This is a genomic window from Streptomyces naganishii JCM 4654 (assembly GCF_014650575.1).
Lineage (GTDB): Bacteria > Actinomycetota > Actinomycetes > Streptomycetales > Streptomycetaceae > Streptomyces > Streptomyces naganishii.
Genome location: NZ_BMVF01000029.1, coordinates 1 through 54,038, shown reverse-complemented (window position 1 = coordinate 54,038; position 54,038 = coordinate 1). Strand labels below are relative to the sequence as shown.

At 72.6% G+C, this 54,038-nt stretch carries 61 protein-coding genes; 34 read left to right on the top strand and 27 right to left on the bottom strand.

The features are described 5' to 3' along the window. Positions 1 to 252: 252 nt before the first annotated feature. Complete coding sequence (locus tag IE217_RS32825; protein WP_190181594.1) at positions 253 to 960, top strand: phosphatase PAP2 family protein; 708 nt, start codon at positions 253 to 255, stop codon at positions 958 to 960. Positions 961 to 987: 27 nt separating this feature from the next. On the opposite strand, the gene IE217_RS32820 is transcribed toward IE217_RS32825, so the two are convergent. Continuing rightward, on the bottom strand, positions 988 to 2,568 hold the full coding sequence (locus IE217_RS32820) for an FAD-binding oxidoreductase (RefSeq protein WP_190181593.1): 1,581 nt from the start codon (positions 2,566 to 2,568) through the stop codon (positions 988 to 990). 322 nt (positions 2,569 to 2,890) lie between these two features. Between IE217_RS32820 and pstS the strand changes: the two genes are divergently transcribed. The 4 genes from pstS to pstB all read left to right on the top strand — a co-directional run bounded on the left by pstS (position 2,891) and on the right by pstB (position 7,024). Next, entirely contained in the window at positions 2,891 to 4,024 is a 1,134-nt protein-coding gene (gene pstS, locus IE217_RS32815; RefSeq protein WP_190181592.1) for a phosphate ABC transporter substrate-binding protein PstS, read from the top strand. Positions 4,025 to 4,133: 109 nt separating this feature from the next. After that, positions 4,134 to 5,141 (top strand): phosphate ABC transporter permease subunit PstC, encoded by a 1,008-nt coding sequence (pstC, locus tag IE217_RS32810; protein WP_190181591.1) that lies wholly within the window; start codon positions 4,134 to 4,136, stop codon positions 5,139 to 5,141. Then, positions 5,138 to 6,202, top strand: a complete 1,065-nt coding sequence (gene pstA / locus IE217_RS32805; RefSeq protein ID WP_190181590.1) for a phosphate ABC transporter permease PstA — start codon at positions 5,138 to 5,140, stop codon at positions 6,200 to 6,202. The genes pstC and pstA overlap by 4 nt, the downstream gene beginning before the upstream one ends. Positions 6,203 to 6,247: 45 nt before the next feature. Continuing rightward, positions 6,248 to 7,024, top strand: coding sequence for a phosphate ABC transporter ATP-binding protein PstB (pstB, locus tag IE217_RS32800; RefSeq protein WP_190181589.1), 777 nt, complete (start codon positions 6,248 to 6,250; stop codon positions 7,022 to 7,024). Positions 7,025 to 7,158: 134 nt separating this feature from the next. Here the strand turns inward: pstB and IE217_RS32795 are convergent, their stop codons facing one another. From IE217_RS32795 to IE217_RS32785, 3 genes are read right to left on the bottom strand one after another with little or no spacing between them, the layout of a single operon-like run. After that, on the bottom strand, positions 7,159 to 7,359 hold the full coding sequence (locus IE217_RS32795; RefSeq protein WP_190181588.1) for a DUF5988 family protein: 201 nt from the start codon (positions 7,357 to 7,359) through the stop codon (positions 7,159 to 7,161). Between the two features lie 31 nt (positions 7,360 to 7,390). After that, positions 7,391 to 8,389 (bottom strand): inorganic phosphate transporter, encoded by a 999-nt coding sequence (locus IE217_RS32790; RefSeq protein WP_190181587.1) that lies wholly within the window; start codon positions 8,387 to 8,389, stop codon positions 7,391 to 7,393. 7 nt (positions 8,390 to 8,396) lie between these two features. Next, positions 8,397 to 9,017 (bottom strand): DUF47 domain-containing protein, encoded by a 621-nt coding sequence (locus IE217_RS32785; RefSeq protein WP_026252685.1) that lies wholly within the window; start codon positions 9,015 to 9,017, stop codon positions 8,397 to 8,399. A gap of 218 nt (positions 9,018 to 9,235) precedes the next feature. Between IE217_RS32785 and IE217_RS32780 the strand changes: the two genes are divergently transcribed. Further along, entirely contained in the window at positions 9,236 to 9,607 is a 372-nt protein-coding gene (locus tag IE217_RS32780; RefSeq protein ID WP_190181586.1) for a metal-sensitive transcriptional regulator, read from the top strand. Between the two features lie 50 nt (positions 9,608 to 9,657). On the opposite strand, the gene IE217_RS32775 is transcribed toward IE217_RS32780, so the two are convergent. Both IE217_RS32775 and IE217_RS32770 read right to left on the bottom strand, forming a co-directional pair. Continuing rightward, on the bottom strand, positions 9,658 to 9,828 hold the full coding sequence (locus IE217_RS32775; protein ID WP_190181585.1) for a hypothetical protein: 171 nt from the start codon (positions 9,826 to 9,828) through the stop codon (positions 9,658 to 9,660). Between the two features lie 119 nt (positions 9,829 to 9,947). Further along, positions 9,948 to 10,823: an SCO4651 family lipoprotein gene (locus IE217_RS32770; protein ID WP_373298186.1), complete on the bottom strand. Its 876-nt coding sequence runs from the start codon at positions 10,821 to 10,823 to the stop codon at positions 9,948 to 9,950. Positions 10,824 to 10,969: 146 nt separating this feature from the next. Between IE217_RS32770 and IE217_RS32765 the strand changes: the two genes are divergently transcribed. Next, the gene (locus tag IE217_RS32765) at positions 10,970 to 11,131 is read left to right on the top strand and encodes a hypothetical protein (RefSeq protein ID WP_373298185.1); all 162 of its coding nucleotides are present in this window, start codon (positions 10,970 to 10,972) and stop codon (positions 11,129 to 11,131) included. 3 nt (positions 11,132 to 11,134) lie between these two features. On the opposite strand, the gene IE217_RS32760 is transcribed toward IE217_RS32765, so the two are convergent. The 6 genes from IE217_RS32760 to IE217_RS32735 form a co-directional block, all read right to left on the bottom strand. Next, the gene (locus IE217_RS32760) at positions 11,135 to 11,557 is read right to left on the bottom strand and encodes an NUDIX hydrolase (protein WP_190181582.1); all 423 of its coding nucleotides are present in this window, start codon (positions 11,555 to 11,557) and stop codon (positions 11,135 to 11,137) included. A 17-nt stretch (positions 11,558 to 11,574) separates the two neighbouring features. Beyond that, positions 11,575 to 12,999 carry a CHAD domain-containing protein gene (locus IE217_RS32755; protein WP_190181581.1) on the bottom strand — a complete coding sequence of 475 codons (1,425 nt, stop codon included), beginning with the start codon at positions 12,997 to 12,999 and terminating at the stop codon, positions 11,575 to 11,577. Continuing rightward, the gene (locus IE217_RS32750; protein WP_229865813.1) at positions 12,980 to 15,265 is read right to left on the bottom strand and encodes an RNA degradosome polyphosphate kinase; all 2,286 of its coding nucleotides are present in this window, start codon (positions 15,263 to 15,265) and stop codon (positions 12,980 to 12,982) included. Before IE217_RS32750 ends, IE217_RS32755 begins: the two co-directional genes overlap by 20 nt. A gap of 207 nt (positions 15,266 to 15,472) precedes the next feature. Then, positions 15,473 to 16,546 carry an ABC-2 membrane transporter-related protein gene (locus IE217_RS32745; protein ID WP_190181580.1) on the bottom strand — a complete coding sequence of 358 codons (1,074 nt, stop codon included), beginning with the start codon at positions 16,544 to 16,546 and terminating at the stop codon, positions 15,473 to 15,475. Then, positions 16,543 to 17,448 (bottom strand): ABC transporter ATP-binding protein, encoded by a 906-nt coding sequence (locus IE217_RS32740; RefSeq protein WP_190181579.1) that lies wholly within the window; start codon positions 17,446 to 17,448, stop codon positions 16,543 to 16,545. Before IE217_RS32740 ends, IE217_RS32745 begins: the two co-directional genes overlap by 4 nt. Further along, positions 17,445 to 17,855: a GntR family transcriptional regulator gene (locus IE217_RS32735; protein ID WP_190181607.1), complete on the bottom strand. Its 411-nt coding sequence runs from the start codon at positions 17,853 to 17,855 to the stop codon at positions 17,445 to 17,447. Before IE217_RS32735 ends, IE217_RS32740 begins: the two co-directional genes overlap by 4 nt. 111 nt (positions 17,856 to 17,966) lie before the next feature. On the opposite strand from IE217_RS32735, the gene IE217_RS32730 reads away from it, so the two are divergent. The 5 genes from IE217_RS32730 to IE217_RS32710 are packed head-to-tail and all read left to right on the top strand — an operon-like array spanning position 17,967 to position 22,636. Further along, the gene (locus IE217_RS32730) at positions 17,967 to 18,506 is read left to right on the top strand and encodes an RNA polymerase sigma factor (RefSeq protein ID WP_190181578.1); all 540 of its coding nucleotides are present in this window, start codon (positions 17,967 to 17,969) and stop codon (positions 18,504 to 18,506) included. Then, positions 18,503 to 19,456 carry an anti-sigma factor gene (locus IE217_RS32725; protein WP_229865811.1) on the top strand — a complete coding sequence of 318 codons (954 nt, stop codon included), beginning with the start codon at positions 18,503 to 18,505 and terminating at the stop codon, positions 19,454 to 19,456. The genes IE217_RS32730 and IE217_RS32725 overlap by 4 nt, the downstream gene beginning before the upstream one ends. Next, on the top strand, positions 19,453 to 20,331 hold the full coding sequence (locus IE217_RS32720) for an ABC transporter ATP-binding protein (RefSeq protein WP_190181577.1): 879 nt from the start codon (positions 19,453 to 19,455) through the stop codon (positions 20,329 to 20,331). The genes IE217_RS32725 and IE217_RS32720 overlap by 4 nt, the downstream gene beginning before the upstream one ends. Then, positions 20,328 to 21,941, top strand: coding sequence for an ABC transporter permease (locus IE217_RS32715; RefSeq protein ID WP_190181576.1), 1,614 nt, complete (start codon positions 20,328 to 20,330; stop codon positions 21,939 to 21,941). The genes IE217_RS32720 and IE217_RS32715 overlap by 4 nt, the downstream gene beginning before the upstream one ends. Then, positions 21,938 to 22,636 carry an ABC transporter gene (locus IE217_RS32710; protein WP_229865808.1) on the top strand — a complete coding sequence of 233 codons (699 nt, stop codon included), beginning with the start codon at positions 21,938 to 21,940 and terminating at the stop codon, positions 22,634 to 22,636. The genes IE217_RS32715 and IE217_RS32710 overlap by 4 nt, the downstream gene beginning before the upstream one ends. Here IE217_RS32710 and mshD read toward each other — a convergent pair. From mshD to IE217_RS32675, 7 genes are all read right to left on the bottom strand, one after another. After that, complete coding sequence (gene mshD / locus IE217_RS32705; protein WP_190181575.1) at positions 22,593 to 23,513, bottom strand: mycothiol synthase; 921 nt, start codon at positions 23,511 to 23,513, stop codon at positions 22,593 to 22,595. The genes IE217_RS32710 and mshD overlap by 44 nt on opposite strands. Positions 23,514 to 23,616: 103 nt before the next feature. Continuing rightward, positions 23,617 to 25,083: a HAMP domain-containing sensor histidine kinase gene (locus IE217_RS32700; RefSeq protein WP_190181574.1), complete on the bottom strand. Its 1,467-nt coding sequence runs from the start codon at positions 25,081 to 25,083 to the stop codon at positions 23,617 to 23,619. Beyond that, on the bottom strand, positions 25,080 to 25,820 hold the full coding sequence (locus IE217_RS32695; RefSeq protein WP_190181573.1) for a response regulator transcription factor: 741 nt from the start codon (positions 25,818 to 25,820) through the stop codon (positions 25,080 to 25,082). The genes IE217_RS32700 and IE217_RS32695 overlap by 4 nt, the downstream gene beginning before the upstream one ends. Before the next feature lie 144 nt (positions 25,821 to 25,964). Then, on the bottom strand, positions 25,965 to 26,204 hold the full coding sequence (locus IE217_RS32690) for a hypothetical protein (protein WP_190181572.1): 240 nt from the start codon (positions 26,202 to 26,204) through the stop codon (positions 25,965 to 25,967). Positions 26,205 to 26,266: 62 nt separating this feature from the next. Continuing rightward, positions 26,267 to 27,325 carry a S1C family serine protease gene (locus IE217_RS32685; protein ID WP_190181571.1) on the bottom strand — a complete coding sequence of 353 codons (1,059 nt, stop codon included), beginning with the start codon at positions 27,323 to 27,325 and terminating at the stop codon, positions 26,267 to 26,269. Between the two features lie 147 nt (positions 27,326 to 27,472). Continuing rightward, positions 27,473 to 28,495 (bottom strand): LacI family DNA-binding transcriptional regulator, encoded by a 1,023-nt coding sequence (locus IE217_RS32680; RefSeq protein ID WP_190181570.1) that lies wholly within the window; start codon positions 28,493 to 28,495, stop codon positions 27,473 to 27,475. A 160-nt stretch (positions 28,496 to 28,655) separates the two neighbouring features. Next, entirely contained in the window at positions 28,656 to 29,486 is an 831-nt protein-coding gene (locus tag IE217_RS32675) for a response regulator transcription factor (protein WP_190181569.1), read from the bottom strand. Positions 29,487 to 29,706: 220 nt separating this feature from the next. Between IE217_RS32675 and IE217_RS32670 the strand changes: the two genes are divergently transcribed. From IE217_RS32670 to IE217_RS32640, 8 genes are all read left to right on the top strand, one after another. Beyond that, positions 29,707 to 30,576 carry an alpha/beta hydrolase gene (locus IE217_RS32670; protein ID WP_190181568.1) on the top strand — a complete coding sequence of 290 codons (870 nt, stop codon included), beginning with the start codon at positions 29,707 to 29,709 and terminating at the stop codon, positions 30,574 to 30,576. A 49-nt stretch (positions 30,577 to 30,625) separates the two neighbouring features. Next, on the top strand, positions 30,626 to 30,880 hold the full coding sequence (locus tag IE217_RS32665) for a MoaD/ThiS family protein (protein ID WP_190181567.1): 255 nt from the start codon (positions 30,626 to 30,628) through the stop codon (positions 30,878 to 30,880). Positions 30,881 to 30,883: 3 nt separating this feature from the next. After that, entirely contained in the window at positions 30,884 to 32,140 is a 1,257-nt protein-coding gene (locus IE217_RS32660) for a hypothetical protein (protein ID WP_190181566.1), read from the top strand. 153 nt (positions 32,141 to 32,293) lie between these two features. After that, the gene (locus IE217_RS32655) at positions 32,294 to 33,013 is read left to right on the top strand and encodes an LmeA family phospholipid-binding protein (protein ID WP_190181565.1); all 720 of its coding nucleotides are present in this window, start codon (positions 32,294 to 32,296) and stop codon (positions 33,011 to 33,013) included. A gap of 202 nt (positions 33,014 to 33,215) precedes the next feature. Continuing rightward, positions 33,216 to 33,296: an Ms5788A family Cys-rich leader peptide gene (locus IE217_RS35495; RefSeq protein WP_350751515.1), complete on the top strand. Its 81-nt coding sequence runs from the start codon at positions 33,216 to 33,218 to the stop codon at positions 33,294 to 33,296. A 143-nt stretch (positions 33,297 to 33,439) separates the two neighbouring features. Next, positions 33,440 to 34,285, top strand: coding sequence for a sulfurtransferase (locus tag IE217_RS32650; protein WP_190181564.1), 846 nt, complete (start codon positions 33,440 to 33,442; stop codon positions 34,283 to 34,285). 37 nt (positions 34,286 to 34,322) lie between these two features. After that, positions 34,323 to 34,610, top strand: a complete 288-nt coding sequence (locus tag IE217_RS32645; protein ID WP_006139129.1) for a DUF1416 domain-containing protein — start codon at positions 34,323 to 34,325, stop codon at positions 34,608 to 34,610. 99 nt (positions 34,611 to 34,709) lie between these two features. Further along, positions 34,710 to 34,967 (top strand): DUF3099 domain-containing protein, encoded by a 258-nt coding sequence (locus IE217_RS32640; RefSeq protein WP_190181563.1) that lies wholly within the window; start codon positions 34,710 to 34,712, stop codon positions 34,965 to 34,967. A gap of 57 nt (positions 34,968 to 35,024) precedes the next feature. Here the strand turns inward: IE217_RS32640 and IE217_RS32635 are convergent, their stop codons facing one another. Continuing rightward, positions 35,025 to 35,387, bottom strand: a complete 363-nt coding sequence (locus IE217_RS32635) for a DsrE family protein (RefSeq protein ID WP_190181562.1) — start codon at positions 35,385 to 35,387, stop codon at positions 35,025 to 35,027. A gap of 177 nt (positions 35,388 to 35,564) precedes the next feature. On the opposite strand from IE217_RS32635, the gene IE217_RS32630 reads away from it, so the two are divergent. From IE217_RS32630 to ygfZ, 6 genes are all read left to right on the top strand, one after another. Then, positions 35,565 to 36,278 (top strand): hypothetical protein, encoded by a 714-nt coding sequence (locus tag IE217_RS32630; protein ID WP_308432797.1) that lies wholly within the window; start codon positions 35,565 to 35,567, stop codon positions 36,276 to 36,278. Beyond that, positions 36,275 to 37,117, top strand: a complete 843-nt coding sequence (locus IE217_RS32625) for a hypothetical protein (protein ID WP_229865806.1) — start codon at positions 36,275 to 36,277, stop codon at positions 37,115 to 37,117. Before IE217_RS32630 ends, IE217_RS32625 begins: the two co-directional genes overlap by 4 nt. Next, entirely contained in the window at positions 37,114 to 37,965 is an 852-nt protein-coding gene (locus tag IE217_RS32620) for a hypothetical protein (RefSeq protein WP_190181560.1), read from the top strand. The genes IE217_RS32625 and IE217_RS32620 overlap by 4 nt, the downstream gene beginning before the upstream one ends. 239 nt (positions 37,966 to 38,204) lie before the next feature. After that, complete coding sequence (locus IE217_RS32615) at positions 38,205 to 38,780, top strand: heme-binding beta-barrel domain-containing protein (RefSeq protein ID WP_190181559.1); 576 nt, start codon at positions 38,205 to 38,207, stop codon at positions 38,778 to 38,780. A 28-nt stretch (positions 38,781 to 38,808) separates the two neighbouring features. Continuing rightward, positions 38,809 to 39,246: a Fur family transcriptional regulator gene (locus IE217_RS32610; protein ID WP_190181558.1), complete on the top strand. Its 438-nt coding sequence runs from the start codon at positions 38,809 to 38,811 to the stop codon at positions 39,244 to 39,246. A gap of 10 nt (positions 39,247 to 39,256) precedes the next feature. Then, positions 39,257 to 40,222 carry a CAF17-like 4Fe-4S cluster assembly/insertion protein YgfZ gene (ygfZ, locus tag IE217_RS32605; RefSeq protein WP_190181557.1) on the top strand — a complete coding sequence of 322 codons (966 nt, stop codon included), beginning with the start codon at positions 39,257 to 39,259 and terminating at the stop codon, positions 40,220 to 40,222. A 60-nt stretch (positions 40,223 to 40,282) separates the two neighbouring features. On the opposite strand, the gene dtd is transcribed toward ygfZ, so the two are convergent. Next, positions 40,283 to 40,708, bottom strand: coding sequence for a D-aminoacyl-tRNA deacylase (gene dtd / locus IE217_RS32600; RefSeq protein ID WP_190181556.1), 426 nt, complete (start codon positions 40,706 to 40,708; stop codon positions 40,283 to 40,285). 191 nt (positions 40,709 to 40,899) lie between these two features. Between dtd and IE217_RS32595 the strand changes: the two genes are divergently transcribed. The 4 genes from IE217_RS32595 (at position 40,900) to IE217_RS32580 (ending at position 46,070) form a co-directional block, all read left to right on the top strand. Then, a complete protein-coding gene (locus IE217_RS32595; protein WP_190181555.1) occupies positions 40,900 to 41,517 on the top strand; it encodes an RsiG family protein in 618 nt (205 codons plus the stop codon). An 89-nt stretch (positions 41,518 to 41,606) separates the two neighbouring features. Next, positions 41,607 to 42,587 carry an asparaginase gene (locus IE217_RS32590; protein WP_190181554.1) on the top strand — a complete coding sequence of 327 codons (981 nt, stop codon included), beginning with the start codon at positions 41,607 to 41,609 and terminating at the stop codon, positions 42,585 to 42,587. A gap of 929 nt (positions 42,588 to 43,516) precedes the next feature. Further along, a complete protein-coding gene (locus IE217_RS32585) occupies positions 43,517 to 44,785 on the top strand; it encodes a GNAT family N-acetyltransferase (protein WP_190181553.1) in 1,269 nt (422 codons plus the stop codon). 391 nt (positions 44,786 to 45,176) lie between these two features. After that, positions 45,177 to 46,070, top strand: a complete 894-nt coding sequence (locus IE217_RS32580) for a winged helix-turn-helix domain-containing protein (protein WP_373298183.1) — start codon at positions 45,177 to 45,179, stop codon at positions 46,068 to 46,070. 58 nt (positions 46,071 to 46,128) lie between these two features. On the opposite strand, the gene IE217_RS32575 is transcribed toward IE217_RS32580, so the two are convergent. After that, on the bottom strand, positions 46,129 to 46,317 hold the full coding sequence (locus IE217_RS32575; RefSeq protein WP_190181551.1) for a hypothetical protein: 189 nt from the start codon (positions 46,315 to 46,317) through the stop codon (positions 46,129 to 46,131). A gap of 178 nt (positions 46,318 to 46,495) precedes the next feature. On the opposite strand from IE217_RS32575, the gene IE217_RS32570 reads away from it, so the two are divergent. Further along, a complete protein-coding gene (locus tag IE217_RS32570; protein ID WP_190181550.1) occupies positions 46,496 to 47,374 on the top strand; it encodes a GntR family transcriptional regulator in 879 nt (292 codons plus the stop codon). A 29-nt stretch (positions 47,375 to 47,403) separates the two neighbouring features. Beyond that, entirely contained in the window at positions 47,404 to 48,123 is a 720-nt protein-coding gene (locus IE217_RS32565) for an HAD family hydrolase (protein ID WP_229865803.1), read from the top strand. Here IE217_RS32565 and IE217_RS32560 read toward each other — a convergent pair. Beyond that, positions 48,114 to 48,296: a hypothetical protein gene (locus tag IE217_RS32560; protein ID WP_190181548.1), complete on the bottom strand. Its 183-nt coding sequence runs from the start codon at positions 48,294 to 48,296 to the stop codon at positions 48,114 to 48,116. The genes IE217_RS32565 and IE217_RS32560 overlap by 10 nt on opposite strands. Positions 48,297 to 48,472: 176 nt before the next feature. On the opposite strand from IE217_RS32560, the gene IE217_RS32555 reads away from it, so the two are divergent. Then, positions 48,473 to 49,345, top strand: coding sequence for a winged helix-turn-helix domain-containing protein (locus IE217_RS32555; RefSeq protein WP_190181547.1), 873 nt, complete (start codon positions 48,473 to 48,475; stop codon positions 49,343 to 49,345). Here the strand turns inward: IE217_RS32555 and IE217_RS32550 are convergent. Further along, positions 49,316 to 50,140: an HAD family hydrolase gene (locus tag IE217_RS32550; RefSeq protein ID WP_190181546.1), complete on the bottom strand. Its 825-nt coding sequence runs from the start codon at positions 50,138 to 50,140 to the stop codon at positions 49,316 to 49,318. The two genes, IE217_RS32555 and IE217_RS32550, sit on opposite strands and share 30 nt — an antisense overlap. A 282-nt stretch (positions 50,141 to 50,422) precedes the next feature. On the opposite strand from IE217_RS32550, the gene IE217_RS32545 reads away from it, so the two are divergent. Next, positions 50,423 to 51,442: an aminoglycoside phosphotransferase family protein gene (locus tag IE217_RS32545; RefSeq protein WP_229865802.1), complete on the top strand. Its 1,020-nt coding sequence runs from the start codon at positions 50,423 to 50,425 to the stop codon at positions 51,440 to 51,442. A 12-nt stretch (positions 51,443 to 51,454) separates the two neighbouring features. On the opposite strand, the gene IE217_RS32540 is transcribed toward IE217_RS32545, so the two are convergent. From IE217_RS32540 to IE217_RS32530, 3 genes are all read right to left on the bottom strand, one after another. Then, positions 51,455 to 52,555, bottom strand: coding sequence for a MerR family transcriptional regulator (locus IE217_RS32540; RefSeq protein WP_190181544.1), 1,101 nt, complete (start codon positions 52,553 to 52,555; stop codon positions 51,455 to 51,457). A 183-nt stretch (positions 52,556 to 52,738) separates the two neighbouring features. Then, entirely contained in the window at positions 52,739 to 53,335 is a 597-nt protein-coding gene (locus IE217_RS32535) for a nucleotidyltransferase family protein (RefSeq protein WP_190181543.1), read from the bottom strand. 80 nt (positions 53,336 to 53,415) lie between these two features. Next, a complete protein-coding gene (locus tag IE217_RS32530; RefSeq protein ID WP_190181542.1) occupies positions 53,416 to 53,928 on the bottom strand; it encodes an NUDIX domain-containing protein in 513 nt (170 codons plus the stop codon). Positions 53,929 to 54,038: the final 110 nt, after the last annotated feature.

Below are 54,038 nucleotides of genomic sequence, written 5' to 3'. Positions count from 1 at the left end.
CCTGAGCTGCGGCGATGAGTCTCTCTTCGATAACGTCTGCGTGATCATTCGGTGGAGTGTGGAACGTATGCATCAAGGCCGTGCGTTCCTGTTGACGTAGCCAAGCGGACGCAGGCGGACGGACCTCGTACGGGTGGGCGCGGCGTGTGACGCACACGCGTCGCGGCGGAAGCGGATCTACGACCACGGGGGTGGCAGGAGCGGCGCACGCAGGGTGCGCCCGGCGCGACACGACGAAGGGGCCGCAGCACGATGGCTGGACTCGCCGAATCCGGTTCGAACCCCGACGTCGACCTGCTCTACGACATCAACGGCCTGGCCAAGGACGCGCCGCACTGGTTCGACCGGGCCATGGAGTACGTCGGTGAGTACGGGCTGCTGCTCGCCATGGTGCTGCTGGTGGTGTGGTGCTGGTGGTCGGTGCGCCGGCGGGGCGGGGAGCACGCCGCGTCCTCGGTGGCCGCGCTGGTGTGGGCGCCGCTCGCGGCCGGGCTCGCGGTGCTCGTCAACGTGCCGATACGGGGCTTCGTGCGGCGGCCGCGGCCCTTCCTGGACCATCAGGGGCTCGACGTCCTGGTCTCCGGCAAGACCGACTTCTCCTTCGTCAGCGACCACGCCACGATCACCATGGCGATGGGCGTGGCGCTGTTCGTCGCCAACCGGCGGTTCGGGCTGGTGGGTATCGGCCTGGCGCTGCTCGAGGGCTTCTGCCGGGTCTACATGGGCGTGCACTACCCGACGGACGTGGTCGGCGGATTCGCCCTGGGCACGGCGGTGGCCCTCCTGCTGTCCCCGCTCGCCATGCTGCTGCTGACCCCGCTGCTGCGGGCCGTCGACGGCACCGCGTGGGGCAGCCGGCTGATCCGGGCCCGGCGCGCTCCCGGACGTGAGGAGACGGTGGTCTCCGGTGCCCGGACGGGCGGGCGGGCACGGTCCGAGGAGCGCGATCTGGCCGCCTGAGCCGCCCCCGGCCGTCGCCGGACGGGCCTACAGCCCCTGCGGGTACGTGAAGAAGCCCTGCGGGTCGTACTGGCGCTTGAGGCCGGCCAGGCGTGGGGCCGCGGCGCCGTAGTAGGCCGTGCGCCAGTTCTTCAGGGTGGGGTCGGTGTAGTTCTGGTAGGCCGCGCCGGAGGCGTGCGGGCGCATGGCGGTGTGCGCGGCGGTCAGCCAGGACTGGGCGGCCGAGCCGGTGGTGCCCGGTGACCAGGACGCTATGTACTGGGCGAGCATCCGCGAGCGGCGGTGCACGAACGCCGTCGCCGTGGGCGCGACCCGGTTGACCGCCCCGCCGAGCGCGGTGAACGCGACGCTGCCCGCGCCCCCGCGCACCGCCCGCATCTGGTTCAGCAGGGTCTGGATCCCGGCCGCGGAGACCGAGCGGTCGAAGAAGTCGGAGCGGGCCGCGTAGGTCTCGCGGCCGAGCCGGCCCTGCGGGGAGCGGCCGGGGGTGGAGCCCGGCAGGTGGCACTGGGCGTCCGTGGGGAAGGACGAGCAGCCCGCGTAGGCCTCCATGGCCTGTTCGTAGGTGTGGCGCCTGAGGGAGACGCCGGACGCGCGCGCGCCGGCCCTGGCGGCCAGACGGTCCACCGCGTTCTGGAGTTCGCCGTAGGTGCCGAGGGAGAAGGCGGCCACGGACACCGTGGGGGTGCCGCCGGGCGTGGCGGCCAGGTGCAGGGATGACCAGATCTCGTCCGGCTGGTCCGGCCCCCACTCCTGCCAGGCCGCCATCACCGCCGCCGCCCTCGCCCACGGCCAGGTCAGGTACGCCGACACGGCCTGCGGGGCGGGGTGGGTGCGGAAGCGCAGCTCGGTCACCACGCCGAAGTTGCCGTTGCCGGCGCCGCGCAGCGCCCAGAACAGGTCCTTGTTCTCGGTGGCGTCGGCGACGACCTGCTTGCCTTCGGCGGTGATGAGGGTGGCCTGGGTCAGGCTGTCGCAGGTCAGGCCGTAGGCGCGGGAGACGACCCCGTGGCCGCCGCCGAGCACCAGCCCCGAGACGCCCACGGTCGGGCAGGAGCCGGCGGGTATGGTCACGCCCTTGGCGGCGAGCGCGCGGTAGACGTCGATGAGCTTGGCGCCGGCGCCGACCACGGCCGTGCCGCCGCTCGCGCGGACCTGGCTGAGCCGGGAGACGTCGACGATCAGGCGGCCGTCGCCGGAGGACCAGCCGGCGTAGGAGTGGCCGCCGTTGCGGATGGCGACGCGCAGGCGGTGGGCGCGGGCGTAGGCGAGGGTGGTGCGGATGTCGCCGGCGTGCGCCACGTAGGCGACGGCCGCGGGCCTGAGGGAGTCGAAGCGGGTGTTGTAGAGCTGGTGCGCGGGCGTCCAGGAGGCGTCCCCGGGGCGGAGCAGGGCGCCGTCCAGTTCGCGGGCGAGCGCGGTCCAGTCGGCCGCGGCCGCCGCTCCCGTGGTGCGCATCGCCGGGGTCGCCCGCGCCGTACCCGGGGACGCCGGGGCGCCGGAGGCGGTCGTACGGCCCGCCGCCTTGTCCTTGCCGCCGCCGCACCCGGCGGTGACGACCGCCGCGGCCACGGCCGCGCCGCCCCCCATGAACGCCCGACGTTCCATCTGTGCGCCCTCCCTGTCGGCTCCCGAGGATCGAGACGACCGCCAGGCGCGGCGGGTTCCCGGCGGCGGAAGTATGTCAGAGAGTCGAAGATGTGTTCGGTTCTGCCGGGACCTCCACGTGCTCTCCCCGTGAGCATTCCGTGACCTCACCGCACCGACGGCAGGGGTTCACCCCTCGTTCACTTCCGGCCATCGGCGGCTTCACCTGTTCTGCCTAATTTCGGCCTTACCCGGTGCTGATGCGCATCTCGGCGCATCGGTGCCGCCCACACTTCGCACGCCGCCGAATCAGGACGGCGGCTCCTGGAAGGAACTCCCTCAAGTGAAGCTTCAGCGCAAGAACCGGCGGGCTCTCGCTCTCGGCGTCCTCGCCGTCTCCGGCGCCCTGGCCCTCACGGCGTGCGGCTCCGACAACAACAGCGGCGGCGGCGCCAAGAGCAGCGGCACCTCGGCCGCCGCGGCGCCGGGCAGCATCAAGTGCGGTGACGCCAAGGGCCAGTTGCAGGCCTCCGGTTCCTCCGCGCAGAAGAACGCCATCGACGCGTGGACCACGGCCTTCGGCGGCGCGTGCAAGGGCGTGCAGATCAACTACAACCCGACCGGTTCCGGCGCCGGCATCACCGCCTTCCTCCAGGGCCAGACGGCGTTCGCCGGCTCGGACTCCCCGCTGAAGCCGGAGGAGATCACCCAGTCCAGCAAGGTCTGCTCCGGCGGCCAGGCCATCGACCTGCCCATGGTCGGCGGCCCGATCGCGGTCGGCTTCAACGTGCCGGGCGTGGACAGCCTGGTCCTGGACCCGTCGACCCTCGCCAAGATCTTCGACGGCAAGATCACCAACTGGAACGACCAGGCGATCAAGAAGCTCAACCCGAGCGCCAAGCTGCCCGACCTCAAGATCCAGGCGTTCCACCGCTCCGACGAGTCCGGCACCACGGACAACTTCACCAAGTACCTGATCGCCACCGCCAAGAGCGACTGGCCCTACTCCGGCGGCAAGGCCTGGCAGGCCAAGGGCGGCCAGTCCGCGCAGGGCTCCTCCGGCCTGGCCCAGCAGGTCAAGCAGACCTCCGGCGCGATCTCGTACTTCGAGCTCTCCTACGCCGCCGACGGCATCAAGACCGTCGACCTGAAGACCGGCGCCTCCACCCCCGCCAAGGCCACCGTGGAGAACGCCACCAAGGCGATCGCCAGCGCCAAGGTCACCGGCACCGGCAAGGACCTCTCGCTCAAGCTGAACTACCAGCCCACCGAGGCCGGCGCCTACCCGCTGACCCTGGTCACCTACGAGATCGCCTGCGACAAGGGCAACAAGGCCGCCACCCTGCCGGCCGTGAAGGCCTTCCTCTCCTACATCGCGTCCGAGGACGGTCAGAAGCAGCTGACCGGCGCCTCCTACGCCCCGATCCCCGACGAGATCATCTCCAAGGTCCGTACCACCATCGAGGGCCTGAGCTGACCTGAGCGTGCGGCCCGGTCCCGCCCGACGGGGACCGGGCCGCACCGTCCGGTGCACCGCCGCCAGGGGTTCCGCACGACGCGCGGAACTCCGCAGACCGGAGAACCCGATGGACATATCCACACAGCACAAAGACGCTCCCGATCCCCTCACCCGGCCGGCCCCGGCCGAGCCGAAGCGCGCCGTGCGGGGTGCGACCCGCCCCGGTGACCGCGTCTTCCTCGGGCTGTCCCGGGGATCGGGCATCCTGCTGCTGGTGATCATGGCCGCGATCGCGGTCTTCCTCACCTACCGCGCCGCCCTCGCCATCAGCAAGGACGACGGCAACTTCCTGACCACCTTCGAGTGGAACACCAACATCCTTCCGCCCCAGTTCGGCATCGCCGTGCTGGCCTTCGGCACGGTCGTCTCCTCGATCATCGCCATGGCCCTCGCGGTCCCGGTGGCGGTCGGCATCGCGCTGTTCCTCACCCACTACGCCCCGCGCCGGCTCAGCGGCCCGATCGCCTACGTGATCGACCTGCTGGCCGCCGTGCCGTCCATCGTCTACGGCCTGTGGGGCGCCCTGGTCCTCGTACCGAACCTGAACGGCCTGTACGGCTGGCTGGACCAGTACTTCGGCTGGACGGGGATCCTCTCCTGGCAGGGCGGCGCCCCGCGCTCGCTGCTCACCGTGGGCATCCTGCTGGCGATCATGATCCTGCCGATCATCACCAACGTCAGCCGCGAGGTCTTCCGCCAGGTCCCGCGCATGCACGAGGAGGCCGCGCTGGCCCTCGGCGCCACGCGCTGGGAGGTCATCCGCATGTCGGTGCTGCCCTTCGGGCGCTCCGGCGTGATCTCCGCCTCGATGCTCGGCCTCGGCCGCGCGCTGGGCGAGACGATGGCCGTGGCCACCGTGCTCTCCCCGACCTTCGACATCAAGGCGAGCCTGCTCGACCCGGGCGGCGGCACCTTCGCGCAGAACATCGCGAGCAAGTTCAACGAGGCCACCGAGTTCGGCCAGGACGCGCTGATCGCCTCCGGTCTCGTCCTGTTCGTGATCACGCTGGTCGTCAACGGCGCGGCACGGATGATCATCAACCGCCGCAAGGAGTACTCGGGGGCCAACGCATGACCACGCCAGCCGCAACCCACCGGCGCCGCAGCTCGCTGCGCGGCGCGAGCCTGCCGAAGTGGTTCCCGCTCGCCGTAGTCGCCGGCTCCGTCCTGCTCGCCGTGGTCATCGGGCTCGCCGCCGGGCTGCACAGCAAGGTGCAGTGGGGTGTGATCGCCGCGCTGCTCGCCGTGGCGGGCACCTACGTCATCGCGGCCCGCGTCGAGGGCCGCAGGCAGGCGCGCGACCGCATCGCCACCAGCCTGATCTGGGTCTGCTTCCTCCTCGCCGTCGTCCCGCTGGCCTCGCTGATCTGGGCCACCGTCAAGCGCGGCGCGAAGGTGCTGGACGGCTACTTCCTGAGCCACTCCATGGCCGGCGTCGCCGACACCCAGCCCGGCGGCGGCATCTACCACGCCCTGCTCGGCACCCTGGAGCAGGTCGGCCTGGCCACCCTGATCGCCGTGCCGATCGGTGTGCTCACCGCGATCTACCTCGTCGAGTACGGCCGCGGCCGGCTTGCCAAGGCGGTCACCTTCTTCGTCGACGTCATGACCGGCATCCCGTCGATCGTGGCCGGCCTGTTCGTCCTCAGCTTCTGGATCCTCATCCTCAAGATGGGCTACTCCGGCTTCGCCGGTTCGCTGTCCCTGGCGATCCTGATGATGCCCGTGGTGGTGCGCTCCACCGAGGAGATGCTCAAGCTCGTACCGAACGAGCTGCGCGAGGCCTCCCTCGCGCTCGGCGTCCCCAAGTGGCGCACCATCCTCAAGGTGGTCCTGCCGACCTCCGTCGGCGGCATCGCCACCGGCGTGATGCTGGCCGTCGCGCGCATCACCGGTGAGACCGCTCCCGTGCTGCTGCTGGTCTGGGGTACCAACTTCATCAACACCAACCCCTTCAAGGACCCGCAGGCGTCGCTGCCGCTCTACATCTACCAGCAGTACGCGAACAGCTCGGGCTACGGCGCCGCCTACGACCGCGCCTGGGCGGCGGCCCTCACCCTGATCGCCTTCGTGATGATCCTCAACCTGGTGGCCCGCGGCATCGCCCGCTGGAAGGCCCCCAAGACCGGTCGCTGACGCGGCCATCGGCGACCGAGACGAACTGGAAGTGAAGTAGCAGACATGGCCAAGCGAATCGATGTGAGCGGGCTCACCGCCTACTACGGCTCCCACAAGGCGATCGAGGACATCTCGATGACGGTCGAGCCGCGCTCGGTGACGGCCTTCATCGGCCCCTCCGGCTGCGGCAAGTCGACGTTCCTGCGCACCCTGAACCGCATGCACGAGGTCACCCCCGGCGGCCGGGTCGAGGGCAAGGTCCTGCTCGACGACGAGGACCTCTACGGCAACGGGATCGACCCGGTCTCCGTGCGCCGCGAGGTGGGCATGGTCTTCCAGCGCCCCAACCCCTTCCCCACCATGTCGATCTTCGACAACGTGGCGGCGGGCCTGAGGCTCAACGGCAACTACAAGAAGAGCGAGCTCGGCGACGTCGTCGAGAAGTCCCTCAAGGGCGCCAACCTCTGGAACGAGGTCAAGGACCGCCTGAACAAGCCCGGCTCGGGACTGTCCGGCGGCCAGCAGCAGCGGCTGTGCATCGCCCGCGCCATCGCGGTCGAGCCGAAGGTGCTGCTGATGGACGAGCCCTGCTCGGCCCTCGACCCGATCTCCACCCTCGCCATCGAGGACCTGATCGGCGAGCTGAAGGAGCGCTTCACGATCGTCATCGTGACGCACAACATGCAGCAGGCGGCGCGCGTGTCGGACCGTACGGCGTTCTTCAACCTGGCGGCGGTGGGCCAGCCGGGCCGGCTGATAGAGATCGACGACACCGAGCGGATCTTCTCCAACCCCTCGGTGCAGGCCACGGAGGACTACATCTCCGGCCGCTTCGGCTGAGCCGGCGGTCACTCCCCCGAGAACCCCTCGCGGTGCTGCATGGCGGTGCCACCGCGAGGACGCAGAAGGGCCCGCCCCCGGTTGACGGGGGCGGGCCCCTGCTGTCGGGCCGGCCGGGGCGGCGCCCCGGCGGTTCACTCGGCGACTTCGGTGCGTTCCCACCACTTGTAGACGGTGACCGCGCCCTCCTTGCTGTCCTGGTGCCGCGTGGTGACCTTGTAGTGCTCGTATCCCCCGAGGTGCGGGATCTTCAGTTCCTGTCCCGGAGGGACCACGGGCACCACGGTGCCCGCGAGGTCCTCCGGCCCGCCTTCGAGGAGTGCCTTGTCAGTCATGCTTCCAGTGTCGCCACCCGGGGGCGGGCGGCTACAAGAACAGCAGGTTGATCAGCCAGAAGGCGCAGGCCGCGACGATGGCGGCGGCCGGCATGGTGATGAACCAGCCGAGCACGATGTTCTTGGCCACGCCCCAGCGCACCGCGTTCACGCGCTTGGTCGCGCCCACGCCCATGATCGCCGAGGTGATCACGTGGGTGGTGGAGATCGGCGCCTTGAAGAGGAACGCGGTGGCGAACATGATCGACGCGCCGGTCGTCTCGGCGGCGAAGCCCTGCGGCGGGTCCAGCTCGATGATCTTGCGGCCCAGGGTGCGCATGATGCGCCAGCCGCCCGCGTAGGTGCCTAGCGACAGCATGAGCGCGGAGACCAGCTTCACCCACACCGGGATCGGGTCGCCGTACTTCTCGACGTCGGCGATGACCAGGGCCATCACCACGACACCCATGGTCTTCTGGGCGTCCTGGAGGCCGTGCCCGAGCGCCATGCCGGCCGCCGAGACGGTCTGCGCTATGCGGAAGCCCCGCTTGGCCTTGTGCGGGTTGGTCCGGCGGAACATCCACATGATCGCCGTCATGACCAGGTAGCCGACGATGATGCCGACCACCGGGGACAGGAACATCGGGGTGACGACCTTGTCCAGCACCCCGGACCAGTACACGGTGATGCCGCCCGCGAGGGCCGCGCCCACCATGCCGCCGAACAGCGCGTGCGAGGAGGACGAGGGCAGGCCGAAGTACCAGGTGATCAGGTTCCAGACGATGGCCCCGAGCAGCGCGGCGAACAGGATGCCCATGCCCTTGCCGCCGGTGGGGGTCTGGATCAGGCCCTCGCTGACGGTCTTGGCGACGCCGCTGCCGAGGAAGGCGCCGGCGAGGTTCATGACCGCCGCCATGGCGAGCGCGGCGCGCGGGGTGAGCGCGCGGGTCGACACCGAGGTGGCGATGGCGTTGGCCGAGTCGTGGAAACCGTTGGTGTAGGCGAAGCCGAGGGCGACCAGGATGGTCAGGATCAGAGCGAAGGTGTCCATGGACGCCTCAGGACTCCTTGACCGCGATGGTCTCCACCGTGTTCGCCACGTGCTCGAAGGCGTCCGCCGCCTCTTCCAGTACGTCCACGATCTGCTTCAGCTTCAGCACCTCGATCGCGTCGTACTTGCCGTTGAACAGGTGGGCGAGGAGCTTGCGGTGGATCTGGTCCGCCTGGTTCTCCAGGCGGTTCACCTCGATCCAGTACTCGGTGAGGTTGTCCATGGTCCGCAGGTGCGGCATGGCCTCCGCGGTGAGTTCCGCGGCCCGGGCCAGCACCTCGATCTGCTGCTCGACGCCCTTGGGCAGTTCCTCGACGTTGTAGAGGACGACCAGGTCGACGGCCTCCTCCATGAAGTCCATGATGTCGTCGAGGGACGACGCGAGGGAGTAGATGTCCTCGCGGTCGAAGGGCGTGATGAACGAGGAGTTCAGCTGGTGGAAGATCGCGTGCGTGGCGTCGTCGCCTGCGTGTTCCGCGGCCCGCATACGCTCTGCGATCTCGGCCCGGGCGGATGCGTCCGCCCCGAGCAGTTCCATCAGGAGTTTCGAGCCCGTGACGATGTTGTCCGCGGACGCGGCGAACATGTCGTAGAAGCTCGTCTCCCTGGGGGTCAGACGAAAGCGCACGTGGGGTCCTCGGGGTGCTTCGGTTTCGGTCAGGCTGATGCTAAGGGCATCATCCGGCCACGGCTAAGGGGCCGTCCCCCAGTGTCGCCCATCAGGCACAGTGCTCAGCACGGGGGCACGGCCAAGGGACCCCCTACCCCGCGAAGTCCGTTATCATATACCCGCCAGGGGTATGTCTTGAGCTCGTCCCGAGCTCCACGACGCACAGGGAGGCCGCGATGACGACCACCGAGGCCGGCGCGGTGGCGCCCTCCGGCACCACCGGCCGGGACGAGCCCGCGCCCGAGCCCGCGGCGCACGAGCACGTCACGCACGGTTACCACAAGCAGAAGGCGGAGCACGTCAAGCGGCTGCGGCGGATCGAGGGCCAGATCCGCGGGCTCCAGCGGATGGTCGACGAGGACGTCTACTGCATCGACATACTCACCCAGGTGTCCGCGTCCACCAAGGCCCTCCAGTCCTTCGCCCTCCAGCTCCTGGAGGAGCACCTCGCCCACTGCGTGGCCGACGCGGCCCTCAAGGGCGGCGACGAGATCGACGCGAAGGTCGAGGAGGCCACGAAGGCGATCGCCCGCCTCCTGCGCACCTGAGCCGCGCCGGGCGGCACACCCACCGTGTGGCCGGATGCGGTGGGTGGTGGTCAACGGGCGGATTCCCGGTCGCGTTCCTCGGACACGCGCAGGACCTCGTCGATGCTTTCCAGACTGAGGCGTTCGCGGGCCGCCGAGGCCGCGATGATCAGCTCCCCGCACAGCTCGATCTCGGCGAGGGCCACGTGGTCCTGCACTGCCGTACCGCCGACCGCAGCCACGCGCGTCACCTCGTTCCTGCCGTCACCGGCTCAGCCCGCCGTCCCGGCTTCCTAGGGTAGGGAGCGGCGTACGCCCCGCGCATGGCACGGAAGGGCTAGTCCGCCGGTCATTTCGGCTCTCATTCCTCGGCGACCCGGCCCGCGTAGATGTCTTTCGGGTGTGGCAGGGCCACGGTGACGGGCGTGCCGAAGGCGTACAGCAGCGTGGTGGAGAACACCGCCACCGTGCCCTTGTGCTGCCCGCCCACGAAGCTGAACCGCTGCCTGAGCTTGCGGATACGGCCCTGGTCGTCGAGGTAGACGTCGAACGGGACCTCGGCCGTGGCGAACCCTTTCGCCGCCGCCGCGAGCGCCGCCGCCCCCGCCGGCGAGGCGCCGCGCGCCGCCAGCGCGAGGTCGGCGGTGCCCCGGTAGTGCCGTACCGCCGCCCCGGCCACCTCGGTGCGGCCCACGTACGTCGCCGTGCGCGTCCCGCGCAGCACCTCGGCGGCGGCGAACGGGTCGGTGGCGCCGCCGGTGACGAGATTGCCGTCCGACAGCGTGGCCGTGTCCACCCGCACCCACTTGTCGGCCGGGACGCCCGCGCCCCGGTTCTTCATGTAGAGCGCGCCGGGCGCGAGGAGCTCGGTGATCGGCCGGTGCTCGGGCGCCCCGGCCGGATCCTGCGGCAGCACCACCGTGAGCCGCCCGAGCTGCCCGCGGAAGTCGTACGCGCCCTCGCCGCGGATGGTCACGCGGGTGCCGCCGGCGGCCATCTCCATCGACGTACGCGCCTGGGAACTGCCCGCCTCCAGCAGCGCGCCGGGCGCCTCGCGGACCGTGCGCACCGGGTCGGCGGCGGCACGCGCGTCCTGCGCGGCCACGCCGTCGCCCCCGCATCCGGTGGCGCACACGCACAGCACCAGCCCCACCACGAGCGCCGGCCCGCGTCCGGTGCCCGGGGCCCTCGACCTCACCCGGGCAGAAAGGGCCCCGGTCCGCCGCCGCTCAGCCATCGTTCGCCTACCCCCAGTCGGTCCGCGTCCGTCACGGGCCCCCTGTCGTTCCGGTCAACGAGGAGTGGGGGGCTTCGTCACGCGCCGGGGGCGGTCCGGGGCAAGCCGCAACCTTCCGTTCACCCGGCGTGGGTAGCGTCGTGACCGTGGCGCAGCAGCAGGAACACCGCACCGCGACTGTCGAACAGGGCCGCTTCTGCCTGGCCCGCTGCACCTGCGGCTGGCGCGGTCCCGCGCGCCGGGCCCGCAGCCTGGCCCGTACCGACGCGGACGGGCACGCCCGCGAGCACGAGGCGGCGGGCCGGTGACCCTCAGGCGAGGCGCAGGGCGGCCAGCAGCTCGTCGACGAGTTCGCGGTCGCGGAACTGCGTCAGCCGGTCGCGGGCGGCGGCCGGTGAGAGCCAGCGCAGCCGGTCCACCTCCTTGTTGGGCGTGAAGTGGCCCGAGGCCGCCTCGGCGGCCCAGTACCGCACCAGCTTGGGGCGGCCGCGCGCCACATACGTCACCCGGCTCAGCTCCGGGCCGGGCACGGCGGTGTACCCGGTCTCCTCGGCCACCTCGCGCAGCGCGCCCGTGAGCGCGTCCTCGCCGCGCTTGAGCTTGCCCTTGGGCCAGGACCAGTCGTCGTAGCGGGGCCGGTGGATCACGCAGAGTTCGAGCGCGCCGTCCGCCGCCGAACGGCGCCACAGGACGCAGCCGGCCGCGCGCACGGGCCTCTTGACGGGCTGGGTCACCGGTCGTCCACCGCCTCTCAGTTGGCGCCGACCGCCTGCGTCTGCCACGACCGCTGGAAGGCGTACCGGGCGGCCTCCACCTCGTGCCGCTGGTCGGCGTGGAGCACGCCCAGCGCGTACGCCGTCGCCGGGGCGATCCGCGGGGTGCGGGCCGCCGACGCGGCGGCCGCGGCGGCCTCGGCGGCGTCGCGGTGCCGGTTGAGCGCCCGCCCGGCCGCCAGCAGCCGTACGTCCACGGCGGCGGGCCCGCCGTGCAGGACCTCGCGGGCGTAGCGGTGCAGGCGCAGCAGCAGGCGCACCTGGTGCCAGGGGGCGTCCTGCGGGTGCGGGGCGGGGTCCGGGGACAGGCCGTGGACCAGGGCCGCGGCGTTGTACGGGCTGCCCGCGGTGACCAGCGGCAGCGCGGCCACCGCGTCGGTCAGGCGCTCCTCGGCCGCGGCGGCCAGGGCGCGCAGGTCGGCGCCGGCGGCGGCCGGGGCGAGGGGCACGTCGCTGGCGAGTACGGCGACCTTGTCGGCCACGGCGTGGAAACGGCTGGAGCCGAGCGCCTGGAGCGCGGTGGAGTGCGCCCGGGTACGGGCGAGCGTGAGCTGCCGGTCGAGCAGCGCGCCCGCCTTGACCGCGCCGGCGGCGAGACTGCCCCGGGCGGGGGCGGCGGCGGGGGCGCCCCGGTCGGCTGTGGGACCGGCGCGGTCGGGGCCCGGTCCGCCCTGGCCGCGGGCGGAGTTGCCGTAGTCGAGGACGTAGTCGTCGCGGCCCAGGCCGAGGCCGCCCCGGCCGGGAGCGGAGCCGGCGCTGCCGCGGTCGCCGCCGGAGCCGCCGCGCGCGGGGCCCGCGTTGCCGGGCTCGGGGCCCGGATTCGCCTGTCCGCGACCGGAGTTGCCGTGGTCGGCGCCCGAGCCGCCCTGCCCGGTGCCCGGGTTGGCGCGCCCGGAGCCCGCGCCCGCACGGCCGGCACCGGGGTCGCCCCACCCCGGACCCGGGTTGCCGCGCTCGGCGCCCGGGCTGCCCGCGCCACCGCGCCCGTTGGCGCCCCAGTGCCCCGGCGCCTGGGCCGGGAGGCCGGGCGGGGCCGGGGTGCCCGACAGCCGGTGCAGGGCCAGGAGCAGGCGGTCCAGGCGGGCCTGGCAGGCGTGTTCGCGGGCCAGCGTGCCCGAGAGCCAGGCCAGTTCGGGGCGCAGGTCCTCCGACCAGCTCTCGTCCAGCAGGGGGCGGAAGGTGTGCAGGCTGCCGCTGATGCGGCGGGCCGAGTGGCGCAGGGCGCGCGCCGCGTCGGCGGACTCCACGGTGCCGTTGCCGTGGCCGTTCCCGCCGCCGCTCTCGCGGTGCAGACGCAGCGCGCGCAGGAACTCGGTCGCCTGCGCCCGCAGATAGCCGGCGAGGGCGTCGGCGGGCACGGGGCCGGCCGTGGTGTCCGTCGGGTCAGGGTGTCGCTGTGCCACGCCGGCGCCTCCGGGCGTCTATGAGCATCTCCTGGATGTTGCGCAGGGGCTGGCCGTCCGTATCGGTGGCGTGCCGGGTCCATTCGCCGTCCGGGCCGAGGTGCCAGGAGGCCGTGCCGTCGGACATGCCGGTCTCCAGCAGCCTGTTGAGCGCGGCCCGGTGGGCGGGGTCGGTGACCCGGACCAGGGCCTCGATACGGCGGTCGAGGTTGCGGTGCATCATGTCGGCGCTGCCGATCCACACCTCGGGCTCGCCGCCGTTGCCGAAGGCGAACACGCGGGAGTGCTCGAGGAAGCGGCCGAGGATCGAGCGGACCCGGATGTTCTCCGACAGCCCGGCCACGCCCGGCCGCAGCGCGCAGATCCCGCGCACCCACACGTCCACGGGCACGCCGGCCTGGGAGGCGCGGTAGAGGGCGTCGACTATCGCCTCGTCGACCATCGAGTTGACCTTGATGCGGATGAACGCGGGCCGCCCGGAGCGGTGGTGCTGGGCCTCCTTGTTGATCCGCGCGACCAGCCCGTCGCGCAGGGACTTGGGGGCGACCAGGAGACGGCGGTAGGTCTCGCGGCGGGAGTAGCCGGAGAGCCGGTTGAACAGGTCGGACAGGTCGGCGCCGACCTGCGGGTCCGCCGTCAGCAGGCCCAGGTCCTCGTAGAGGCGGGCGGTCTTGGGGTGGTAGTTGCCGGTGCCGACGTGGCTGTAGCGCCGCAGCGTGTCGCCCTCCTGACGGACCACCAGCGACAGCTTGCAGTGGGTCTTCAGACCGACCAGGCCGTACACGACGTGGCAGCCGGCCTCCTCCAGCTTGCGCGCCCACTTGATGTTGGCGTGCTCGTCGAAGCGGGCCTTGATCTCCACCAGGACGAGGACCTGCTTGCCGGACTCGGCCGCGTCGATGAGCGCGTCGACTATGGGGGAGTCGCCCGAGGTCCGGTACAGGGTCTGCTTGATGGCGAGCACGTCCGGGTCGCCGGCCGCCTGCTCCAGGAAGGCCTGCACGGAGGTGGAGAAGGAGTCGTAGGGGTGGTGCAGGAGCACGTCCCGGCTGCGCAGCGCGGCGAAGATGTCGGGCGCCGAGGCGGACTCCACCTCCGCGAGGTCCCGGTGGGTGCCGGCGACGAACTTGGCGTACTTCAGCTCGGGCCGGTCCAGGCTGTGGATGCGGAAGAGGCCGGTGAGGTCCAGCGGGCCGGGCAGCGGGTAGACCTCGGCCTCGCTGATCTTCAGCTCCCGTACCAGCAGGTCGAGCACCTCGCGGTCGATGGACTCCTCGACCTCCAGGCGCACCGGCGGCCCGAAGCGGCGCCGCATGAGCTCCTTCTCCAGGGCCTGGAGGAGGTTCTCGGCGTCGTCCTCCTCGACCTCCAGGTCCTCGTTGCGGGTGAGCCGGAAGGTGTGGTGCTCCAGCACCTCCATGCCCGGGAAGAGCTCCTCCAGGTGGGCCGCGATGACGTCCTCGATGGGCACGTAGCGGCCGGGGGAGCTCTCCAGGAAGCGGGAGAGCAGCGGCGGCACCTTGACCCGGGCGAAGTGCTTGTGGCCGGTGACGGGGTTGCGTACGACGACGGCCAGGTTCAGCGACAGGCCGGAGATGTACGGGAAGGGGTGCGCGGGGTCGACCGCCAGCGGGGTCAGCACGGGGAAGATCTGGTGCCGGAACAGCGTGAAGAGCCGGGCCTGTTCCTTCTCGGCGAGCTCCCCCCAGCGGACCAGGTGGATGCCCTCCTCGGCGAGGGCCGGGGCGACGTCCTCGTGGTAGCAGGCGGCGTGCCGGGCCATGAGCTCGCGCGAGCGGGCCCAGATCATCTCCAGCACCTCGCGCGGCTGGAGCCCGGAGGCGGACCGGGTGGCGACGCCGGTGGCGATGCGGCGCTTGAGGCCGGCGACCCGGACCATGAAGAACTCGTCCAGGTTGCTGGCGAAGATCGCGAGGAAGTTGGCCCGCTCCAGCAGGGGCGTGTTCGGGTCCTCGGCGAGTTCCAGGACGCGCTCGTTGAAGGCGAGCCAGCTGCGCTCCCGGTCGAGGAAGCGGCCCTGCGGCAGCTGGGCCCCGTCCGCCTGCGACTCGTCGTAGCCGTCGAGGTCGGCGTCGATGTCCGGTTCCAGGTCGGAGACCGTGGCCGCCACGGTGTGCGGGCGGTGCGCGGCGATGGAGCCCACGGAGGGCTGGGGGTTCTGAATGTTCGCGTGGCCCGCAGGGCCTCCGCCAAGGGCGGTGGCGGGTGACGGGTGGGCCTGCGCCTGGGTGTCTGGCTGGCTCATGGACCCATTCTTCCGCGTCAGCAGCCGGATGGGCGCGTCGGAGAGCGCGGGCGGGAGCACGTCGGCGACTGCCTCGGGAGGCGGCACGGGCTCGGGCGCGGCGGGCTTCATTGGTGGAGCGTCGCAAGCCCGTCTGAACCGGCGGTTACGGCGACATGACGTGCGGGACAGCGGGGGACGGCCCGCAGGGAGGCGTCCCCCGCCGTGTCAGGCTCTTCCGGCGCGGGCCGGGGTGCCCTTGGCGGCCTCGGCCCGGGTGTCCCCGGCGGCCGGGGCCGCCGGACCCGTGGTGCGGCGCAGGACGCGGAAGGCGGCCAGTACGAACAGGCCGGTGAGGGCCAGGACCAGGGCGGTGGTGGTGAGCTGGAGCGGCCAGTAGTGGGAGTAGGGGTGCGTCCTGGTGTAGAAGGCGGTGGCGTGCAGATCGGCGTAGAGCCGCCGGCACTCCTCGATGGTCGTCGGGCCGCAGCCGGGGTCGGCGATGTGCGCGCCGCCGGTGGTGATCAGCCCGTGTTCGACTTCGAGGCCGCCGGAGGTGTATCCCGTGCCGAGGCCGGAGCGGTGGACGACGGCCGGCCACAGGTGGGGCAGGGCCCAGGACGCGGCGGCCCGGACGGCGCCGGTCACGCACAGGGCCAGCGCGAGCGCGGGCAGCGCGCGCCGCGAGAGCAGGGCCACCAGGGCGCCGGCGGTGAGGCCGGCCAGGGCGAAGGCGACGGTGGTCGGGCCGCCCGCGTGCAGGGTGAGGTCGTCGGTCCAGGGCTTGGCGGTGTCGATCCTTCCGCGCCCGGCCGTCCAGGCCAGGTGGTGCAGCGTGACCAGCACGCCCGTGCCGCCGGCGACGAGGAGGGCCGGCAGGGCCAGCTTGGCGGCCAGCCAGCGGGCGGGGGAGACGGACTGGACCCAGGCCAGCCGCGCGGTGCCGTTCTCCAGTTCGCGGCCGAACAGGGCCGCGCCGGACCAGGCGGCCACCACGAAGGGCAGGGCGGTGACCGCGAACGTGGTGTAGCCGTAGACGTCCTTGTAGCGCAGGATCGCGTCCTGGTCGTAGGAGCAGCGCGTGTTCATGTCGCAGGCGTCGTACTGCCGCCAGGCCGCCGCCGCGGCGTCGGTGAGCGGGCCCCACAGCCAGGCCAGCGCGGCGGCCAGGACGAGGACGAGCCCGGCCCAGACGTACAGCGCGGGGCGGTGCAGACGCAGCAGCCACGGGACCAGGCGCGGCCGTCCGGCGGGGCGGCCGGCCGCCTGGGCGGTGGGCGCGGGGGCGGTCGTGGTGGTCATGCGTGGGTCTCCTGGGACTGCGCCGGGGCGGGCGTGAGGGCGGGAGCCTGGGGGTTGCGCAGGTGGGCGAGGACGAGTTCCTCCAGGGAGGGCGGGAAGGTGCGCCAGCCCTCGGGGAGCGGGCCGCCGGGGCGCAGCAGCGCGGTGAGCTGGCGGCCGGTCGTACGGCACTCCACGACGGTGTGGCCGCCCAGGTCGGCGTCGGCGGCCGGGGCGGTGACGCGGACGTGGGCGGCGAGCAGGTCGTCGATGTCGCCGGCCATGCGGACCTGTCCGCCGCCGATGAGCAGCAGGTGGTCGCAGGACTCCTCCAGCTCGGCGACCACGTGCGAGGACAGCACGATCGTGGTGCCGTGCTGCGCGGCCTCGGCCATGAGGGTGCCCATGAGTTCGTGCCGGGCCAGCGGGTCGAGGTCGGCCATCGGCTCGTCCAGGAGCAGCAGTCCGGGCCGCTTGCCGAGGACGAGGGCGAGGGCGACGCGGGTGCGCTGGCCGCCGGAGAGGGTGCGCACGCGGGCCCGCGGGTCGAGGTCCCCGGCGGCGACGATCCGCTCGGCCCTCGCCGCGTCCCACCGCCCGGGGTTCAGGTCGGCGCCCACGCGCAGGGTGTCGGCGACGGTGAGCTGCGGGTAGAGGGGCTTGCCCTGGGCGACGTAGCCGACGCGCGGGCGGGCGTGCGCCGGGTGCTCGCCGAGGACGGTCAGGCTCCCCTCGGTGGGGGCCAGCAGCCCGGCGGCCATCGCCAGCAGGGTGGACTTGCCGGCGCCGTTGGGGCCGACCAGGGCGCACACGCGGCCGGCGGGCAGGCGCAGGGTGCAGTCGCGCAGGGCCCAGGGCGCCGTGCTCCGGCCGAATCGCTTGCCCAGCCCGGCGGCTCGCAGGGCCGTGCCGGTGTCGGTCATGACGCGTCTCCCTGAAGGTGCTCTTCGCGCGCGGCGAAGTGTCGGTCGAGTACGGCGGTGAAGAGCGCGGCCACGTCGTCGCGGTCCAGCCCGGCCTCGCGCGCCCGAGCGGCCCAGCCGTCCAGCTCCGCGCGCAGCGGGGAGTCGTCGGTGGGCGCGGTGCCCAGGGAGCGCCGTACGAAGGTGCCGAGGCCGCGCCGGGCCTCCACCAGGCCCTCGCGCTCCAGCTCGCGGTACGCCTTGAGCACGGTGTTCGGGTTGATCGCGGTCGCCTCCACGACCTCGCGGGCCGTGGGCAGCCGGTCGCCGGGCTCCAGCAGCTTCAGGCGCAGGGCCTGCTTGGTCTGCTGGACGATCTGGACGTAGGTGGCCACGCCGCTGTGCCGGTCGATGCGGTACTCGAGCACCCGGTCCACCACCCTTTCACTAATTGAGTAGTGAAAGGGTGGTGGAAGATGATCCGGAAAGTCAAGCGCCACCGGGTGAACCGAACGGCCCGGCCCGTCCGATGAGGAGACGTGAGCACAACAAGAAGCGACGGCGAGCTGCTGCGGGCCGCGGCGGACGGGGACCGGCGCGCCTTCGAGGAGCTGTACCGGCGGTACGCGCCCTGGCTGACCGCCCGGCTGCGCGGCCGCTGCGCCGATCCCGCGATGGTCGACGACGTCGTCCAGGAGACCTTCCTCGCCATCTGGCGCGGCAAGGCCCGCTACCGCGAGGACGGCGACGTGGCCGGGTGGCTGTGGCGCGTCGGCGCGCGCCGGCTGATCGACGCGCTGCGCGGCGACGGCGCGCGCGGCCGGCTGCGCCAGGCGCTGGCGCGCCTGCGCCACCGGGACGAGGCGTCCGCCGAGGAACGCGTGCTCGCGGGGGTCGAGCACGGGGACCTCGCGGGCGCCCTCACCCGGCTCTCGCCGGAACTGCGGGCCGTCCTCCAGGCGACGGTCGTCGACGGGCTGACCACCCGCGAGGCCGCCGTCCTGCTGGGCATCCCGCCCGGCACCGTCAAGACACGGGCCCTGCGCGCCCGCAAGCAACTCCGGGAGGCGCTGGCATGAACGACGACACCCACGCTCACGGCGACACCGGCCGCGGCGCCCGTGACGACACCGGCCGCGGCGCCCGTGACCGCATCGGTCCCCGTGGGGCCGGAGCCTGGCATCTCGGCGAAGGGGACCTGCGGGCGTACGAGCGCGGCGAGCTGACACCGCCGCTGCTGTGGTCCGCCGACGCGCACCTCGCCGGGTGCGCCGAGTGCCGGTCCAGGCTCGCCGCGCTCGCCGACCCGGTGGCGCTCGACGCCGCCTGGGAGCGGCTGGACGCCGAACTGGACGCGCCCCGGCCCGGCCTCCTCGAGGGGCTGCTGGTACGGCTCGGGATGGCCGACCACACCGCGCGCCTGCTGGCGGCCACGCCCGTACTGCGCCGTTCCTGGCTGCTCGCGGTGACCGCTGTGCTGGTGATGTCCGCCGCCGCGGCCGACACCCTGCGCACCCCGGACTCGCCCACCCTGTTCCTCGCCCTCGCCCCGCTGCTGCCGCTCGCGGGCGTGGCGCTGGCGTACGGGCCGGCGCTCGACCCGACGTACGAGATGGCCGTCGTCGCGCCGATGCACGGGTTCCGGCTGGTGCTGCTGCGCACGGTCGCCGTGCTCGCCGTGGGCCTCGGCGTCAACGGCCTCGCCACCCTCGCCCTGCCCGGATACGGGCTGGCGGCCCTGGCCTGGCTGCTGCCCGCGCTCGCCCTCACCGCCACCGGCCTCGCGCTCATGCCCCGCCTCGGGCCGGTCCTCGCGCCCGCGCTGACCGGCGGCGGCTGGGTCGTCTTCCTGATGGTGACCGTGACGACCCGGCACGGGGACGGTCCCCTGCCGCCCTTCACCGCGGCCGGACAGGGCACCGCGGCGGCCGTCGCCGCCCTCGCCACCGGCCTGCTCTTCCTCCTGCGCAACCGCTTCGACTCGGTCGCCCCCGCCTTCACCCACCACTCCCACGGGAGCACCCTGTGACCGTCACCAGTACCGGCACCGCCACCGTCTCCGCCTCCGGGCTCACCCTCCGCTACGGCGGCACGGCCGTCCTCGACGACGTGTCGCTGCGCCTTCAGGAGGGCATCACCGGCCTGCTCGGTCCCAACGGGGCCGGGAAGACCACCCTGTTGCGGGTGCTGGCCACCGCGGTGCCCGCCGACCGGGGCGCGTTCACCGCGCTCGGCCACGACCCGGGCACCGCCGCGGGCCGCCTCACGCTGCGCCGCGCCCTCGGCTACCTCCCGCAGAACCCCGGCTTCCACCCTGACTTCACCGCCTTCGCCTTCGTCGACTACGTCGCGATCCTCAAGGAGCTCACCGACCGCGCCGCCCGCCACCGCGAGGTGCGGCGCGTACTGGAGGAGGTCGACCTGGCCGACGTGCGCGGCAAGCGCATCAAGCGGCTGTCGGGCGGCATGCGCCAGCGCGTCGCCCTGGCCGCCGCCCTGGTCGGCGACCCCCGCCTCCTCGTCCTGGACGAGCCCACCGCGGGCCTGGACCCCGAGCAGCGGATGCGCTTCCGCGACCTGGTCACCCGCGCGGGCCAGGGCCGCACCGTGCTGCTGTCCACCCACCAGACCGAGGACGTGGCGATGCTCTGCCACCGCGTGATCGTCCTCGCCCGCGGCCGCGTCCGCTTCGAGGGCACCCCCGCCGAACTCACCGCGCGGGCCGCCGGACGGGTCTGGAGCAGCCCCGAACGCGACCCCGGCGCACGCGCCGGCTGGCGCACGGCCACCGGCGCGTTCCGCAACGTCGGCGATCCGCCCGAGGGCGCCGACCTCCTTGAACCCACCCTGGAGGACGGCTACTTGCTCACCCTCGACGACACCGGGACGGAGGCGGCCCGATGACCACGACCACAGTCGTCTCCGGACAGCCCTCCGCGCCGGCCCCGCGGCCACCTCAGCCCGACGCACCCGTCCCCGGGCCCACGCGCGCGCGGGCCGTCCTCGCCCTGGCCCGCTTCGAGGCCCGCGAACTCCTCACCTACCTGCCGGTCCTGGCCGCCTTCCTGGTCTACGTGGCCGCGACCGCCTGGCGCCTGTACTCCGGCCACCCCGGCTGGCACGAACTCACCGGCCGCGAGGGCATGGCCGACTACCCCGCCCTCCAGGACGCCGACCGCGCCACCCAGAGCGGCGCCACGCTCCTCGGCCTCGCGCTGTTCGTGTGCGCCAACCGCACCGCCCTGCGCGCCCACGGCCGCGGCACCGAACCGTACTTCGACACGCTGGTCATGGAGCCCTGGCGGCGCACGCTGGCGCACGCGCTGGCGATCGTCCCGTTCGCGCTGCTCACTGCCCTGGTCGTCGCCGTGCGCTTCACCTGGGCGGCCCTCAGCCCCGGCGCGGTCGGCCACGGCTCGGTCTTCGAACTCGCGGTGACCCCGCTGACCGTGCTGCTGTTCGGCGTCGCGGGCGTGCTGCTGGCCCGCCTGATCCCCTCCGCCTTCGCCGGCCCGCTCCTCGCCGTCGCCCTCTACGTCGCCGCGACCTACGTCCTGGACCTCGCCGACGGCGCCCACTGGTCCCAGTGGCTGTCCCCCGTGGTCGAGGAGACCGGCGCCGACCCGATGCCCTCCGACCTGGTGGGCCGCCCCGCCGCCTGGCACGCCCTGTACCTGGCCGGCCTCACCGCGTTCCTGCTCTGCGCGGCGCTGCTGCTCGGCAAGGGCCGGGACGCCCGCGCCGGACTGCGCGTCAAGGTGCTGACCGGCGTGGCGCTCCTCGCCACGGCCGCCGGGATCGCCGGCCAGTCGCCGGGCCCGTCCGCGGCGCTGGAGGCCGCCCGCGTACGCGTCTCCGACCACCCGGAACAGAGCGAGAACTGCACCGAGCGGGGCGCCACCACCTACTGCGCCCTGCCCGAGTGGACCGGCCGCACCGCCGCCTGGGCACGGACCACCGAACGCGTCCGCTCCCTTGCGGGCGGCACCGCGACCACCCGCCCGCTGACCGTGCGGCAGCGCGTCGAGGCCCGCTACGGCCTGGAGGGCGACGCCAACCACGCCCCCCTCACCGCGCCCGGCGCCGTCACCGTCGGCACCCGCTGGGGCGGCAACCGCGTCCCCGAGTACGCGGTCGGACTCGCCTCCGTCCTGGTGGCGGGCGACGAGAAGGCCGGCGCCGCGGTGTGCGACGGCCGGGTGGTCACCACCATGTGGCTCGCCCTCGGCGCCGGCCCCGACCCGCTCGCCACCCTGCGCGACGTCCGCATCGACGACAGCGACCAGGGCGGCGCCTACGTCCTCAGCCCCACCCAGGGCCTGCGGATGAGCGCACAACAGACCGACGTCGTAAGGGCGTTGCTCGACCGGCCCGCCCAGTCGGTCACCTCGGCGGTGAAGGCCCACTGGACGGAGCTGACGGGTCCGGGCGTGTCGACGGCACGGGTGGCCACGATCCTGGGCGTCCCGGACGCGGCGAACGGCGCGAAGGGCGAGGACACGTGCGAGGAGTGACGCGAAGGCTCCGGTATCCGGCCGCCCTGCTGCCACCGGTGTGGCACGCGCTGCCGTGGCGGCCGCTGGCGGCGGCGGGCGCACTGGGCTGGCTGCCCGTCGCGGCGGCCCGGCCGCTGTCCGGCGGGACCGGCGACACGGCCCTCGGCCTGTCGCTGCTGCGCCTGGCGGCGCTCGTCGCGGGCGTGGGGCTGGCGTTCCTGCTGGACGACCCGGCCCGGCGCACCACGGAGGCGGTACCGGTACGGCGGCCCGTCCGCGCCGGGCTGCGCCTGGCCCTGGTGGCACCGCCGCTGGCGGCGTGGTGGACGGCCGCGCTGCTCCTGCTGCCGGCCGGGTCCCGGCCACCGTCCGGCGCGGTGAGCCTGGAGGCGGCCGGAATCGCCGGGACGGCACTGGCCCTGGCGGCCGCCTCGGTCCGGCTGCGCGCCGAGCCGTGCCCCGGCACCGGCGCGGCGCGCGGCCTGCTCGCCCTGACGGCCGCCGTACTGCTCCTGCCGGACCGCTGGAGCCCGCTGGTGAGCCTCCAGGACGCCAACTGGACGGCCGCGCACGGCTGGTGGGCGGCGATCCTGGTGGTGGCCGCGCTGGTGTGGGCGGTCTGCGTACCCGAGCCGCTCACCGGCCACCGCCTCCTCGCGGGCCGGGCCGTCAGGTCTCCGTGCGGTACATCAGGTCCGTCTCGTAGGTCGTGAAGCCGAGCCGCTCGTAGACGGACACCGCGGCCTTGTTGTCGGCGTCGACGTACAGCATCGCCGTCGGCAGCCCCTGCCCGGCGAGGTGCCGCAGCCCGATGAGGGTGAGCGACTTGCCGAGGCCGCCGCCCTGGAACCCGGGCCGCACCCCGAGGACGTACACCTCGCCGAGCCGCTCCTCCTCGTGCACCTTGGTCCAGTGGAAGCCGGCCAGCCGCCCCTCGCGCTCGGCGAGGAAGAACCCGCGCGGGTCGAACCACGGCTGTGCCTTGCGGTCGTCGAGGTCCCGCTGGGTGAGGGAGCCCTGCTCGGGGTGGTGCGCGAAGGCCTCCGCGTTCACCGCGAGCCACTCGGCGTCGTCCTCGCCGGGCACGAAGGACCGTACGGTCACCCCCTCCGGCAGCACCGGCTCGGGCAGGTCCTGACCGGCCAACGGCCGCCGCATCTGCCGCAGTTCGCGAAAGAGCGTGAGCCCGAGGACCTGCGCCAGGTGCCGGGCGGCGGAGTGCCCGCCGTGCGCCCACACCCGCAACCGCTTGCCGGACGCGGCCAGCAGCGCCGAGCCCAGCGCCCGCCCGTGCCCGCGCCCGCGGTGCGCCGGGTGGACCACCAGCTCGGCGGCGGGCGCCTCCACCGGGTCGGTGTCCTCCAGCTGCGCGTAGCCGACGAGTTCGCCGTCCGCGGTGAGCAGCAGATGGGACACGCCCGCACGGGCGCCGCCCCGCAACTGCAACCGCCCCTGCTCGGACACCGCCTGCCGCCCGTCGTCACGCGCGGCCGCGCTCAGCAGTGCGAGCACGGCCTCGGCCTGCTCCTCGGACAGCTCGGAACGCGTCTCGATCGACCGGGCGATCGGCGCGGTGTTGTCGCTGGTCATGCGTACGAGACTACGGGCCCCCGGCAATCCTTTCCCGCCCCGCGTGCCTACGGCTCCCCAAGGCGGGCCCCTCGGTTCACCGCGTGGGCGACGGCGGGCCGGCTCAGGCTCCCGTGGCGAAGGGGCCCTGGGGAGGCGGGGTCGGGGCGCCCGGCAGGCGGATGGTGGCCACGGTGCCGGGGCCGTCGGCCCGGGAGAGGGTCACCTCGCCGCCGGCCTGCTGGACGGTGCGGGCGACGATGGAGAGGCCGAGGCCCGAGCCGGGGAGGGCGCGGGCGCTGGGAGAGCGCCAGAAGCGGTCGAAGACGTGGGGGAGTTCGTCGGCGGGGATGCCGGGGCCGTGGTCGCGGACGGTGAGGACGCCCCGGGACAGGGCGACCTCGACGGTGCCGCCCTCGGGGCTGAACTTCACCGCGTTGTCCAGGACGTTGACGATCGCGCGTTCCAGCGCGGACGGTTCCGCCCGGGCGTACCAGGGCTCCAGGTCGGCGGTGATGGTGAGTTCGGGGCCGCGCAGCCGGGCGCGGCGCAGGGCGGCCTCGACGGTGTCGTGGAAGGCGACGACCTGGAGGCGCTCGCCCCGCTGGCCCTCCGAGCGCGACAGTTCCTGGAGGTCGCCGATGAGCGCGGCCAGTTCGGTCATCTGGGCCTTGACCGAGGCGAGCAGGGCCTTGCGGTCGGCCTCCGGCAGCGGGCGGCCGGTCTCCTCGCTGCGGGTGAGCAGTTCGATGTTGGTGCGCAGCGAGGTGAGCGGGGTGCGCAGTTCGTGGCCCGCGTCGGCGATCAGCTGCTGCTGGAGCTCGCGGGAGCTGGCCAGGGCGGAGGTCATGGAGTTGAAGGAGCGGGAGAGCCGGGCCACCTCGTCCTCGCTGTCGTCCTCCACGGGGATGCGGATGGAGAGGTCCTCGGTGCGGGCCACGTGCTCGACGGCCTCGGTGAGCCGGTCGACGGGCCGCAGCCCGGCGCGGGCCACCGCGAGGCCCGCCGCGCCGGCGCCCAGCACCCCTATGCCGGAGACCAGCAGCAGGATCAGCGCCAGGTCGTTGAGGGTGGACTCGGTGCCCTTGAGCGGGATGGCTACCAGCAGCGCGGTGTTGACGCTGGTCTGGGCGATCGGGTCGCTGAGCACCACCGGCCGCGTCAGCACCCGTACGGCGCTGCCGTCGTCGGCGACGCCGTCGCGGATGATGCCCTGGCCGCTGGGCGCGTTCCTGATCACTTCCTCGTCGGCGTGGGTGACCCTGACCTTGCCCGCCGACATGGCGAACAGGCAGGCGGTGCCGTCCGCCTTGACCACCTGGGAGTAGTAGGTGGCGCGCACGGCCCGCAGGGTGTCCTGCGGGTTCTGCACGCAGTTGTTGTACGCGTCCAGGATGTCGTTCTGCTGGGGGCCCCGGATGACGGCGGCCTTGCGCAGGTCGTTGTCGACCTGGTCGTACAGCTTCCCCTTCACGATGAACCAGCACGCCACCGACACCGCCGCCACCGCGAACGCCACCGCGACCGCGACCAGCAGCGCCAGCCGCGACCGGATCGGCAGCGACCGGAACCGGCGTACGACCTTGCTCACTCGGCGCCGCCCTGCCGCAGGACGTACCCGACCCCGCGCACGGTGTGGACCAGGCGCGGCTCGCCGCCCGCCTCGGTCTTGCGGCGCAGGTACATGACGTACACGTCCAGGGAGTTGGAGGAGGGCTCGAAGTCGAAGCCCCAGACGGCCTTCAGGATCTGCTCACGGGTGAGGACCTGGCGCGGGTGCGCCATGAACATCTCCAGGAGCGTGAACTCCGTACGGGTCAGCTCCACCTGCCGGCCGCCGCGCGTGACCTCGCGGGTGGCGAGGTCCATGCGCAGGTCGGCGAAGGTGAGCGCGTCGTCCTCCTCGACGGCGCCGGCCACGGCGGCCGCGTAGGAGCTGCGGCGCAGCAGCGCGCGGATGCGGGCGAACAGCTCGTCCAGCTCGAACGGCTTGACCAGGTAGTCGTCCGCCCCCGCGTCCAGCCCGGTCACCCGGTCGCCCACGGTGTCGCGGGCCGTCAGCATCAGGATCGGGGTGGTGTCGCCCGCGCCGCGGATGCGCCGGGCCGCCGTGAGGCCGTCCATGCGGGGCATCTGGATGTCGAGGACGACCAGGTCGGGCTTGTACGCGCCCGCCTTGTCCAGGGCGTCCGCGCCGTCCACGGCGACCTCGGTGCCGTAGCCCTCGAAGGCGAGGCTGCGCTGGAGCGCCTCGCGCACCGCGGGCTCGTCGTCGACGATCAGGATGCGCTGCGGTTCACGGTCACGGTCGCCGTCGGCGGGGCTCATCGGTCGTGGTTCCTCGGTTGCTCGGGGGCCGGTCGGTCCCGGCCGGGGGGGCCGGGACGCTCTCAGCCTCGCACGTTCAGGGTGGCCGGGCGGAGACCCGGCGCTCACGTCGACCCGGCGCTCACCTCGCCGCCGGGCGCGCGCTCACACCGCCATGGCGGTCAGGCGGCCCAGGGGCACCTTGTGGCGGTGGATGCGCGCGGGGGAGGTGCGCAGGCCCATCAGCTGGGGGGCGGGGACCTCGGGCACGGGGAGGTCCGCGCGGGCGGCCGGGGCGGACTCGGGGGTGTGGAGTTCCTTGGCGACGGCCAGGGCCAGGGCGACGCTCCGGGGGAGGGTCGCGTCGGCGGTCTCGGCCTTCTCGTGCACAACCTGCTGGATCATGGCGTTCTCCTCGTCGTGCGAGCGGTACTGCCCTTGGCCCCCCTGCTGTCGCCTGCGCCGGCTCAGCTCTGCGAGCCGGAGCGCAGCTTGGCGAGGTCGGACTTGACGGTGTTGATCGGGATGGCGAAACCGAGGCCCACGCTGCCCGCGTTGGAGGAGTCCGAGCTCGCGGTGGCCGAGTACATCGCGGAGTTGATGCCGATGACGTTGCCGGCCGAGTCGATCAGCGCGCCGCCGGAGTTGCCCGGGTTGAGGGACGCGTCGGTCTGGATCGCCTTGTAGGTGGTCGTGGAGGAGCCGGTGTCGCCGTTGAACTGGCGGCCGCCGAACTGGAACGGCCACTGGCCGTCCCCGCCCTGGCCCTGCCCCTGGTTCTCGTCGGTGGACACGGTCACGTCCCGGTTGAGCGCGGAGACGATGCCGCTGGTCACGGTGCCGGTCAGCCCCTCGGGGGAGCCGATGGCGACGACCTGGTCGCCGACCGCCACCCCGGACGAGTCGCCGAGCGCGGCCGGCTTCAGGCCGGAGGCGCCCTGGAGCTTGACCAGGGCCAGGTCCTTGGAGCTGTCGGTGCCGACGACCCGCGCGGTGTACGACGAGCCGTCGCTGGTCCGCGCCTTGACCGAGGTGGCGCCCGCTATGACGTGGTTGTTGGTGACGACCTCGCCGCCGCTGCCGACGATCACGCCGGAGCCGGTCGAGGTGCCGTTGCTCAGGGTCGCGGTGATCTCCACGACGCTCGGGCTGACCGCCTTGGCGATCGCGGCGACGCTGCCCCGCTGGCTGGAGGGCACCACGTTGGTGCTGGTGCTGCTGGAGGCGACCGTGTCCTTGCCGGTCAGCTCCTGGAAGGCGAACGCGGTGCCGCCGCCCACGGCCGCGGCAGCGATCGCCACGGCGGCGAGCAGGGCCGCGGGGCCCTTGGTCATCCGCTTCTTCGCAGCGGGCACGGGCGCGGGTGCGGCGCCGGCCGGGTCCGCGTAACCGGGGGCGTACGCCGGCGGGGGCGGCCACTCCGGGTTCACCGGGGCGGAGGCGTGCTGCTGCTGGTACGCGGACGGGGCCTGCCCGTCACCCTGGGGGTACTCGTACTCGCCGCTGCGGCGGATGCTCTCGGTCATGACAAAGAGAGTGTCCCGTGATCATGAGAGCTTCCTGAGTCCCCGCTGAGAAGCCCGACAGAACCTCGTATGCCCGATATAAGGATCCCGGCCGGTCCAGCACCGGGATACTGGCCGGCCGAGCACGAGGACGCCGGCCGGCGGACGCTACGCGCAGCCGCAGGACCTGCGGACCACCAGCCGGGACGGGAACACCTTCAGCCGCTCCCGCCGCGAACCGGCGACCCGCAGCCCGTCGTCCAGCACCAGGTCGACGGCCGCGCGGGCCATCGCCGAGCGGTCGGAGGCGACCGTGGTCAGCGGCGGGTCCGCCAGTGCCGCCTCCTTGATGTCGTCGAACCCGGCCACCGCCAGCTCGCCCGGCACGTCGATGCGCAGCTCGCGCGCGGCCCGCAGCAGGCCGAGCGCCTGGTCGTCGGTGGAGCAGAAGACCGCCGGGGGGCGGTCCGGGCCGGAGAGGATCTCCAGGCCTATCCGGTAGGCGTCGTAGCGGTTGTACGGCGCCTCGAAGAGGCGGCCCTCGGTGGGGATGCCCGCCTCGTCCATGGCGCGCCGCCAGCCCTCGACGTGGTCGGAGACCGGGTCGCCCACGGCGGGCGTGTCGGCGGTGCCGCCCACACAGGCGACGTACTCGTAGCCGTGCTCCAGCAGGTGGCGTACGGCGAGCTGGGCGCCGCCGAGGTCGTCGGTGACCACGGCCACGTCGTCGATGGCCTCGGGCCGCTCGTGCAGCAGCACCACGCGGGCGTCCCAGGCGTCGATCTCGGCCGCGGCAAGGTCGTTCAGCGCGTGCGAGACGAGGATGAGGCCGGAGACCCGCATGCCGAGGAAGGCCCGCAGATAGTGGACCTCGCGCTCGCCCACGTAGTCGGAGTTGCCGACGAGGACCATCTTGCCGCGCTCGGCCGCCGCCCACTCGACCGCGTGCGCCATCTCCCCGAAGAAGGGCTGGCGGGCGTCCGGGACGATCAGCCCTATGAGGTCGGTGCGCCGCGAGGCCATCGCCTGGGCGACGCGGTCGGGCCGGTACCCCAGTTCCTTGATGGCGGCGAGGACACGCTCGCGCGTGGCCGGGGCGACCGGCCGGGGTCCGTTGTTGATGACATAGCTCACAACGGCGGTGGAAGTCCCCGCCAGCCTCGCCACGTCGTCCCGAGTCACCTTGGCCACGCGCGGAGTCTACGCGGATGGATCCGCTCCGGGCAGGGCGTATCACGTCTTGGATGGGCGCCCGGATGTGCGAGCGCAACGCCTGCCCGCACATCCGTGCGCCTCATGGCGCATCCGTGCGACACCGGTACCGCACACGTGACCCGCCGTGGCGCGGTGGCTACGCCCTGGACCGCGAAGTCTCCGAAGCGCCTGAGGTACCCGAGGTGCTCGAAGCGGCCGGCGCCGCGTCCCCGCCCTGAGAGCCCTCCGCGCCCTGAGCGCCCTCCGCCTTCGGGCGGGCCGCCTTGGCCTTCGCCTCTCCGGCCGAGCGGTCGGCCTTCTCGGGCGTGACGAAGCGGTAGCCGACGTTGCGCACGGTGCCGATCAGCGACTCGTGCTCGGGGCCGAGCTTCGCGCGCAGCCGCCGTACGTGCACGTCCACGGTCCGGGTGCCGCCGAAGTAGTCGTACCCCCAGACCTCCTGGAGCAGCTGGGCGCGGGTGAAGACGCGGCCCGGGTGCTGGGCGAGGTACTTCAGGAGCTCGAACTCCTTGAACGTGAGATCCAGCACGCGGCCCTTGAGCTTGGCGCTGTAGGTCGCCTCGTCCACGGACAGGTCGCCGTTGCGGATCTCCATGGGGGAGTCGTCGTTGACGATCTGCTGCCGGCCCATGGCCAGGCGCAGCCGGGCCTCCACCTCGGCCGGCCCCGCGGTGTCGAGCAGCACGTCGTCGATGCCCCAGTCGGCGGTGACGGCGGCGAGACCGCCCTCCGTCACCACGAGGACCAGCGGACAGCCAGGCCCGGTGGAGCGCAGCAGCTGGCACAGGCTGCGCACCTGCGGCAGGTCGCGCCGCCCGTCGACGAGGATCACGTCGGCACCCGGGGTGTCGACGAGCGCGGGCCCCTCCGCGGGAGCCACGCGCACGTTGTGCAGCAGCAGGCCGAGCGCGGGGAGCACCTCCGCGGAGGGCTGGAGCGCGTTGGTCAGGAGCAGCAGTGAACTCATCGCGTCCCACCTGCCTGGATCGTCCTTGGCTCGTGCACGGTTCGCTCGCCCATGGCGTTCGGTTCCTCCTCGGTCCCTGCGAGGACGTACTGCGGTCCCCGTACACCTGCGGTCTCCCGCGTTCACCTGCGGTTTCCCGCGTCGTATACAACGCTTGTGAAAGCACAAAAGGACCCGGGGGCTGCGCTGCCCGAGTCCTCTTCCCAGCAGAATAGCCGACATGAGCACGGGATCGGCAGGTCATGTGGCGCGTTCGGCGATCGTCCCGGGGAGTGAGACGGCCGCGCCGGGGCGGGTCAGGACGTTCCTGCGCACGGCGGACGGGGTGGCGATCGACGCCCTGTACGAACGGGGAGCGGCCGAACGCGCGACGGCTCCCGTGTTCGTGATCGCACACGGTTTCACCGGCGATCTGGACAGGCCGCACGTGCGCCGGGTGGCGCGTGCCTTCGCGCGGTACGGGGCGGTGGTCACGTTCTCCTTCCGCGGCCACGGCGCCTCCGGCGGGCGCTCGACGGTGGGCGACCGTGAGGTGCTGGACCTGGCGGCGGCGGTGACCTGGGCGCGCGGGTTCGGGCACGCCCGCGTGGTGACCGCCGGGTTCTCCATGGGCGGCTCGGTGGTGCTGCGGCACGCGGCGCTGTACGGCGGCGCCGGCCGGCCCGCGGGGGCCACGGAGCCCAGGGGGCGTGCGGAAGCGCGCACGGACGCCGTCGTCTCCGTGAGCGCCCCCGCCCGCTGGTACTACCGGGGCACGGCCCCCATGCGCCGGCTCCACTGGCTGGTCATGCGCCCCGAGGGCCGGCTGGTGAGCCGCTACGGGCTGCGCACCCGCATCCACCACCGCGAGTGGGACCCCGTGCCGCTCTCCCCGGTGGAGGCGGTCCCGCGCATCGCGCCCGCCCCGCTGCTGATCGTGCACGGCGACCGGGACGGCTACTTCCCGCTCGACCACCCCCGGATGCTGGCCGCGGCCGCCGGTGACCACGCCGAACTGTGGATCGAGGCGGGCATGGGCCACGCCGAGAACGCGGCCGCCGAGGAGCTGCTGGACCGCATCGCGCGCTGGGCGGTCGCACAGGCGGGCTAGCCTGAACCTGTTCATTGCCGGTTCACTGCCGAACGACTCGAGGAACGGGATGGCTGAGGTCACGGTGCGCTACTGGGCGGCGGCGAAGGCCGCGGCCGGGACCGCGCAGGAGCCGTACGAGGCGCGGACGCTCGCCGAGGCGCTCGACGCGGTGCGCGAGAAGCACCCGGGCGAGCTGGTGCGCGTCCTTGAGCGCTGCTCGTTCCTGATCGACGGCGACCCCGTCGGCACGCGCGGGCATGAGACGGTACGGCTGACCGAGGGCGGCACGGTCGAGGTGCTCCCGCCGTTCGCAGGAGGGTGAGCGATGACCGACCGGTCGTATGAGCCGTACGAGCCGCATGAGCCGTACGAGACCTACCCACGCCACGAGCCGCCGTACGAGGGTCACGACCCCTACGCGCAGCAGTACCCGCAGGGCCAGGCCCCGCAGGCCCCTCACGGCCGGCAGCAGTACCCGCAGGCCGCTTACGGCGAGCAGCACCACCCGCAGGGGCAGCCGCACGCCTGGCCCGGGCAGCAGCAGCCGTACGAGGACCCGCAGGCGGCCCAGCAGTACACGCAGCAGTGGCAGGGGCAGACCTGGGACACCCAGACCCACGGGCGGACCGTCGAACCCGCCGCCGCGGCCGGGACGGCGTACATGCCCCCGCTGAGCCACCACGAGCCGCAGGTCCAGGCGCCCGCGGCTGCCTACGCACCGCCCCAGGCGCCCGTCGGCACGGCCCCGCCACCCGCCACCGCCCCGGAAGCGGCCGGCGACGGCGAGGCCGCCTACGGCCCCGCCACCCTGGCCGGGAACGCCCGCGTCACCGACGCCCAGCGGGCGCGTGCCGAGGGGCGTTCGCCGATCATCGACCCCGGCATGCAGCCCGCCGCGCTCACCGCGCTGCTCGGCCTGCTGCTGGCCGGCACGGCGGAGCTCGGCACGTACGCGCTGCTCGTCCCGCTGGTGCTGCTCCAGGCCGTGACGGCCGCGGGCTGGTTCCGGCTGAACGGCATGTGGCCCGCGCGGCAGGGCATCGCCCTGGGCTTCGCGGGCGCGCTGGCCGCCGACGCCGCCGTGCTGGGCGCGGGCCGCGAGCACGCCCCGGGTGCGATCCTCGGCACGCTCGGGGCGTGGGTGCTGCTCTCCCTGGTGCTGCAACTGCGCTCGCACGCCGACCCCGACGAGCGGATGTACGGCCTGATGGCGACCGTCGCCGCCGCGGCCCTGGCGATCATCGCCACCGGCTATCTCGCGGCCCGCGCGGACGCGGTGGCGGTCGGCGCCACGGCGGTCGCGGTGGCCGTCCTCGCGCGTGCGCTTCCGCTGCCGACGCCGGCCTCGGTGGTGGTCGCCGTCCTCGCGGCGGCGGGCGCGGGCATCGCGGCCGGCGGGATGACGGGCCTGGGCACGAAGGGCGCGCTGCTCGGCGCGGCCGCGGCGGTGTGCGCCCTGGTGGGCCACCGGGTGGCGGCTTACGACTACCCCTCGCGCTTCGTGCACCTCACGGCGGGCGTCGCCCTGCCGCTGTCGGCCGCCGCGCCGGTGGTGTGGGTCCTGGGACGGGCGCTGGGATAGCCCCCGGCGCCGGCCGCCTCCGGCCGGCGGGCCGCGGGCGGCCCTGTCACAGGTGATCGACAATCCGGCGGCCCTGCTTCCCGCGCGAGTTACGCTCGCGAGCGGGACGGCCGCCCGGTCGTCGCCGACCGCCGAGGTGGGGGAAAACACCACATGCGCGCGCTGCGAGTACTGCTGATCGTCGTCGTGATCCTGGGCGTGCTGTTCGTGGTCGTGGACCGGGTCGCGGTGCACTTCGCGGAGGGCCAGGCGGCCGACAAGCTGAAGACCACGGAGAACCTGGCGAGCACGCCCGACGTGTCCATCAAGGGCTTCCCCTTCCTCACCCAGGTCGCGAGCGGCGAGCTGGACGACGTCGAGGTCGGCATCAAGGACTACGAGGCGGCCACCGGCAGGGGCTCGCAGAAGATCCGCATCGACGACCTCCAGGCCGACATGAAGGGCGTGCGGTTCTCCGGCGACTACAGCTCGGCCACGGCGGCCGACGCCACCGGCACCGCGACCATCGCCTACGACGAGCTGCTGAAGGCGGCGAAGTCGGAGCCGACCGACATCGGGTTCGGCTTCAAGGCCCGGGTGGTGGGCCTCTCGGACGGCGGGAACGGCAAGATCAAGGTCACCGTCAGCATCGCCGGGCAGCGGATCCCCGTGCTCAGCTCGGTGTCCGTGACGAACAACAAGGTGCAGGTGCACGCCGACTCGCTGCCGAAGCTCGCGGGCATCTCGCTGCTCGAGAGCCGCATCCGCGCCATCACCGACTTCCAGCAGGCCGTCGACCAGCTGCCCGGCGGCTTCCAGCTGGACTCGGTGCGGGCGGCGAAGAACGGCGTGGAGATCACGGTGAAGGGTTCGAACGTCAGGCTGGCCGGGTAGGACAACCGCCGGTGGACGGTGAACGTCCGTCCGACTGGCGAGACGGTCGCGTCCGTAGCGCGGCTTCGGTGACCCCAGTGAGGGCCCGGCGGCCGTACGGCGGCACCCCGAACCCTCATCGCATCTCATCATCCGGACGATCGTGTCTCGTCATATGACACGCCGGTGACATGTCCGCCTTTTCGTCCCTACGATCGGGCACATGAAGCGACAGGCGGACCTCACGAAGCGGCGGGCAGTGGACCTGTGCCGCGTTGCCGCCATGCTCTGTCGCCCCTTCTGAGCGGGAGCTTCCGCCTCCCGTATCGCCGGCCCCCGCACCCGACCGGGGCCGTCCGCGCGCCGCGCACGCCCCGAAGCGCACCGCCGGCCCGCGCGCCCCCAGCTTTCGCACGCCCCGCCGCAACTGCCCGGAGGAGAATCAGCATGAGCCGCAGCGACGTCCTGGTCGACGCCGACTGGGTCCAGGAGCACCTGGACGACCCGAGCATCGCCATCGTCGAGGTGGACGAGGACACGTCCGCGTACGAGAAGAACCACATCAAGAACGCCATCCGGATCGACTGGACCAAGGACCTCCAGGACCCGGTGCGCCGTGACTTCGTCGACCAGGAGGGCTTCGAGAAGCTCCTGTCGGAGAAGGGCATCTCCAACGACCACACGGTCGTCCTCTACGGCGGCAACAACAACTGGTTCGCCTCCTACGCGTACTGGTACTTCAAGCTGTACGGCCACGAGAACGTCAAGCTCCTCGACGGCGGCCGCAAGAAGTGGGAGCTCGACGCCCGCGAGCTCGTCGACGGCAACGACGTGCCCGAGCGCGCGCGGACCGAGTACAAGGCCAAGCCGCAGGACGCCTCCATCCGCGCCTTCCGCGACGACGTCGTGGCGGCCATCGGCTCGCAGAACCTCGTCGACGTCCGCTCGCCCGACGAGTTCTCCGGCAAGCTGCTCGCCCCGGCCCACCTGCCGCAGGAGCAGTCGCAGCGCCCCGGCCACGTCCCGAGCGCCAAGAACATCCCGTGGTCGAAGAACGCCAACGACGACGGCACCTTCAAGTCCGACGAGGAGCTCAAGGAGCTCTACACGGCCGAGGACGTCGACCTGGCCAAGGACACCATCGCCTACTGCCGCATCGGTGAGCGCTCCGCGCTGACCTGGTTCGTGCTGCACGAGCTGCTCGGCGTGCAGAACGTCAAGAACTACGACGGCTCCTGGACCGAGTACGGCTCCCTGGTGGGCGTGCCGATCGAGCTCGGCGCCGGCAAGTAACAGACCCGACCGACCTATCTGACCTCTGGAGAAGCACATGTGTGGAGCGAAGGCCGGCGGCCCGGACGCCTCGACGATCAAGCCCGGTGAGACGACGATCCAGGGCCAGGTGACCCGTGACGGCGAGCCGGTGACGGGCTACGTCCGCCTGCTGGACTCGACCGGCGAGTTCACCGCGGAGGTCCCCACCTCCGCCACCGGTCAGTTCCGGTTCTACGCCGCCGAGGGCACCTGGACCGTCCGGGCCCTGGTCCCCGGTGGCAGCGCCGACCGCACGGTCGTCGCCCAGCAGGGTGGCCTCGCGGAGGTCGCGATCGCGGTCTGACGGCCCCGCCGTCACGAAGGGCCGCACCCGAGGGTTGGACGCCGGGGTGCGGCCCTTCGGCATGCCGCGGAGCGGCGGGGACCGCCCTACCCTGGACTCATGTACGCCCGCCGTCGTCACGTCTACTTCGCCATGATGGGCACCTGCATCGGGCTGTTCGTGCTGGCCTGGGGCGTGGTGCGCATCTGGTCGGTGCCGGCCGCGGTCGGCATGTGCGTCGTCGCCATGGTGATCCCGCCGGCCGCCGCCATGGTCGCCAACCGGCGCGGTCCCGACGACCGCTGGTGGGACGACCCGTCCGGCGACCGGCAGTCGGACGAGTGGTGGGACGAACTGGACGGCAAGAAACGCCGCTGAGCCGCGACCGGCGACGGCGGCGCGTGCCCGGCGGTCCTCGCCGGCCCCGCCGCGAACTCAGTAGACGAGTGCCTGGGTCTCCTCGCCCAGTGCCTCCTGCACGAACACCTGCGCCCCCGCGATCCGCACTCCCTCGATCACGTCCTTCTCCGTGATGTCGCGGCGGGCGGCGCACTGCGTGCACAGCGTGATGCGGCCGGCCGCGAGGATCGAGTCGATGAGGTCGGGCAGCGGAGCCGCGTGCGGCAGCTCGAACTCGGCCGCCCGGCCCGGCAGCGCGAACCACGAGGACTCCCCGGTCAGCCACAGCGAGACGTCCACCCCGCTGGCCACCGCCACCGCGGCCACCGTGAACGCCTGAGAGCAGCGCTCGGGGGCGTCCGCCCCGGCCGTCACCTTGATCACGAGCTTCTTCGCCATGGCCGAATCGTAATCAACTCCCTTACAACTGCGGGCGGGACCCGTGGGTCTCCTGTGAAGCGCGTTTATGGAGTGATCGCTTCACGTTGTGTGGGGGACGTGTTGGACGTACCGGAAAGACCCGGAGAAGCAGTACCCGAAGAAGCAGTGCCTGAAGGAGCGGTACCCGAAGAAGCAGTGGCACCCGGGCGTCGGCGGCGTCGTACCGTCGGGCTCGTCGCCGGCGCGGCCGTGCTCGGTGTCGTGGCCGGCGTCTGCACGGGCTACGTCATCCAGGCCGGCCGGAAGCCCACCCCGCTGCCGCCGCTGTCCCAGCCGGTCGTACGGCAGGCGAAGGGCGCGCCCGAACCGCTGTCGGCCGCGCAGGACCGGCAGGTGAAGACCGAGGGCGACCTGCGCAAGCTGCTGCTCAAGGCGCCCGGCGGGGCGCGGGACAACCCGCTGGGCGAGGGCCGGGACGGCTGGATGAGCCTCAGCGAGTACGCGGAGACGTTCGACAAGCCGGACGTGGCGTTCCGCGCCCAGCTCCGCAGCCAGTTCCGGCGCGCGGCCGTCACCGCGTGGCGCACCGGCGGCACCCGGCTGGTGGAGGTCCGCCTGGTGCAGTACCGCCAGGAGGAGAGCATGGCCGCCTCGCAGCAGGCGGACAACGGCGAGTACTGGGCCGAGCGGGAACCGGGCAACCACGGCTGGGCGATACCGGGCACGGACGACGGCATGGCGTACGCCGACAGCACGCCGGACCGGAAGTCCGGCTACCTCCCGGTGTACTCGGCCGAGGCGTATGCCTGGCGCGGCGACATCACTGTGGAGATCTTCGCCTACGACACCAGCCCGATCCCCAAGAAGGACATCATGGACCTGGCCGAACGGCAGGTGGGACGGCTGTGAAGGAGCCAGAGCCCCAGCGGGAGCAGGAGCAGGAGCAGAAGCAGGAGCGCGAGCAGCAGGACCTGCGGTCCGCGTCCGCGAAGCCGCGCCGGCGGAGGCGCGTCGGCGTGATCGCCGGGTGCGCCGTCCTGCTCGCCGCCGTCCTCGGCGGCACCGGCTTCACCGTGGTCACCGTGCGCGACGCGGCCCACGACCCGGGCGCGCCCGTCTGGGACGTGCCGGAGAAGGCCAAGGAGCGGCCCTCGGCGCGGCCCGCCGCGACCGGCCTCAAGGGCATGCTGCTGCCGTACGGCACCGGCACCGGCGGCTACGGACCCGGCCCGGACCTGGGCGAGTTCGGCTCCGACGCCGAACTGAGCGGCGCCCGGGCCACCGCGCTGCGCAAGCAGTCGCTGCGGGGCCTGCCGCGCAGCGCGCGCCGGCAGCTGGAGAAGCAGATCGACAAGCAGCACATCAAGGGCATGGCGATGCGCAGCTATCTGAGCGTGCGGGGCGCCGCCGGCCTGGACGACGACCGGGCCTTCACCATGGAGATCGTGCTGTCCCAGCTGGGCAGCCGGCGCACGGCCCGTTCCCTCGCCGGGTACCAGCAGGAGTTCTTCGACGCCCTGAAGGTCCTCCGGCAGGGGCCGAGGATCGAGGGCCACGACAACGCGCGCTGCTTCCTGCCGCCCGCGAACCCCAAGGAGAAGCTCGACCTCATGGTGTGCTCGTCGTACGTGGACGACGTCCAGGTCACCGCCACCGCCTACGCGGTCGGGCCCATCGACAAGAAGGGCGTGGCGAACATGCTCCGCGCGCAGCTCGACCGCATCAAGGAACCCGGGGCGGCGACATGAGCGACCAGCAGCCCCTCGCGCCCTCTCCCGTCCCGCCCCTGCCGCCGTACCAGCCCGTGGTCCCGGACCCGGCCGTTCCTGCGGTCAGGAAGGACCGCCGGGTGCTGCGGGCCGTGCTGCGCTGGGGCGCGGCCGTGCTCGTGTTCGCCGCGGCCGGGGTGTCCACGGCGTACGGCGTCACCCGGACGGACCGGACGGATCTGCCCGGTCTCGCCACCGCCTCCGACGGGCGCTGGGACTATCCGGAGATCGTCCGGCCGCCGCTGCCGTCCGGCCGCCCGGGCCCGTTCGCCGAGGTGAACAGCTCCGGGGCGCACTACGCCGATCTGCGGGCCCTCGTCCTGCCGGCCCCCGCCGGGGCGGTGGAGGACAAGGCGCTGCGCGGCGAGGACGGCTGGCTGGCGACCGGGACCTTCCTCGCGGAGTACGCGAAGAAGGACGAGCGCACGGAGTTCGCGCACCGGCTCGCGGACCACGGTCTGCGGCACGTCGCCGCCCGCGGCTGGACCACCCAGGACGGCACGCACACGCGGATCTACCTGCTGCAGTTCGGCTCCGCGGTCCTCGTGGACGACCTGTTCGAGCACACGGTCGTCCACTACGGGCCGGGCTACACGGTGCGCGGCGCGGGCGCCTCCGAGTACGCCGCCGTCCCCGGCGGCTCCACGTTGGAGGACGTCACCGAGACGGCCTTCGCCGAGTCCAAGCCCTACGGCGCCGAACAGGTGCGCCAGGGCTACCTCTCCGCCGGCGACACCCTCGCCGTCATCATCCAGTCCCGCAAGGGCGCGGCCCCCGCGGTGCCCTTCCACCAGACGATGACCCTCCAGGCCGAACTGCTCGACTGAGCCCGCTCACGCACCTCGGCGCACCTCACGAAGAGGGCCGGGCCCCGGCCGACTAAGCTGGTGCCCGGCCCTGTGTACGCACGTACCGCACCGCACCGCGCTCGACAAGGAGCACCCCGTGGAGATCTTCTTCGAAACCCTGCTGGTCCTGGTCTGCGTCGGCGTCCTCGCCTTCGCCTACCTGACCGTGAAGAAGCTGTACCAGGGCCAGCGCTGACGACCTCCAGGAGTCCCCGCTCATGATCGAGATCCCGTCCGACCTCCACAAGGACCTCGTGCCCCTCGCCTTCCTGCTCGGCGACTGGGCCGGGGCAGGCGTGCACGACTTCCCCGGCGCCGAGAAGTGCAACTTCGGCCAGGAGGTCACCTTCACCCACGACGGCCGGGACTTCCTGGAGTACCACTCCCGCACCTGGGTGCTGGACAACGACGGCAACAAGGTGAAGCCGCTGGAGACCGAGTCCGGCTTCTGGCGGATCGACGCCGGCCGCAAGGTCGAGGTCACCATGACCCGCGACGACGGCGTCATCGAGATCTGGTACGGCGAACTGGCCGACAAGAAGCCCCAGATCGACCTGGTCACCGACGCCGTGGCCCGCACCGCGGCCTCCCGCCCCTACACCGGCGGCAAGCGGCTGTACGGCTACGTCAAGAGCGACCTGATGTGGGTCGGCGAGAAGCAGACCCCCGAGGTCGAGCTGCGTCCCTACATGTCCGCCCACCTGAAGAAGGTCGTCACCCCGGAGGACGTGGAGCGCTGGGCCAAGGCCCTCCCGGACGACCTGCCGGACGACGGCATCGCCTTCTTCAAGTAGGCCGGGCGACTGGTCCTAGACTTTCAGTGTGGTGAGCACCGACTGGAAGACCGACCTGCGGCAGCGCGGCTACCGGCTGACGCCGCAGCGGCAGCTCGTGCTCGAAGCCGTGGACACCCTGGAGCACGCGACCCCCGACGCCATCCTCGGCGAAGTGAGGAAGACGGCGTCGGGGGTCAACATCTCCACGGTGTACCGGACCCTGGAGCTGCTGGAGGAGCTGGGCCTGGTCAGCCACGCCCACCTCGGGCACGGCGCGCCCACCTACCACCTCGCCGACCGGCACCACCATCTGCACCTGGTCTGCCGGGACTGCGAGAACGTCATCGAGGCGGACGTGGAGGTGGCCGCCGACTTCACGGCCAAGCTGCGGCAGCAGTTCGGTTTCGACACCGACATGAAGCACTTCGCGATCTTCGGCCGCTGCCAGGACTGCTCGACGAAGAGCCCGACCACCACGTCGTAGGCTGGCCCGTATGAAGAGCCCCTTGCTGTCCCTGCCCGGCGCCGTCCCCGCCGAGGGCGTGGACGAAGGTGTCGCCGCCCACTACGGCGACCTGTTCCGCGAGCAGCGCGCCCTCGCGGACGGCACCGGAGTCGTCGACCTCTCCCACCGCGGTGTCATCGCCGTCTCCGGCGAGGACCGGCTGAGCTGGCTGCACCTGCTGCTCACCCAGCACGTCAGCGAACTGCCCGCCGGCCAGGCCACCGAGGCGCTGATCCTCTCCGCGCACGGCCACATCGAGCACGCGCTCTACCTGGTCGACGACGGCGAGACGGTGTGGGCCCACGTGGAGCCCGGCACCCAGGAGGCGCTGATCGCCTACCTGGAGTCGATGAAGTTCTTCTACCGGGTCGAGGTCGCCGACCGGACCGGCGACTTCGCCGTCGTGCACCTGCCGGCCGGTTCGATCACGGAGGCGCCCGAGGGGGTCGTCGTACGGGAGACCGCGCACGGCCGGGACCTCTTCCTGCCGCGCGCCGACCTGGAGTCGTACGCGGAGAAGGCCGGGCCGCCCGCAGGGATCCTCGCCCACGAGGCGCTGCGTGTCGAGCAGCACCGCCCGCGCCTCGGCTTCGAGACCGACCACCGCACGATCCCGCACGAGCTGGGCTGGATCGGCACCGCGGTCCACCTCCAGAAGGGCTGCTACCGCGGGCAGGAGACCGTGGCCCGGGTGCACAACCTCGGCAAGCCGCCGCGCCGCCTGGTCTTCCTTCACCTGGACGGCAGCGAGGTGCACCTGCCGGTGCCGGGCACGGAGATCCGTCTCGCCGACGAGGGGCCGGACGGCCGCAAGATCGGCTTCGTGACCACGTCCGTACGGCACTTCGAGCTCGGGCCGGTCGCGCTCGCCCTGGTCAAGCGGAACGTCCCGGTGGACGCGCGGCTGATGGCGGGGGACACGGCGGCGGCCCAGGAGACGGTCGTCGAGCCGTAGGCCGCCGGGCCGGGCCCGGGGACTGCGGGGCCTGGGGCTGCTGGGCCGGGGGCCCGGGTTTCAGATGTCGATCAGTACGGTGAACGGGCCGTCGTTCGTCAGCGACACGCGCATGCGCGCGCCGAAGCGGCCCGTCGCCACCGTCGCGCCCAGCGCCCGCAACTGGGCGACCACCTCGTCCACGAGCGGCTCGGCGACATCGCCGGGGGCGGCCGCGTTCCAGGTGGGGCGGCGGCCCTTGCGGGCGTCGCCGTACAGCGTGAACTGGCTGATGACCAGCAGCGGGGCGCCGATGTCGCTGCACGACCTCTCCTCGTGCAGCATGCGGATCGACCACAGCTTGCGGGCGAGCTGCGCCGCCTTCTCCTTGGTGTCCTCGTGGGTCACCCCCACCAGGACGCACAGCCCCTCGCCCTCGATCGCGCCGACCGTCTCACCGTCCACGACGACGCTCGCGCCGTCCACCCTCTGCACCACTGCACGCATGGCGACCATCATGCCGGTCCCCCGGAAGCGACCGGCGGCCGGTCAGGTTCCGGGTGGCGAAGTCCATATCGTGATTCTTTATGCTCCGTAACCCCCCATCTGGGGCTGATCGGGGGCACTCGGTCACATTCTGGCCACTCGGGGTGGCACGATGCTGTCGTACGCGCCGGTCGAGGGGACGGTTGAGACGCATGAACACATCAGTCGCCGGAGAGGCCCGGATGCCCGGCGCCGCCGGTGTCCTCGGAGCTCTGGAGGGGTGCCGCCCGCCGGTGCAGCGCACCGACAGCCCGCCGCCGCTGACCATCCTGAGCCTGCCCGAGCTGCGCGCCCTGTGCCGGCAGGCGCAGCGCGACGAGGCCGACCTCAGTTACGTACGACGGCTGGTCCAGGGGAGGATCGACATCCTGCGCGCCGAGCTGGCCCGGCGCGGATCGGGTCCCGAGCCGGTCGTGGCCGCCGGCCGGGCGCCCGCCGGCGAACCGGCCTCGGTGGTGGAGCGGCTGGCGGAGATCCTCAAGGACGCCCCCGCGCGGCAGCGCTCCTCCGCCCGCCATGTGACCCTCGGCACACCGTACAGCGAGGAGTACCGGCGGCTGGCCGCGCAGATGCTCGCCGAGGTCGAGCTGTCGGACCTCGGCGCCCGCACCGACCTGGAACTGGGCGCGGCGATGGCCCGGCTGGTGGCCTGCGAGCAGCAGGTGTCCCATCGCCGTCAGGAGCTCCAGCGCACGGCCGACGGCTGCGGGGCGGAGATCGCCCGCAGGTACCGTGAAGGGGAAGCGCAAGTGGACGATCTGCTCGTCTGACGCGGCGGCCACGGCGATCCCGGGCGCGCGTGGGGCAGGCCGCCGCCGTGCTTCCGGTTCCCACCCGTCGTCCCGGAAGGCCACCGCCGATGTCCGAGTCAGCCGCGTCCGTCCTGTCCGCCTCCACCCCGGCGCCGCCCGTCCTCGCCGAGGTGGTGCGCTCCGGGTTCGTGGAGGGGCGGCACCGGGGGAGCCTGGTGCTGCTGGGCGCGGACGGCTCGGTGGAACTGGCGCTGGGAGACGTGACCGCGCCGGTCTTCCCGCGCTCGTCGAACAAGCCGATGCAGGCGGCGGGCGTGCTGCGCGCGGGACTGGACCTGTCGGGGGAGCGGCTGGCGCTCGCCGCGGCCAGCCACTCCGGGGAGGTCTTCCACCGCGACCTGGTGCACAAGATGCTCGGCGAGCACGGTCTGACCCCCGCCCAGCTCCAGTGCCCGCCCGACCTGCCGCTGGACGCCGAGGAGCGCGAGACCTATCTGGCGGCCGGGGCGGTGCGCGACCGCGTGACCATGAACTGCTCCGGCAAGCACACCGCGATGCTCGCGGTCTGCGCGCTGCGCGGGTGGCCGCTGGAGTCGTACCTGGACCCGGAGCATCCGTTGCAGCGGCTGATCCACACGGTGGTGGAGGAGGCGGCGGGGGAGCAGGTCGCGGCGGTCGGCACGGACGGCTGCGGCGCCCCGCTCATGGCGATCAGCCTCACGGGGCTGGCCCGCGCCTACCGCGCCTTCGTCCTCGCCGCGCCCGGCAGCGCCGAACGCCGGGTCGCCGACGCCATGCGCGCCCACCCGGAGTACGTCGCCGGCACGCGCCGCCCCGACACCTGGCTGATGCGCGAGATCCCGGGCGCCCTGTCCAAGATGGGCGCCGAGGCGGTCCAGGCGGTCGCCCTCCCGGACGGCCGCGCCCTCGCCTTCAAGATCGACGACGGCGGCCTCCGCGCCCTGGGCCCGGTCCTCGCCCGCTCCCTGACCCTCCTGGACATCGACTCCCCCGTCCTCCCCCGCATCGCCCACACCCCCCTTTACGGGGGCACCGAGCAGGTGGGCGAGGTACGGGCGACTTTCTGAGCCGAGGGGTCAGCGGGCGAGCTGAGGGCGACCTCCTGAGCCGAGGGCGCGGGGCGACCGGGGCGCTCCCTGGGCCTCGACGGGAGGGCCCGGCTCCCCGAGCCCGGCCGGCAAGCCCCCGGCCCCGGCCCGCCGGCCCGGCCGGCTCCTGGCCCGCGCGGAAGCCCCCGCCGCGGCACGGGACCTCGACGCGCCTGAACCGGGCGATCGGGCCCCGGCGCAAGCACCTGAGCCGGGCGGCCCGGCCCCGGCTGAACCGCCGCGAGGTTGGGTGGGCTCGGCCTCGGCCGAATCGTCGCGAGGCCGGGGGAGCATCGGAGCCGACGCGTGTGGGAGTGCGACCGGGGAGGCCCTGACCTGGCCCTGGGCCCGGGGCGGCCGCCAGACCTCAACTCCCCCCCCGGAGCCAGGCTGTCCGCCCCCACCACGGGCACGGGATGCCCGCCCGATGGGGGCGAGCGCGAGGCCCCGACTCGCCTGAGCCGGGGGCGGCCCGGTCCCGGCTGAACCGCCGCGAGGCCGGCGGATGTGGGAGCCACCGCGTGTGGGAGTGCGACCGGGGCAGACCCCGGCCCGGGCCCTGCGGGACGGCGCCCGGACCAAGCCGCGCTGGGCGTGGGCCGGAGAGTACATCGGCCCCCCGACCCCGGCGGGACGGCGCCCTGCTCCCCGCCCCCGGCGGGACGGCGCCCGGCTTGCCGAGCCCGGCGGGACGGCGCCCGGCTCCCCGCCCCCGGTCGGACGGCGCCCCGCTCCCCGCCCCCGGGGACGGCACCCCGCCCCCAGCCGCGCGCGGGTGCGCAGCTCGGTCGGCTTCTTCGGGGCGTCGGCGGGGCCACTGCCTGTGGCCGCGCGGGTCGAGGGGGCGGGCCGGGTGGGCCCTGGAAAAGGTGGCGACACCCCCGTTGGCGGGTGTTTACCGTCGGGGCATGACTGCTGCCGTACGGTCCCGTTCCCGTGCCGAGATACGTTCCGTCACCGATGCCGAGATCCCCGACTGGATCCGTGCCCTCAACACCGGCTTCCTGCGCGCCCCCACGGTCTCCGAGGCAGAGGTGGCGGACCGCCGTTCACTGTCGATCCCCGACCGCACGCTCGGCGCGTTCGACGCGGGCCGGTGCGTGGCGACGTTCCGCTCCTTCCCACAGGAACTCACCGCCGTCGGTGGCGCCGCCGTCCCCGCCGACGCCATCACCAACGTCAGCGTCACCGCCACCCACCGCCGCCGCGGCCTGCTCAGCGAGATGATGGCCGCGGACCTGGCGGCCGCGAAGGACCGCGGCGACGTCGTCGCCACCCTGATCGCCGCCGAGTACCCGATCTACGGCCGCTACGGCTTCGGCCCCGCCACCCACACCACCGAGTGGGTGATCGACGTACCCCGCGCCGGCCTCGACCGCCGTTACGCGGGCCCGGACGACGGCGGCCGGGTGGACCTCGTCGACGGCGAGGACGTCCGCAAGCTCGGCCCCGAACTGCACGAGCGCCTGCGCCGTCTCCAGCCGGGCGTGGTCGACCGCACCGAGCGCTGGTGGCAGGTCAGCACCGGCGTGGTGCGCAGGGCCGGCACCCCGTGGACCGAGCCCTTCTACGCCGTCCACCGCGGCCCGGACGGCACGGTGGAGGGCCTGGCCGCGTACTCCTGCGACGACACCTGGTCGGACGCCAAGCAGCCGCTGAACACGGTCACGGTGAGGAACCTGATCGCGGTGACCCCGGCCGCCGAGCGCGCCCTGTGGCTGTACCTGTGCTCCATCGACTGGGTCACGAAGGTCAGGAGCGGCTACCGCGCCCCCGACGACCTGCTCCCCCACCTCCTCCCCGACCCCCGCGCGGCCACCCCCCTCACGCACGCGGACTGGCTGTGGGTGCGGATCCTGGACGTCGTACGGGCTCTTGAGGCACGGACGTACGAGGGTTCGGGCGCGCTGGTGCTGGAGGTGGTGGACCCGGCGGGTCTGGCCGGCGGCCGCCGGCGGCTCGAGGCCACGCCCGAGGGGGCGAGCTGCACGCCGACGGCCGAGTCGGCCGACCTGACCCTGGAGGTCGCCCAGTTGGCGGCCCTGTGGCTCGGCGACGAGTCCGCGGTGCGGCTCGCCGCCCTCGGCCGGGTCCAGGAAGAACGAGCGGGCGCCGCCCGAGTGGCCGACGCCCTGCTGCGTACGTCCAGGCGGCCTTGGTGCCCGGACACCTTCTGAGCGCTCCTTCCTGCCGGTGACGGTGACAGGGATGACGCATCCGTAGCTTGGCTGTTCAGTTGTGGCTGTGCGTGACGATCACGATGTTGAGTTGTGGCTGTGCCGCCCGTGGCTGTCCACGGTGCTGTTCAGTTGTGACTGTGCCGTGGTGCCGGATGCCGGCCGCTGTCCTCGTGCGCCGGCGCCGATCGACCGTGCTCCCGGCTCCCCTCCGGAAGGGAGCGCGGTCCGTCGTTTCCCAACCGTCACCCTGGTGGCCAACACTTGGAAAGTTTGACCATGTCGGCCAAGTTGGCCGCCAACTTCACTCTTCTTATCTCCGCTTGGAAGCGTCTCATAACCACCTTTCCGGGAACTGCCCAAAGATGGCGGGAAGTTGTACCGTTTGGCCGTGGACGGGGAACACGCCACCGCCAGTGGGCGGACGGGGCCCCAGCGGTCACACCGCGAGGTCGCCGACGAACTGCGGCACCGGATCAGGACCGGCCGACTGCGGCCGGGCGAGCGCATGCCCACGCAGGCCAGGCTGGCCGACGAGTTCGGCGTGGAGCGCGGCGCCGTACGCCGGGCCCTGCGCATCCTCCAGTCGGAGCACCTGCTCACCAACATGTCCAAGGGCAGCCCCGCGATCGTCGCGCCCGACCCGGCTCGGGCCCTGACCGGCCCGGCCGCGCCGCCGCTGCCCACCACGGTCGCCCTCGCGCCCCGTATCGCCGCCGCCTTCGCCGCCTCCCACGTCGAGATCGACGCCCTGTGCCTGACCTCGATCTCGCTGACCCTCGCCATCGGCGAACCGCTGCGCCAGATCCACGCCGGACGGCTGAAACCGGCCAAGGTCGACGTCCGGGTGCTGCTGCCGTCCCGGGACATCGACCTCGCCTTCCCCACCCCGGTGGACGCCACCGCCGCCGCCCCGCTGCAACGGCGCTGGCTGGCCCAGCGCAACGCCCAGGGCCAGGTGCTCCGGCACAATCTGCTGGCCCTGCGCTCCACCCACGGCATCGACGTGCGCGTGACCTTCCGCGCCCTGCCCTTCACCCCACCGGTCAAGCTGTACCTGCTCAACGGCGCGGAGGCGCTCTACGCCTACTACACGCTGCGCCGGCGCAAGGAGGAGATCGACCACGAGCCCCTCGAGCTCTACGACGCCGAGGGCACCCAGTCGGTGCTGTTCGCCTTCGGGCAGGGCGCCGGGGCGCGCGACACGACGTTCGTCGAGCAGTCCCACCTGTGGTTCAACGCACTGTGGGAGACGATCAGTTCGGAGCTGACGCTCACGAGCTGATGCCCGCGAGCCGACGCTCGGAACCGACGTCTCCCACGTGGACGGACGGGTCGTGGCCTCAGAGGGCCGGCCCGGCCAGGAGCATGGCCAGGACCACGGCTCCCACCGAGCTGATGGTCGGGTTCCTGGCCTTGAGGCCGATGGTGAGCAGCAGCAGGCCGACGAATCCCGCCGCGCCGTACTTCCACTGCACGAGTTGCTCGAAGCCGACGACGAAGACTGCGGACAGAATGGCGAGCACAGGCACGGCGATCTCCCCCTTCGGGCTTTCCTGGCGGTCTGGCTGGAGTGGGGGGTTGCGTGAGGCAAAACTTCCGCCAACTCAACCAAGTTGGCAACCAACTCTGATGTGGTTGTCCCCACTTGGCAGCTACCCATAAACAAGTTTCAAACAACTCCCGCCAGATGGATCAAAGTTGTAGCGTTTGGTCGTGACTCAGGAGAACGTGGCCGTGAACGGCAGCAGAAGAAGCTCGCCGCAGGAGATCGCCGACACCCTGCGCGAGCGGATCCGCGCCGGCGAGCTCAGGCCCGGCGACCGCCTGCCCACCCAGGCCGAGCTCGCCGAGGAGTTCGGCGTCGAGCGCGGCACCGTGCGTCAGGCCCTGCGGCTCCTCCAGGACGACGGCCTGCTCAGGAACGTGGGCAAGGGCAGCCCCCCGAGGATCGCCACCCCCGCCACGGCCGGCTCGGAGCCCCAGACGACCATGGTGGGCCTCGCGCCCCGGCTGGTGGAGGCCTTCGAGGCCCGCCAGGTCCGCATCGACGCCGCCTGCCTGACCGCCGAGACGCTGATGATCGCCCTCGGTGAGCCCGTCCGGCTGATCCACGAGGGCCGGCTGCGCCCCGAGTCGATCGACGTACGCCTGCTGCTGCCCTCGCGCGACATCGACCTCGCCTTCCCGGTCTCGGTCGACCACGACAGCGACGACGACCCGGTCCACCGGCGCTGGCTCGACCAGCGCAACGCCCAGGGCCACGTACTGCGCCACAACCTCAACGCCCTGCGCGCCACCCACGGCATCGACGTCCGCGTGGCCTTCCGCGCCCTGCCCTTCACCCCGCCGGTCAAGCTCTACCTGCTCAACGGCGCGGAGGCGCTCATGGCGTACTACATGATCACCCGCCGCGAGGAGCCGGCCGACAACGGAACCCTCGACATGTACGACGTCCTGGGCACCGAGTCCCTCCTCTTCTCCTTCGAGAAGGCGACCGGGGAGCGGGACGCCGCGTTCGTGGCGGAATCCCAGAAGTGGTTCGACGCCCTCTGGGAAACCATCACGACGGATCTGACACTCTCCTAGTGACTTCTGATACGACGCAGACTGAAGCGGTGACAGCCGAGACCGAGAACGACACCGAGAACCTGCGGGAACCGATCACCCGCGCCCAAGTGATCCTCTGGGACTTCGACGGCCCCATCTGCCGCCTGTTCGCGGGGCATTCGGCGGAGCGGGTGGCGAGGGAGCTGGTCGACTGGCTGGGCGGCCGCGGCCTGCACGGACTGCTCACCGAGGGCGAGCGCGGCGCCGTTGATCCGCACGTCGTGCTGCGCGCCGTCGACCGCAGGCATCCCGGCAGCGACCTGCTCGCGGAACTGGAGGAGCGGCTCACGCAGGAGGAGCTGCGGGCCGTGACCACCGCCTGGCCCACCGCCTACGCCGACCCGCTGATCCGCACGTGGAAGGCGCTGGGCACCCGCCTGGCCGTCGTCACCAACAACTCGCCCCGGACGGTGCAGGCATACCTGGAGAGCCGCACGCTGCTTCCCTGCTTCGCCCCGCACATATACGGCCGCACACAGGAGTTGCACCGCCTCAAGCCGGACCCGCACTTCCTCAACCGCGCGCTCAACGCCATGGGCGCCGCGCCGGAGACGGCCCTGATGATCGGCGACACGCCTTCGGACTTCGCCGCCGCCCGCGAGGCCGAGGTGCCCTTCCTCGGCTATGCGCGCAACGAGCGCAAGGCCAAGCTGCTGCGCGAGGCCGGCGCCACACTGGTCGTGGAGTCGCTGGAGCCGGTGCTGCGGACCGTCCGCGATCAGGCCTGAGTCATCAGCAGCGTCAGCGCCACGGCGGCGCCGACCGCCAGACCGCTGTGCCGCGCTCGCACACCGACCGCGAGCGCGCACAGCAGCACCACACCGACCCAGCCGAGCTTTTCCTGCGTCAGGGTGCCCAGCAGCAGCCCCAGGCCCTCTCTGATCGCCGCGTTCACGAGCATGCCCACCCACCTCCCGTCCACTTGCCCCTGGACCCGTCAACACCCCTGCCAATTGGACTGGTTGTCGTAAATTGGTTCTCCCCGGTCTGGTTGATCCCTTAACCGGCCGGTCAGGTTGGACTGTCGGCTTGACCGAAACCGGTTTGACGGCGGGCGTGTGGAGGTACGGTCGCCGTGTGAGCGAGCAGTACGGCGAGGAGGCGGGCGGCCGTGAGTTCCAGCGTGTCGCCGACGAGTTGCGCGCCCGGATGACCGACGGCACGTACCCACTCCGCGGCTTCCTGCCCGCACAGCGCGACCTCGCCAAGGAACTCGGCGTCTCACGCGACACGGTGCAGCGCGCGCTGCGCGACCTGCAGCGCGAGGGCTGGATCGAATCGCGGCAGGGCAGCGGGTCGCGGGTGCTCAGGACGCAGCGCATCCACTCACCGGCGGGCGGCCGCGTCCTCGGCCGGCCGGTGACTCTGGGGCCCCTCATCGGAAGCGCCTTCGAGAAGCCCGAAGTGGCCCTGGACGTCTACACGTTGACCTCCGAATCGCTCGACGCCCACATCCGGCTCCAGGCCGAGCGCATCCAGGCAGGGGAGATCGCGCCGCGGCACATCGGGGTGCGGATGCTGCTGCCCTCGGACTCGGTTCCGTATCCCTACGGGCGGTCCACGGACGGACGGTACGACGACGTCCTGCGCGAGCGAGTCCTGGGCGTCACCCGCCGCCATGTCACCTCGCTGCGCTCCACGCTGCGGGACCTGCTCACCTTGGGACTGGTGCCCTCGGTCGACGTGCGGATCCGGTACACCCCCCTGATGCCGGCGTTCAAGCTCTACCTGATCAACAAGAATGAGGCGTTGCACGGTTTCTACGAGGTCTACGAGCGCTTGGTGGATCTGGACGACGGTACCGAGATCGAGGCGGTGGACGTCGTCGGCCTGGGCGCCACGCTCACGCACCATGTGAAGAGCGATGACGCGCAAGCGCAGGGAACCGTGTTCGTCGAGACCACGCAGAAGTGGTTCGACTCAGTCTGGGACTTCCTGGCCGAGGAGTGAACCGGACTTCGGGAGAACGGGGAGGAGTGTTCCGGCCGCTTCGATGAGGGGGTCGTAGGAGGAGACGACGGCATTCGCGCCGCCTTCCCGCATGTCCCGCGCGCATACCGGGTCCTGCGTATAGCCGAGAAAACACGTTCCCGCTGATCGGGCCGCCTTCAGATCCGTGACTTTGTCGCCGATGAGAAGGCATTGCGAGGCGGGGAGCGAAAGGCGTCCGAGGGCACGCAGGACGCAGTCCGCATCAGGCTTCATGCGCCGTGCGTCCCGTGGGTCGCGGCCGAATACGCCGGCGAAGTCGTCCTCGATTCCGTGCTTTCTCAAGTATGCGCGGATCGGGGCTTCGGCGTTGTTGCTGACCACGGCCAGCCGCATTCCGAGCGACCGCAGCGACGTGACCAGGCCGTCGAGCCGCGGTGCCGGCCGGGCCGTCCGTACCGCCCTCGACTCCTGCCGAGCCACGATGCGTTCGGCCACGACGAGCGGTCGCCGGCCGCGTGGCCGGGCAGCGGGGGTGTCGTACATGTCGCGCAGTCGCTGAAGGATGTCGTGCGAGTCGTCGCAGGCCTCGGCCTCCTGGGCGAGCGGTCCCCAGTGCCGGCGGGCCCGTCGCTTGATCCGCGCCGCCACGCCCGCCGTGGACGTGCCCGCGAAGAGGTCGCAGACGGGCCCGTCGAAGTCGAGCAGCACCGCTCGGGTGGACGCCAGCAGTCCGGCCAGGCAGCCGGAATCCCCGGTCGGGTCAGCCGTGGGCGGCCTGGTCGGGTCAGCCGAGGGTGGCCTGGTCGCGGTCATCGCGACAGTGTGTCCCAGTGACCTGTCCCGCCGCCAGCCGCCCGTCTCGGCGGGGAATGCCGTTTCTGCGGGATTTCGGCCGTCCGTCCGCGTCATCCGAACGCGCGCCGGTTCCCCCTGTCCGGCGATTCCGTTACCACTGAATGGCCCAATCCTCCACCGCGGCCCGACCTCCACGGAGTAACGTGCGTCTCCCCTTCAACTATCGGCTCAACCGGAACGGGCGCGACGCGACGAATGACACCCCACGCGGTCTCCGGAGCACGTCGGCGGGCCGACGAAATGAGCGGCGACGCGTCCGTCGTCAAGGGCCCGCTCGCGGGGGGATACCACCACGAGACGTACGTCTTCCCGCTGCCGGACGGGTCGCGCGAGGTCAAGTGCCGGGAGCCGCGCGAGGAGATCCTGTGGTTCGACCGCAGGTGCTTCCTGTCGGAGGAGGAACTGATCAGGGCGCTGCGGGGGCGTGTCTCCCGGGTGCCCGAGATCGTGGACGTGGCGGGCATCGGGCTCCAGACGTTCATCGAGGGATGGACGCTCAACGCTTACTCGCCTTCGGGGGTGCGCGTGCCGGAGCCACTGTTCGGGCAAATCGCCGACCTGTTCCCGGAGCTTATGCGGATCACGCCCGATCAGTTGGGCGTCGAGCGGCGCTGCGCAGACCGGGACCGGCCCGACAATGGTGACAGCGACGGTTTCCTGGAGCGTCTTATCGCCTTCATGGAAATCCAGGTCTACGAGAGAAACCGCGAGGATTTCGAGGCCCTTTTCCACGAGCTCGGCGTCGGGGCCGATGCGTTCAACAGGTTGCGCAAGTGCGTTCTGGGGTTGAAGGAACGTCCCTTCTGCCTGCTGCACGCGGATCTGCACCGCGAGAACTTCATTGTCGATCCGCATGGTCAACTGTGGACCATCGACTGGGAGTTGGCCATGTTCGGCGACCCCCTCTACGACCTGGCGACCCATCTTTACCTGATGCGGTATCCGCGGGATCAGCGGAAGGCCATGGTCGCGGAGTGGTGCGCGGCGGCCGGGGAATCCCGCCGCAACCTTTCGTACGGATGGGCGGACGACCTGCCGCGCATTCTCGACTTCAAGCGGGCGCAGTCGGTCTTCACCGACGTGATCCGCGTGTCCCTGTCCCTGCGCCAGGACGGCGTCTTCGGCTGGCAGGCGCTTCCGGCCGCCGCGGTGAAGATCGAGAAGGTGCTCACCGCCGCGGCCGAGCCGCTCGGGATCGAGGAGGTGCCCGGCCGCCAGGACATCATGACGGCACTGGCCCGGGACCTGCCCTCTCCTTGACCGCGCTTCGGACTACTCCTGCTGCTCCTGGATCTCCATCACGTGCGCGATCACGCAGCTGACGTTGTCGGGGCCGCCGGAGGCGTTGGCCAGGGCGACCAGTTCGCGTACGGCCTGTTCGGGGTCGGCGGTCCCGGCGAGGACCCGGTGGATCTCCGCGACCGCAACGGCGGCGGGCAGGCCGTCGGAGCAGAGGAGGTACCGGTCGCCCGGCCGGGCCTCGTGCAGGCGCAGGTCGGGGACGCCGTCGCCGCCCGGCCCCAGCGCCCGCAGCAGCAGCGACCGCTGGGGGTGCGAGGCAGCCTCCTCCGGGCTGATGCGCCCCTCGTCGACCATCGCCTGCACCACGGTGTGGTCGTGCGTGATCTGGAACAGCTCTCCCTCGCGCAGGAGATGGACGCGGGAGTCGCCGATGTGCACGAGGGCCGGCCCGGCCCCGGTCCAGAGCATCGCGGTGAGGGTCGTACCGGCCTCGTCGTCGGTGCCCCCGGGCGGGACGTCGTCCGCGGTGACGCCGTGCACGGCGGACCTGGCCCGTTCGACGGCGTCCTGAAGGACGTTGAGGAGGTCGCCCGCCGGGATGCCGTCGGTCTCCAGGTGCTTGAGCGCGTCGACGGCGGCGGCGCTCGCGGAGGCCCCCCGGCTCCCGTACCCGTCGGCGACGGCGAGGAGACGGGAGCCGGCGTAGGCGGTGTCCTGGTTGCTGCCGCGGACGAGGCCCCTGTCGGAGAGGGCGGCGTACCGGATTCCGAGCGGCTTGACGGCTGCGGACATGGCAGGGTCCTTCCAGGTCAGATGGTCTATGAGGAAGGCGGCCAGGTCCCGCCGCGCGGCGGTGTCGGCTTCGACCCGGCCCCAGAACGCGCGGACCTCACGGGCCGCCGCGCCCGGCTCCAGCGAGCAGACGTGCCGGATACGGGCCAGCGGCATCCCCAGCCGCCGGAGCCAGGCGACCAGACGGGCCTGGTCGAGCTGTTCCGGGGCGTAGAGGCGATAGCCGGTCACCGGGTCCACGCGAGCGGGGATCAGCAGGCCGAGGTCGCCGTACAGGCGCAACGCCTTCGGTGACAGCCGGGACGCCTTGGCGAACGCCCCGATGGTCAACAGCCCCATACCCGCCCCTCCTCACACCGGGCCCATCACCCGGCCCCACCGATGCTGCGGGCTCCCCCAAGGTGAAGGTCAACGGGCGAGGAGCGGTCCCGCCGCGTCCGCCGTCACCGAATCCCCTCCTCGCGCTCGGCGGCTAACTCGTCGAGGAGTTGGAACAGAACCCTGATCACTCGCATCCGAGCGTCAGCCCGGCCACGGCAGCACCGTGAGCTCCGGCCACTCGTCCCTCCAGCGCGCCGCCTTGGCCTCATAGACCTCCCGGGGGGCAAGGACCGGGTTCGGCCGGACCACGAGGTTGAACACGTCGGAGAGCCCGTGGGGCGCGTAGACGCGCCATCCGCCGTCGGGGTCCAGGCGGACCCCCAGACAGCACGTCGTCGCGGCGAACGAGTCGATCGCGGCCTCGGTGGATTCGTGAGGTGGGCAGGGCACGCCGAACTTCTGCTCGTACCAGAGGTGCACGCGGGCTTCGTTGCGGATCTCCACCTCGGCCGGTAGCCCGGCGAACACCTCCTTCCCTGCCTTGATCACGGCGTCCTCCGCCTCCCAGGACAGGTCGGTGCCGTCGAAGTAGAAGACGTCGTAGTCCTTGATGCCGTTGGTCGGGGGCCTGCCGGTGACCACGTTCCACACCGTCTGGAACAGGCAGCCCGCTGTCACGTACCAGCCGGGCAGTTCCAACGTCGCCGCCCTGGTCATCACGTCGGCCAGGACCTCGTTCCGGGAGAGAACGGACCGCAAGCCATCGAGCTGCTCAACGAGCGGGAGCCGACCGAACATCCGTACTCCCTATCACGAACCACCGCTCCCGCAAGGCGCGTTGCCGCGAGCAGGCGTCCCAGCCCGCCAGGCGAGCGGGGTCAGGAACGCGCGGCCCGGAACGCGAGGTACCGGCTGAAGGCCTCGTGGCTGTCGGGGGTGAAGCGCCACTCCAGCAGGGCCGACCGCAGCTCCGGCTCGGTCAGCCAGCCATGCCAGGCGATCTCGTCAGGGTCGGCGACCACGGCGTCCGGCACCACGGCTTCGTGCAAGCCGAGCCAGTGAGGGCTCAGCCCGCTGCGGTTGAGGAAGGCGAACAGCAAGCGCGGCAGCACACGTACGCCCAGTTCTTCGGCCAGCTCCCGCGCGGCGGCCTGTTCGTAGGACTCACCGACGTGCACGGCGCCACCGGCCACGACCTCATGGAGCCCGGGGAAGCGCGACAGCTGCTTCGACCGCCGGTGGACGAGGATCCGCCCACGCTCGTCACGGCATACCGTGACGGCGACCCGGTGCAGCCAGCCCTCCCGGACGGCCCGCCGGCGGCCGACCACCACCCCCAGCGCACGATCTTGGTCGTCGACCCGCTCCACCAGTTCGTCCACGACGGACACCCTGGCAGGGCCCACCGACAACACCGCTTCCCGGCGACTCGCGGACTGGACTGTCCTGTCTCAGCTAAGTCCGGGCACCTTGGGCCCTCCACCTGGGGCGCCCGGAGAAC

What these genes read in the sequence shown, in the direction of transcription:
- IE217_RS32825 (WP_190181594.1), top strand. Translation starts at nt 253, where the DNA reads ATGGCTGGACTCGCCGAATCCGGTTCGAACCCCGACGTCGACCTGCTC.
- IE217_RS32820 (WP_190181593.1), bottom strand. Translation starts at nt 2,568, where the DNA reads ATGGAACGTCGGGCGTTCATGGGGGGCGGCGCGGCCGTGGCCGCGGCG.
- pstC (WP_190181591.1), top strand. Translation starts at nt 4,134, where the DNA reads ATGGACATATCCACACAGCACAAAGACGCTCCCGATCCCCTCACCCGG.
- pstA (WP_190181590.1), top strand. Translation starts at nt 5,138, where the DNA reads ATGACCACGCCAGCCGCAACCCACCGGCGCCGCAGCTCGCTGCGCGGC.
- pstB (WP_190181589.1), top strand. Translation starts at nt 6,248, where the DNA reads ATGGCCAAGCGAATCGATGTGAGCGGGCTCACCGCCTACTACGGCTCC.
- IE217_RS32795 (WP_190181588.1), bottom strand. Translation starts at nt 7,359, where the DNA reads ATGACTGACAAGGCACTCCTCGAAGGCGGGCCGGAGGACCTCGCGGGC.
- IE217_RS32790 (WP_190181587.1), bottom strand. Translation starts at nt 8,389, where the DNA reads ATGGACACCTTCGCTCTGATCCTGACCATCCTGGTCGCCCTCGGCTTC.
- IE217_RS32780 (WP_190181586.1), top strand. Translation starts at nt 9,236, where the DNA reads ATGACGACCACCGAGGCCGGCGCGGTGGCGCCCTCCGGCACCACCGGC.
- IE217_RS32770 (WP_373298186.1), bottom strand. Translation starts at nt 10,823, where the DNA reads ATGGCTGAGCGGCGGCGGACCGGGGCCCTTTCTGCCCGGGTGAGGTCG.
- IE217_RS32750 (WP_229865813.1), bottom strand. Translation starts at nt 15,265, where the DNA reads ATGAGCCAGCCAGACACCCAGGCGCAGGCCCACCCGTCACCCGCCACC.
- IE217_RS32745 (WP_190181580.1), bottom strand. Translation starts at nt 16,546, where the DNA reads ATGACCACCACGACCGCCCCCGCGCCCACCGCCCAGGCGGCCGGCCGC.
- IE217_RS32740 (WP_190181579.1), bottom strand. Translation starts at nt 17,448, where the DNA reads ATGACCGACACCGGCACGGCCCTGCGAGCCGCCGGGCTGGGCAAGCGA.
- IE217_RS32725 (WP_229865811.1), top strand. Translation starts at nt 18,503, where the DNA reads ATGAACGACGACACCCACGCTCACGGCGACACCGGCCGCGGCGCCCGT.
- IE217_RS32715 (WP_190181576.1), top strand. Translation starts at nt 20,328, where the DNA reads ATGACCACGACCACAGTCGTCTCCGGACAGCCCTCCGCGCCGGCCCCG.
- mshD (WP_190181575.1), bottom strand. Translation starts at nt 23,513, where the DNA reads ATGACCAGCGACAACACCGCGCCGATCGCCCGGTCGATCGAGACGCGT.
- IE217_RS32695 (WP_190181573.1), bottom strand. Translation starts at nt 25,820, where the DNA reads ATGAGCCCCGCCGACGGCGACCGTGACCGTGAACCGCAGCGCATCCTG.
- IE217_RS32690 (WP_190181572.1), bottom strand. Translation starts at nt 26,204, where the DNA reads ATGATCCAGCAGGTTGTGCACGAGAAGGCCGAGACCGCCGACGCGACC.
- IE217_RS32685 (WP_190181571.1), bottom strand. Translation starts at nt 27,325, where the DNA reads ATGACCGAGAGCATCCGCCGCAGCGGCGAGTACGAGTACCCCCAGGGT.
- IE217_RS32675 (WP_190181569.1), bottom strand. Translation starts at nt 29,486, where the DNA reads ATGAGTTCACTGCTGCTCCTGACCAACGCGCTCCAGCCCTCCGCGGAG.
- IE217_RS32670 (WP_190181568.1), top strand. Translation starts at nt 29,707, where the DNA reads ATGAGCACGGGATCGGCAGGTCATGTGGCGCGTTCGGCGATCGTCCCG.
- IE217_RS32665 (WP_190181567.1), top strand. Translation starts at nt 30,626, where the DNA reads ATGGCTGAGGTCACGGTGCGCTACTGGGCGGCGGCGAAGGCCGCGGCC.
- IE217_RS32660 (WP_190181566.1), top strand. Translation starts at nt 30,884, where the DNA reads ATGACCGACCGGTCGTATGAGCCGTACGAGCCGCATGAGCCGTACGAG.
- IE217_RS32655 (WP_190181565.1), top strand. Translation starts at nt 32,294, where the DNA reads ATGCGCGCGCTGCGAGTACTGCTGATCGTCGTCGTGATCCTGGGCGTG.
- IE217_RS35495 (WP_350751515.1), top strand. Translation starts at nt 33,216, where the DNA reads ATGAAGCGACAGGCGGACCTCACGAAGCGGCGGGCAGTGGACCTGTGC.
- IE217_RS32650 (WP_190181564.1), top strand. Translation starts at nt 33,440, where the DNA reads ATGAGCCGCAGCGACGTCCTGGTCGACGCCGACTGGGTCCAGGAGCAC.
- IE217_RS32645 (WP_006139129.1), top strand. Translation starts at nt 34,323, where the DNA reads ATGTGTGGAGCGAAGGCCGGCGGCCCGGACGCCTCGACGATCAAGCCC.
- IE217_RS32640 (WP_190181563.1), top strand. Translation starts at nt 34,710, where the DNA reads ATGTACGCCCGCCGTCGTCACGTCTACTTCGCCATGATGGGCACCTGC.
- IE217_RS32635 (WP_190181562.1), bottom strand. Translation starts at nt 35,387, where the DNA reads ATGGCGAAGAAGCTCGTGATCAAGGTGACGGCCGGGGCGGACGCCCCC.
- IE217_RS32620 (WP_190181560.1), top strand. Translation starts at nt 37,114, where the DNA reads ATGAGCGACCAGCAGCCCCTCGCGCCCTCTCCCGTCCCGCCCCTGCCG.
- IE217_RS32615 (WP_190181559.1), top strand. Translation starts at nt 38,205, where the DNA reads ATGATCGAGATCCCGTCCGACCTCCACAAGGACCTCGTGCCCCTCGCC.
- ygfZ (WP_190181557.1), top strand. Translation starts at nt 39,257, where the DNA reads ATGAAGAGCCCCTTGCTGTCCCTGCCCGGCGCCGTCCCCGCCGAGGGC.
- dtd (WP_190181556.1), bottom strand. Translation starts at nt 40,708, where the DNA reads ATGCGTGCAGTGGTGCAGAGGGTGGACGGCGCGAGCGTCGTCGTGGAC.
- IE217_RS32595 (WP_190181555.1), top strand. Translation starts at nt 40,900, where the DNA reads ATGAACACATCAGTCGCCGGAGAGGCCCGGATGCCCGGCGCCGCCGGT.
- IE217_RS32590 (WP_190181554.1), top strand. Translation starts at nt 41,607, where the DNA reads ATGTCCGAGTCAGCCGCGTCCGTCCTGTCCGCCTCCACCCCGGCGCCG.
- IE217_RS32585 (WP_190181553.1), top strand. Translation starts at nt 43,517, where the DNA reads ATGACTGCTGCCGTACGGTCCCGTTCCCGTGCCGAGATACGTTCCGTC.
- IE217_RS32560 (WP_190181548.1), bottom strand. Translation starts at nt 48,296, where the DNA reads ATGCTCGTGAACGCGGCGATCAGAGAGGGCCTGGGGCTGCTGCTGGGC.
- IE217_RS32550 (WP_190181546.1), bottom strand. Translation starts at nt 50,140, where the DNA reads ATGACCGCGACCAGGCCACCCTCGGCTGACCCGACCAGGCCGCCCACG.
- IE217_RS32545 (WP_229865802.1), top strand. Translation starts at nt 50,423, where the DNA reads ATGAGCGGCGACGCGTCCGTCGTCAAGGGCCCGCTCGCGGGGGGATAC.
- IE217_RS32540 (WP_190181544.1), bottom strand. Translation starts at nt 52,555, where the DNA reads ATGGGGCTGTTGACCATCGGGGCGTTCGCCAAGGCGTCCCGGCTGTCA.
- IE217_RS32535 (WP_190181543.1), bottom strand. Translation starts at nt 53,335, where the DNA reads ATGTTCGGTCGGCTCCCGCTCGTTGAGCAGCTCGATGGCTTGCGGTCC.